General features: G+C 60.2%; 49 protein-coding genes (2 of these 49 only partly in view). 28 read left to right on the top strand and 21 right to left on the bottom strand.

What is annotated here, in order from left to right:
- Window positions 1-473, bottom strand: the 5' portion of a protein-coding gene (lpxA, locus tag HS101_13040) for an acyl-ACP--UDP-N-acetylglucosamine O-acyltransferase (protein ID MBE7507188.1). It extends 340 nt beyond the left edge of the window; only the first 473 of its 813 coding nucleotides appear in the window; it begins with the start codon at window positions 471-473; its stop codon lies beyond the left edge, outside the window.
- A 220-nt stretch (window positions 474-693) separates the two neighbouring features.
- Between lpxA and HS101_13045 the strand changes: the two genes are divergently transcribed.
- From HS101_13045 to HS101_13070, 6 genes are all read left to right on the top strand, one after another.
- The gene (locus tag HS101_13045) at window positions 694-1464 is read left to right on the top strand and encodes an NADH-quinone oxidoreductase subunit J (GenBank protein MBE7507189.1); all 771 of its coding nucleotides are present in this window, start codon (window positions 694-696) and stop codon (window positions 1462-1464) included.
- 51 nt (window positions 1465-1515) lie between these two features.
- The gene (gene nuoK / locus HS101_13050) at window positions 1516-1818 is read left to right on the top strand and encodes an NADH-quinone oxidoreductase subunit NuoK (protein MBE7507190.1); all 303 of its coding nucleotides are present in this window, start codon (window positions 1516-1518) and stop codon (window positions 1816-1818) included.
- Between the two features lie 75 nt (window positions 1819-1893).
- Window positions 1894-3855: an NADH-quinone oxidoreductase subunit L gene (gene nuoL, locus HS101_13055; protein ID MBE7507191.1), complete on the top strand. Its 1962-nt coding sequence runs from the start codon at window positions 1894-1896 to the stop codon at window positions 3853-3855.
- 35 nt (window positions 3856-3890) lie between these two features.
- Window positions 3891-5615: an NADH-quinone oxidoreductase subunit M gene (locus HS101_13060; GenBank protein MBE7507192.1), complete on the top strand. Its 1725-nt coding sequence runs from the start codon at window positions 3891-3893 to the stop codon at window positions 5613-5615.
- Window positions 5612-7222: an NADH-quinone oxidoreductase subunit N gene (locus HS101_13065; GenBank protein MBE7507193.1), complete on the top strand. Its 1611-nt coding sequence runs from the start codon at window positions 5612-5614 to the stop codon at window positions 7220-7222. Before HS101_13060 ends, HS101_13065 begins: the two co-directional genes overlap by 4 nt.
- A gap of 65 nt (window positions 7223-7287) precedes the next feature.
- Window positions 7288-7668: a hypothetical protein gene (locus tag HS101_13070; GenBank protein MBE7507194.1), complete on the top strand. Its 381-nt coding sequence runs from the start codon at window positions 7288-7290 to the stop codon at window positions 7666-7668.
- A 108-nt stretch (window positions 7669-7776) separates the two neighbouring features.
- Here the strand turns inward: HS101_13070 and HS101_13075 are convergent, their stop codons facing one another.
- Window positions 7777-8844, bottom strand: a complete 1068-nt coding sequence (locus tag HS101_13075; GenBank protein ID MBE7507195.1) for a hypothetical protein — start codon at window positions 8842-8844, stop codon at window positions 7777-7779.
- Between the two features lie 480 nt (window positions 8845-9324).
- Between HS101_13075 and HS101_13080 the strand changes: the two genes are divergently transcribed.
- From HS101_13080 to HS101_13100, 5 genes are all read left to right on the top strand, one after another.
- Window positions 9325-9552 (top strand): hypothetical protein, encoded by a 228-nt coding sequence (locus tag HS101_13080; protein ID MBE7507196.1) that lies wholly within the window; start codon window positions 9325-9327, stop codon window positions 9550-9552.
- Between the two features lie 127 nt (window positions 9553-9679).
- Window positions 9680-10534 (top strand): DUF692 domain-containing protein, encoded by an 855-nt coding sequence (locus HS101_13085; protein MBE7507197.1) that lies wholly within the window; start codon window positions 9680-9682, stop codon window positions 10532-10534.
- 4 nt (window positions 10535-10538) lie between these two features.
- Window positions 10539-11486, top strand: coding sequence for a hypothetical protein (locus HS101_13090; GenBank protein MBE7507198.1), 948 nt, complete (start codon window positions 10539-10541; stop codon window positions 11484-11486).
- A 153-nt stretch (window positions 11487-11639) separates the two neighbouring features.
- Window positions 11640-11891, top strand: coding sequence for a hypothetical protein (locus HS101_13095; protein MBE7507199.1), 252 nt, complete (start codon window positions 11640-11642; stop codon window positions 11889-11891).
- Window positions 11892-12228: 337 nt separating this feature from the next.
- Window positions 12229-13503: an MltA domain-containing protein gene (locus HS101_13100; protein MBE7507200.1), complete on the top strand. Its 1275-nt coding sequence runs from the start codon at window positions 12229-12231 to the stop codon at window positions 13501-13503.
- A gap of 83 nt (window positions 13504-13586) precedes the next feature.
- On the opposite strand, the gene HS101_13105 is transcribed toward HS101_13100, so the two are convergent.
- Window positions 13587-14819, bottom strand: a complete 1233-nt coding sequence (locus tag HS101_13105; GenBank protein MBE7507201.1) for a hypothetical protein — start codon at window positions 14817-14819, stop codon at window positions 13587-13589.
- A 163-nt stretch (window positions 14820-14982) separates the two neighbouring features.
- Here HS101_13105 and HS101_13110 point away from each other — a divergent pair, with 163 nt between their 5' ends.
- Window positions 14983-16824 carry a sodium:proton antiporter gene (locus HS101_13110; GenBank protein MBE7507202.1) on the top strand — a complete coding sequence of 614 codons (1842 nt, stop codon included), beginning with the start codon at window positions 14983-14985 and terminating at the stop codon, window positions 16822-16824.
- A gap of 52 nt (window positions 16825-16876) precedes the next feature.
- On the opposite strand, the gene HS101_13115 is transcribed toward HS101_13110, so the two are convergent.
- Both HS101_13115 and HS101_13120 read right to left on the bottom strand, forming a co-directional pair.
- Window positions 16877-19846, bottom strand: a complete 2970-nt coding sequence (locus HS101_13115) for a S8 family serine peptidase (protein ID MBE7507203.1) — start codon at window positions 19844-19846, stop codon at window positions 16877-16879.
- Window positions 19847-20109: 263 nt separating this feature from the next.
- Window positions 20110-20850, bottom strand: a complete 741-nt coding sequence (locus HS101_13120) for a single-stranded DNA-binding protein (protein ID MBE7507204.1) — start codon at window positions 20848-20850, stop codon at window positions 20110-20112.
- 216 nt (window positions 20851-21066) lie between these two features.
- Between HS101_13120 and HS101_13125 the strand changes: the two genes are divergently transcribed.
- The 5 genes from HS101_13125 to HS101_13145 all read left to right on the top strand — a co-directional run bounded on the left by HS101_13125 (window position 21067) and on the right by HS101_13145 (window position 25266).
- Window positions 21067-21567 carry a J domain-containing protein gene (locus HS101_13125; GenBank protein MBE7507205.1) on the top strand — a complete coding sequence of 167 codons (501 nt, stop codon included), beginning with the start codon at window positions 21067-21069 and terminating at the stop codon, window positions 21565-21567.
- 176 nt (window positions 21568-21743) lie between these two features.
- Entirely contained in the window at window positions 21744-23144 is a 1401-nt protein-coding gene (locus HS101_13130) for an alpha/beta fold hydrolase (protein ID MBE7507206.1), read from the top strand.
- Between the two features lie 20 nt (window positions 23145-23164).
- Entirely contained in the window at window positions 23165-23494 is a 330-nt protein-coding gene (locus HS101_13135) for a winged helix-turn-helix transcriptional regulator (protein MBE7507207.1), read from the top strand.
- A gap of 6 nt (window positions 23495-23500) precedes the next feature.
- Window positions 23501-24181, top strand: coding sequence for an SdpI family protein (locus HS101_13140; GenBank protein ID MBE7507208.1), 681 nt, complete (start codon window positions 23501-23503; stop codon window positions 24179-24181).
- Between the two features lie 506 nt (window positions 24182-24687).
- Window positions 24688-25266 carry a hypothetical protein gene (locus HS101_13145; protein ID MBE7507209.1) on the top strand — a complete coding sequence of 193 codons (579 nt, stop codon included), beginning with the start codon at window positions 24688-24690 and terminating at the stop codon, window positions 25264-25266.
- Between the two features lies 1 nt (window position 25267).
- Here HS101_13145 and HS101_13150 read toward each other — a convergent pair whose 3' ends face one another.
- The 10 genes from HS101_13150 to HS101_13195 all read right to left on the bottom strand — a co-directional run bounded on the left by HS101_13150 (window position 25268) and on the right by HS101_13195 (window position 39797).
- Window positions 25268-27130, bottom strand: a complete 1863-nt coding sequence (locus HS101_13150; GenBank protein MBE7507210.1) for a serine/threonine protein kinase — start codon at window positions 27128-27130, stop codon at window positions 25268-25270.
- A gap of 308 nt (window positions 27131-27438) precedes the next feature.
- A complete protein-coding gene (locus tag HS101_13155) occupies window positions 27439-28005 on the bottom strand; it encodes a sigma-70 family RNA polymerase sigma factor (GenBank protein ID MBE7507211.1) in 567 nt (188 codons plus the stop codon).
- Window positions 28006-28833: 828 nt separating this feature from the next.
- Window positions 28834-30315, bottom strand: a complete 1482-nt coding sequence (locus tag HS101_13160) for a DUF1501 domain-containing protein (GenBank protein ID MBE7507212.1) — start codon at window positions 30313-30315, stop codon at window positions 28834-28836.
- Window positions 30316-30359: 44 nt separating this feature from the next.
- Window positions 30360-31865: a DUF1800 domain-containing protein gene (locus tag HS101_13165; GenBank protein MBE7507213.1), complete on the bottom strand. Its 1506-nt coding sequence runs from the start codon at window positions 31863-31865 to the stop codon at window positions 30360-30362.
- Between the two features lie 138 nt (window positions 31866-32003).
- The gene (locus HS101_13170) at window positions 32004-33173 is read right to left on the bottom strand and encodes a hypothetical protein (GenBank protein ID MBE7507214.1); all 1170 of its coding nucleotides are present in this window, start codon (window positions 33171-33173) and stop codon (window positions 32004-32006) included.
- 315 nt (window positions 33174-33488) lie between these two features.
- Entirely contained in the window at window positions 33489-35174 is a 1686-nt protein-coding gene (gene pyrG / locus HS101_13175) for a CTP synthase (glutamine hydrolyzing) (GenBank protein MBE7507215.1), read from the bottom strand.
- A gap of 270 nt (window positions 35175-35444) precedes the next feature.
- A complete protein-coding gene (locus tag HS101_13180) occupies window positions 35445-36194 on the bottom strand; it encodes a type II secretion system protein (protein ID MBE7507216.1) in 750 nt (249 codons plus the stop codon).
- Between the two features lie 102 nt (window positions 36195-36296).
- Complete coding sequence (locus HS101_13185) at window positions 36297-37544, bottom strand: hypothetical protein (GenBank protein MBE7507217.1); 1248 nt, start codon at window positions 37542-37544, stop codon at window positions 36297-36299.
- A 66-nt stretch (window positions 37545-37610) separates the two neighbouring features.
- Complete coding sequence (locus HS101_13190; protein ID MBE7507218.1) at window positions 37611-38981, bottom strand: hypothetical protein; 1371 nt, start codon at window positions 38979-38981, stop codon at window positions 37611-37613.
- 258 nt (window positions 38982-39239) lie between these two features.
- Window positions 39240-39797, bottom strand: a complete 558-nt coding sequence (locus tag HS101_13195; protein MBE7507219.1) for a hypothetical protein — start codon at window positions 39795-39797, stop codon at window positions 39240-39242.
- A 172-nt stretch (window positions 39798-39969) separates the two neighbouring features.
- On the opposite strand from HS101_13195, the gene HS101_13200 reads away from it, so the two are divergent.
- From HS101_13200 to HS101_13215, 4 genes are all read left to right on the top strand, one after another.
- Window positions 39970-40854 (top strand): radical SAM protein, encoded by an 885-nt coding sequence (locus HS101_13200; GenBank protein ID MBE7507220.1) that lies wholly within the window; start codon window positions 39970-39972, stop codon window positions 40852-40854.
- A gap of 573 nt (window positions 40855-41427) precedes the next feature.
- Complete coding sequence (locus tag HS101_13205; GenBank protein MBE7507221.1) at window positions 41428-42033, top strand: thrombospondin type 3 repeat-containing protein; 606 nt, start codon at window positions 41428-41430, stop codon at window positions 42031-42033.
- Window positions 42034-42090: 57 nt separating this feature from the next.
- Window positions 42091-42780: an MgtC/SapB family protein gene (locus HS101_13210; GenBank protein ID MBE7507222.1), complete on the top strand. Its 690-nt coding sequence runs from the start codon at window positions 42091-42093 to the stop codon at window positions 42778-42780.
- Between the two features lie 206 nt (window positions 42781-42986).
- On the top strand, window positions 42987-43418 hold the full coding sequence (locus HS101_13215; protein ID MBE7507223.1) for a hypothetical protein: 432 nt from the start codon (window positions 42987-42989) through the stop codon (window positions 43416-43418).
- Between the two features lie 167 nt (window positions 43419-43585).
- Here the strand turns inward: HS101_13215 and HS101_13220 are convergent, their stop codons facing one another.
- Together HS101_13220 and HS101_13225 are read right to left on the bottom strand one after the other, a co-directional pair.
- On the bottom strand, window positions 43586-44032 hold the full coding sequence (locus tag HS101_13220) for a hypothetical protein (protein MBE7507224.1): 447 nt from the start codon (window positions 44030-44032) through the stop codon (window positions 43586-43588).
- 57 nt (window positions 44033-44089) lie between these two features.
- Window positions 44090-44368 (bottom strand): hypothetical protein, encoded by a 279-nt coding sequence (locus tag HS101_13225; protein MBE7507225.1) that lies wholly within the window; start codon window positions 44366-44368, stop codon window positions 44090-44092.
- A gap of 232 nt (window positions 44369-44600) precedes the next feature.
- Here HS101_13225 and HS101_13230 point away from each other — a divergent pair, with 232 nt between their 5' ends.
- Entirely contained in the window at window positions 44601-45638 is a 1038-nt protein-coding gene (locus tag HS101_13230) for a hypothetical protein (protein ID MBE7507226.1), read from the top strand.
- Window positions 45639-45649: 11 nt separating this feature from the next.
- Here the strand turns inward: HS101_13230 and HS101_13235 are convergent, their stop codons facing one another.
- Window positions 45650-46669, bottom strand: a complete 1020-nt coding sequence (locus HS101_13235) for a hypothetical protein (protein MBE7507227.1) — start codon at window positions 46667-46669, stop codon at window positions 45650-45652.
- 273 nt (window positions 46670-46942) lie between these two features.
- Between HS101_13235 and HS101_13240 the strand changes: the two genes are divergently transcribed.
- A complete protein-coding gene (locus HS101_13240; GenBank protein ID MBE7507228.1) occupies window positions 46943-47554 on the top strand; it encodes a superoxide dismutase in 612 nt (203 codons plus the stop codon).
- 71 nt (window positions 47555-47625) lie between these two features.
- Here HS101_13240 and HS101_13245 read toward each other — a convergent pair whose 3' ends face one another.
- Together HS101_13245 and HS101_13250 are read right to left on the bottom strand one after the other, a co-directional pair.
- Window positions 47626-48924 (bottom strand): YkgJ family cysteine cluster protein, encoded by a 1299-nt coding sequence (locus tag HS101_13245; GenBank protein MBE7507229.1) that lies wholly within the window; start codon window positions 48922-48924, stop codon window positions 47626-47628.
- Window positions 48925-49075: 151 nt separating this feature from the next.
- A complete protein-coding gene (locus tag HS101_13250) occupies window positions 49076-49642 on the bottom strand; it encodes a carboxymuconolactone decarboxylase family protein (GenBank protein ID MBE7507230.1) in 567 nt (188 codons plus the stop codon).
- A 190-nt stretch (window positions 49643-49832) separates the two neighbouring features.
- On the opposite strand from HS101_13250, the gene HS101_13255 reads away from it, so the two are divergent.
- The 4 genes from HS101_13255 (at window position 49833) to HS101_13270 (ending at window position 56449) form a co-directional block, all read left to right on the top strand.
- The gene (locus tag HS101_13255; protein MBE7507231.1) at window positions 49833-51458 is read left to right on the top strand and encodes a sigma 54-interacting transcriptional regulator; all 1626 of its coding nucleotides are present in this window, start codon (window positions 49833-49835) and stop codon (window positions 51456-51458) included.
- Window positions 51459-51596: 138 nt separating this feature from the next.
- Window positions 51597-52979 carry a trehalose-6-phosphate synthase gene (locus HS101_13260; GenBank protein ID MBE7507232.1) on the top strand — a complete coding sequence of 461 codons (1383 nt, stop codon included), beginning with the start codon at window positions 51597-51599 and terminating at the stop codon, window positions 52977-52979.
- Entirely contained in the window at window positions 52976-55498 is a 2523-nt protein-coding gene (gene otsB, locus HS101_13265) for a trehalose-phosphatase (protein ID MBE7507233.1), read from the top strand. The genes HS101_13260 and otsB overlap by 4 nt, the downstream gene beginning before the upstream one ends.
- Before the next feature lie 159 nt (window positions 55499-55657).
- Window positions 55658-56449 (top strand): alpha/beta fold hydrolase, encoded by a 792-nt coding sequence (locus HS101_13270; protein ID MBE7507234.1) that lies wholly within the window; start codon window positions 55658-55660, stop codon window positions 56447-56449.
- 448 nt (window positions 56450-56897) lie between these two features.
- Here the strand turns inward: HS101_13270 and HS101_13275 are convergent, their stop codons facing one another.
- Window positions 56898-57242 carry a zinc ribbon domain-containing protein gene (locus tag HS101_13275; GenBank protein MBE7507235.1) on the bottom strand — a complete coding sequence of 115 codons (345 nt, stop codon included), beginning with the start codon at window positions 57240-57242 and terminating at the stop codon, window positions 56898-56900.
- 147 nt (window positions 57243-57389) lie between these two features.
- Here HS101_13275 and HS101_13280 point away from each other — a divergent pair, with 147 nt between their 5' ends.
- Window positions 57390-57671 carry the start of a hypothetical protein gene (locus HS101_13280; protein ID MBE7507236.1) on the top strand. It continues 507 nt past the right edge of the window, so the window shows 282 of its 789 coding nt (coding positions 1-282); its start codon is at window positions 57390-57392; its stop codon lies beyond the right edge, outside the window.

Genomic DNA, 57671 nt, shown 5'->3' on the forward strand with positions numbered 1-57671 from the left:
CGGGCGAACTGATGGACCAGTGAGTAGCCGCTGATGATGGCGTTGTCGCCGACAATCACGTGCCCGGACAGAGCGGCGCAGTTGTAGAGCTTCACGCCGTTGCCCAGTTCGCAGTTGTGTCCGATGTGGGCGTAACCGAGGATGAAGCAGTTCTCTCCGATGATGGTCCAGCTCTCCGGCTGCGTGCCGCGATGGATCGAGGCGAACTCGCGGATGATGGTGCCCTTGCCGACGCGGCAGTAGGAGCGCTCCCCGCCGAAATGGAAATCCTGCGGCAGATGACCGACCACGGCGCCGGGATGAATCTGCACGTTGTCGCCGATCTCCGTCCAGCCGGAGATGTAGGCGTTGGGATAGACTTTCACATTCTCGCCGAGCTTGACCGGTCCCTCGATGACGGCATGGGGGCCGATGTCGCAGGACGGCGGAACGACGGCTTGTTGATCGATGATCGCGGTCGAGTGAATCGCCATGGGCTTGCAAATCTCCGGGTGAATTCAGGGAGCGAATTGTAAGGCGAGAATCCCGCGGCGAACACGGGCCGCCGCGAATCGGACATCAGGGCTTTTCACTCAGGATATTTCCCCTGTTTTACGTTGTGAAATAGACACATTCATTCGGCATTGCTTCTCGGGGCCGGTTCGCCATAATCTACGGCCCGGTAAGGTGATGTCATTCTGTGAGGTGTTGTGAGTGGGCGTGTCCCTGGTTTATGCCGCGTATGCCGTTTCGGCCCTCGGGGCGCTTGCTGTCTATTGGGCTCTGCCCAAGGATGGACGGCCGTCCCGACGGGGCGTGGTCGGGACCCTGCTCGCCGTGGCGTTCGGCGCCTTCCTGCTGCTGCTCGCGCGGGTCCTCGGCGATAGTGCCCAACGGGTTTATCTCTACGTGCTTTCGGTGCTGGCGCTGGGGGGCGCGATTCGTGTCGTGACGCACCCGCGGCCGGTCTTCTCGGCGATCTTTTTCATACTGGTGGTGCTCAGCACGGCGGCAATGCTGGTGCTGGTCGGGGCGGAGTTTCTGGGCGCGGCCCTGGTGATCGTCTATGCCGGGGCGATTCTGGTCACATACGTCTTTGTCATCATGCTGGCGCAACAGACGTCGCCGCAGACCGGCGGGATGTTTGCGCAGGCCATGCACTACGACCGCGATGCCCGAGAACCGATGGCGGCGGTCCTGGCGGGATTCGTGCTGGTCGGGACGATCGCCGGCGTGATAGTCGGTTACGACTGGAAGCCGTATGGCGAGGTCGCGGAGGCGACGGCAGCGGCGAGCTCCAATACGCTGGAGCTCGGCCGAGTCCTGATGACGGATTTTGCGGTGAGCGTGGAGCTTGCCGGTTTGTTGTTGACGATGGCGATGGTCGGGGCGATCGCCCTGGCGCGGAAGCGAATCCCTCATGCCGACGACGGCGCACCGATGACGGCGCCGGGAGAGATCGGGCGGAGCGTTCCACCGTTTTAGTGAGACAAGTGGCACAGGGATTATCGAGATTAAGGTAGAAGCACTCGGAATATGGCAACCTCAACGGCATTGATGGTGGTCGGCGCGGCCCTGTTCGGGATCGGCGTCGTCGGGTTTCTGACCCGGCGAAACCTGATCATCATGTTTCTCAGTACCGAGGTGATGTTTCAGGGCGTTTTGGTGAATCTGGTGGCGATGGGATTGGCGCGGGGCAACCTGATGGGACAGGCCTTCGGGTTGTTTGTGCTGGTGATTGCCGCGGTTGAGGCCGGTCTGGGACTCGCCATAGTGGTGATGCTGTATCGTCGGCGCGGGACGCTGGATGCTCAGGAGTGGCGCGCGATGCGCGGTTAGCGCGGCGCCGTCTTTAATCGTGCGGCCGAAGAAGTGCGGCTGCGAGTGGAATTCGTGGATCAACAAACTCTCGCCATCTGGATACCTCTGCTGCCGCTGGCCGGGGCGGTGCTCGTCGGGCTGATCGGCCTGCGCGGGCTTCGCTCTCAGTCGCATTGGCTGGTGATTCTGCCGGTGGCCGCGGCGCTGGGGCTGTCCGCCAAGCTCACTCAACAAGTCTTCCTTACGATCGAGGAGGGCTGCGCATCAGGTAAGCAGCAGGTCTTCAGTTCATTCAAGGTATATGACTGGCTGATGGTCAATGCGACGTCGTGGCTGAACGTCACGTTTCGCGTGGACCCGCTGACCTGCATCATGCTGCTCACGGTGCTGACGATCTCGCTTCTTGTGATCATCTATTCCAAGGAGTACATGCGCGATCATCACGGTCACGCCGAGCGGGGCTACGAGCGATTCTTCGCCTGCATGGCGATTTTCGTTTTTTCGATGTCGGTGCTGGTGCTGGCGGGCAACTTCCTGGTGCTGTATCTCGGGTGGGAACTGGTCGGGCTTTCCAGTTATCTGCTCATCGGGTTTTACTATCAGAAACCTTTGGCTGCCGCCGCCGCGAAGAAGGCGTTCATCGTCAATCGGATCGGCGACTTCGGATTCGGGCTCGGAATCTTTCTGATCTATTACACCTTCGATACGCTGGAATATTCGCACGTTTTCACAAAGGTGCAGATGGGGCTGGCCGACGGCTCACTTGAGGTGTCGCGGGTCACGACGATAGCCCTTTTGCTCTTCTGCGGGGCGATCGGAAAAAGCGCTCAGCTTCCGCTGCACGTCTGGCTGCCGGATGCGATGGAGGGCCCGACGCCGGTGTCGGCGCTGATCCATGCGGCGACGATGGTGACGGCGGGGGTGTACATGGTGGCGCGGTGCCACGTCATCTTCTCGGCGGCGCCTTATGCACAGTGGATCGTGGCGACACTTGGGGCGGCGACGGCGTTTTTCGCGGCGACGATCGCGCTGACGCAATTCGACATGAAGCGCATCCTCGCATATTCGACGCTCAGCCAGCTTGGCTACATGTTTCTCGGGCTGGGGGTCGGGGCTTACGAGTCGTCGATCTTCCACCTGTATACGCATGCCTTCTTCAAGGCGCTGCTGTTCCTCGGAGCCGGAAGCGTGATGCACGCGATGGCGGGGACGATTGACATTCGGCGATTCGGCGGATTGCGGAAGGGCATGCCGATCACGCATATCACGTTCTTGATCGGCGGGCTGTCGTTGGCGGGGTTCCCGCTTCTCGCGGGATTCTGGAGCAAGGATGAGATCATTCATGCGGCGCTGGAGAGCGACATGCCGTATTTGGCGTATGTCGGTCTGGCGACCGGATGGCTCACTGCGTTCTATACGTTTCGCATGATTTACATGGCGTTCTACGGACAGGTGCGATTGCCGAAGGGCGTGGAGCACGCGCATGAGTCCGGGTTATGGATTACGGCTCCGCTGATGCTGTTATCGATTGGGGCGGTGTTCGCGGGATATGTCGGCGTGACAATGCATTCAGGCGGGGCGTTTGGCTTCTTCGAGCCGCACGGTCGCTTCCATCAGTTTCTTTCGATTCTTTATGCTCGTTCCGCGGAAGCGGCGGCGCATGGTACTTCGCACGGCGGGCATTGGCTGATGTATGTGTCGGCGGGGCTGTCGTTCTGGGGAATTGCCACGGCGTATTACTTCTATCGGCGTCGGCCGACGATTCCGATGGCCATTGCGCTGGTGTCGGGGCCGGTCTATCGGCTGCTCTATAACAAGTATTACGTGGACGAGTTGTACGACGCGGCCATTGTGCGGCCGTTGCGGCGGCTCGGCGATCTCTGCTACGACCTCGATAGTTATTTCATCAACACCATTTTGTGGTTGATCACGCTTGTGCCGCGTAGCATCGGCTTTGGCCTCCGGCAGTGGCAGCATGGCGCCATGCAGGGATATGCCCTGGGGATGATCGTGGGTGTGGTTGTGGCGCTCTGGTGGATGCTCGTCGCGGCTTAGCCGGGGCGAAGGACGAACAGGACTGTTTTTTGATCATGCTCTATCTCGTGGACACATGGTTCGGCCGGCACATCCTCTCGGTGATGATCTTCCTTCCGGTCATTGCCGCGGCGGTTGTTTATTCGCGGACAAAGTGGGACGGGGCGGCGGTGCGACGCTTCGCGTTTGGCGCATCGCTGCTGACGCTCGGTCTGGCGATGCTGGCCATGCTTTTCTTTGTCGACGCCAGGATGAGCGATCGCTCCGACCTTGGCGGATATTTTCTCACGGAACGGGCTGATTGGGTGGTCGGCGGAGACGAGGCGGAGTCGATTCCGCTGAAGATTCAGTATTTCCTGGGAGTGGACGGCATCAGCATGCCCCTGCTTCTTCTGGTCGCCGTCCTGACGCCTTTGGCCATCTGGGGGAGCTTCACCGGGATTCAGACGCGGCACCGCGAGTATTACGCGCTGCTGCTGCTGCTGCACGGAGCGATGCTGGGTGTCTTTTGTGCGCGCGACCTTCTCCTCTTTTATATCTTCTTCGAGTTCACGCTGATTCCGCTTTACTTTCTGATCGGCATCTGGGGCAGCACGCAGCGGCAGAAGGCCGCCGACATGTTTTTCATTTACACGCTGTCGGGCTCGATGCTCACGTTTGCCGGCGTGCTCTATCTCGGCTGGAAGGCGTCGACGATGGTGGTCGGCGGTGTGCAGGAGTTTTCGTTCGACCTTGAACGCCTCTATGCGCTGGCCGCACAGGGCGCGCTTTCGATGGATGCCCAATGGTGGCTGTTTGTCGCCTTTTTTGCGGGCTTTGCGATTAAAGTGCCGCTGTTTCCGATGCATACGTGGTTGCCATTGGCCCACACCGAAGCGCCGACCGCGGGTTCGGTGATACTCGCGGCGGTCCTGCTGAAGCTGGGCACTTACGGGTTCATGCGACTGAGCCTGCCGATGCTTCCGCAGGCGAGCATTGAGCTCGCGCCGGTCATCGGCGTTCTGGCGGTGGTGGGGATTATTTACGGGGCGCTGGCGGCATGGGTGCAGCGCGACATGAAGAAGCTGGTCGCGTATTCGTCCGTTTCTCACCTGGGCTTTTGCCTTTTGGGCATGTTCAGTCTGCAGATGGCGGGGCTCTCCGGCTCGCTGATGTACATGGTGAACCACGGTCTTTCGACGGGGGCGTTGTTCTTTATCGTCGGCATGGTTTACGAGCGTTATCACACACGCGAATTCGACAAGATCGGCGGACTGGCGAGGAAGATGCCGATCATGGCGTTCTTTCTGCTGTTCTTCACCTTGGCAAGCATTGGGCTGCCGGGGCTTAACGGCTTTGTCAGCGAGTTTCTCGTTCTGCTCGGAACGTTCACCTCCGAAAAGTTCATCATCCCCGGCTTCAAGGGGCCGCTGGGCATCGCTTTTGCCGTTCCGGCGGCGACGGGCATCCTGCTCGGGGCCATCTACATGCTGTACATGGTCGGTCGCTTGCTGTTCGGCCCGGAAAAGGAGCCGGAGCACGGTTTTGATTCCTCGACCGGACTGACGCAGGACTTGACCCCTCGCGAGATCGGCATCCTTGTTCCGTTGGCGGCGGCGTGCCTTTTTCTCGGTGTGTATCCGAAGCCGGCGCTGGAGTTGATGCGACCATCGCTTGACCGTGCGGTGCTCGCGCGGGTTGTTCCGGTGGCCGAGGCAGTTGCGACGGGCGCTGAGACAACCGACGGCGCGGTCGCTTCGCTGGCGGACTCGAACGAGGTCATCGTGGAGGCCGTGCGATGATTCCAGACGGCCTTTCGATGCTGCACAGTCTCCAGCCGGAGATCATTCTGATCGTCGGTGGGATTGTCATATTGCTGACGGGATTGGCGCCGCCGCGGGCGACTTCGTCGGTGGCGTTTGTATTGTCGATGCTGACGGCGGGGCTGGCGCTGTGGTGGTCATGGACCACGCCGGTCGGTGCGGGCCTTGTTGCCGGGCTGCGCGATGATTCGCTGGTCTATTATGCGAGAGCTTTGTCGCTCGGTGTGGGGCTGCTCATCCTGCTATCCTTTCGACACGTGCCCGAGCCGAACGAGCGGGCCGAGTTTTTCAGTCTAATGCTTTTTTCATTGGCGGGGATCTCGCTGGTCGCCGTCGCGAACGACCTGGTGCTGTTGTTTCTGGCGCTGGAGCTGGTGAGTGTTCCGACTTACATCCTGATCGGTCTCTCGCGGCGCGACATCCGGGCGCAGGAGGCCACGGGCAAGTACTTTTTCCTCGGCACATTTGCCGCGGCCATCACGCTTTACGGATTTAGTTTCCTTTACGGGGCGACCGGAACGACGACGATGTTTGCCACCGAGTCCGATGTCCCGTCGATCGCCGCCTTCGTCCAATTGCCTTCGAATGCGACTGATCCGTTCTTTGTACTCGGCCTCCTGTTGGCGATCGCGGGCCTGGCATTCAAGCTGGCGGCGGTTCCGCTTCATTTTTATGTCGCGGATGTCTATCAGGGGGCGGCGCACGTCGTCACCGGCATGCTGGGATTCGTGCCCAAGTTCGCCGGCATCCTGGCCCTCGCGCGGGTGCTGTCGCTCACGGGTTGGCACTATGGCGAGGGGTTGTTCTGGTTGATCTGGGTCATGGCGGCCGCGACGATGCTCGTCGGGAACACGCTTGCCCTCATGCAGCACAACGTGAAGCGGATGCTGGCGTATTCGAGCGTGGCCCATTCGGGCTACATGCTGGTCGGCCTATTGGCCGGGCCGGGCTCGCCGACGAATCCGTCGGCCGGGCCGCTGTCGAGCGGATTGACGGCCGTTCTCTTTTATATGGCGATTTATGCGGTGATGAACCTCGGCGCGTTTGCGGTGCTCTCGATGTTCCGCAAGCCGGGCGAGGGAGAAGAGGACGCAGCCGAGACGCTGGACGATCTGGCCGGCGTGGCGACTCGACATCCGTGGGGATCGCTGGCGCTGGCGGTCTGCGTGCTCAGCTTGATGGGCCTGCCTCCGACCGGCGGATTCTTCGGGAAGCTTTACGTTTTCAGTGCCGCCTTGTCGAGCAATGCCGACACGCCGCGCGAGGGCGCGATGCTGGTACTCGTCATAGTGGGCGTCTTGAACTCGGCGATCGCGGCGGCCTATTACCTGAGGATCATCGCGGCGCTTTATTTGCGGCCGATCTCGGACGCGGGAAGGCGAATCGTCGCCTCTCCGTGCATGGGTCTGCGGACCTGTGTGGTTATTTGCACGATTATTGTATTGCTGCTTTTTGTTCAATCCGGCCCGATACTCTCGCGGTCACAGGCTGCGACGAGAGACTTGCGGACGGTGCCCGGGTGGTCGGGAAGTACAGCGGACGCGAGCGCGGAAGGCCGGCCGGTGCACGACGGCACAGTTCGATGACAAACTCATGCCGTGACGAGGGGCGCGTAGCCCGATGTGCGGCGAAGGCAAATGGAGGATCGGTCATGTTGAAACGAATCATTCCGGTATTGATGGGGGCTGCGCTGCTTGTGGGTTGCGCCGCGCCTCTCGCAGGGACCTGGCAGGCCAGCGGCCCGGCAGGCCCGGAGCACCCGATCGCGGCCGTGGCGTTTTGTCAGGACGGGACCTTTGCGGCGAGCGCCGATTACGGCGGCGGCAAGACGCACGCGATGGCGGGTTGCTACATGATGCAGGGTGAGAAGCTCATGCTGTGTACGAAGGAGTCGAAGCGGGAATATGTGGCGAAGGTCAGCGGCGACTGCCTGGAGATCAGCCACGAAGGCAAGACGCAGAAGCTGTGCCGGATGAAGCCGTGCTGCAAGGCCGGTTGGGGTAACTGCGCGAGCGCGTGCTGCGCGAAGTGAGTCACGGCATCATCCCGCGACGGGCGATGCGACGATAATTTTTTGAACGCCGGGTGAGACGACTCATCCGGCGTTCTTTTTTGGGTGAAGCGATGGATTATGCGGTTGTCAGGGCGAGGGAATGACTCGGTTGAGCATTGCCGGACCGTTCTGGAGGCCGATGGGGAACACGGAACTGGCGAGGCGCGAGGTCTTGAAGATCTGATTTGCGAGCAGGGTGCTTGCCGATCCGGTGGTGTCCATGAGGTCGGTGATGTCGGCGACATGATTGAGGCCGAGCAGGTGTCCGGCCTCGTGAGCCGCGACGTTGCCGATGGCGACGCCGATTCCTTCGACGGAGGGCTGCATGGCGAAGGGCTTGTCGAAGTTTTCGGTGAAGACGATGCCGTCGTCGCATAGATCCTGGTTGCCGGAATCGACATCCTGAGCGACGCCGAACTTGGTCGGACTGAAGCCGCCGAAGAGGATCGTGCTGAACGGATGAGCGGGCGGGTTGGCGTCGTCGGAGGTGACGACTTGAATTCCCGTCGTGGCAAAGGCGGCCTTGACGATTTCGATGATTTTCGCCTTGATCACAGCCGTCTGGCCGTCATAAGCAATGTCGATCTCGGCGGCGTCGAAGGCGTTCACATTGATGGTGCCTTCGCCGGGAATCGTCACGCTGCCGCCCGCGAAGTTCAGCAGAAGCACCTGGGCCGGCGGAGTGGGCATGGCCTGGCCGCGGATCACTTCGACGGTGGCGTCGTAGGCGCCTTCCTGGCTGCCGAGGGGGAATCTTGTGATGGCAAAAAAGAATCTGACTGTTGCCGTCACGACGACGTCGTTGATTGCCGAGTCGATCATGCCGGCCTCGAAGTCGACGTCGTCATTGAGGGCGAAGAGCTCCTGATTGGCGTCGAAGAGGGCGGCGACCGGATCGAGCGAGCTGCCGGCGGAAGGCTTTACGGTGACGATAACTCGATCGCCCGGCGCCATGGGGCCGAGGTCGAGGACGTCTACCTTGTTTCCGGTGATGTTGCCGCTGATCGACGCCTTTCCGTTGGCATCGAGTGTGACGATGGTAGCGGTCTGAAAGGAGCTGCCCGGCTGAAGACCTGGGGGCAGGCCGACGCCTGGAACACAGCCGGCGATCGCGCAGGCGAGGAATAGTGATGATCGGAATGATCTGGGAAGCACGCTCATAACTCCGTACCCCTCCTGCGGAGGCAGAGGCGGTCCCGACCATGTCGGCTGTGGGCCTCAATCGGCGAGGATTGCAGCTTAAATCAAGTATTGGGTTTGAAAGAGCCCCGGTCAAGTGGGGGGAAATGTAACTCCCGTCCAGTGCCCTACATCCAATTCGAAAAAGGCCCTTTGTGCGACCTTGTTTCCGGTCCTTGGAGCCTTGGCGGGGCAGTCCGGGGACATTGGCCGTTTGGGTTGACGATTACGACCGATGCTCAATAATGCTCGCAAGTTCGGGATAAACGGAACATCAAAACCCTTCGGCAAGAATCGCCGGCTCCGGGAGCAACGAATCGGCGCTGTCCGATGATTCATGAATAGTGCGTCCGGAGAAGGTCGCCGGATCGGAATCATTGAATACTGAGAGTATTGCGGCCGGCAGGTTGACGAGCCGGTCTTGTTTCATAAACCCCATTGAAAGGAACGAACGAGATGAAGATGAAGAAGCTTGCGTTCGGCGGGATCAAGGCGACGGCGGTTGCGGCGCTCATCGGCGGCGGCAGCATGATCGCGACGAGCGGCGGCTGCGCCGAGCAGAACAAGTGCTGCAGCGACACCGGCACCTGCTGCAAGGGCGAGAAGAGCTGCTCCGGCGATAAGAAGTGCGGCGGCGACAAGAAGTGCGGTGGCGACAAGAAGTGCGGCGGCGAGTCGAAGTAGTCTTCGGCTCTTTGACACATCTATTCGCCAGATAGAAACTGATACGGGCCGTCGCGTGACTCAAGCGTGGCGGCCCGGCTTTTTTGATTCTGACAGTGCCCCGTAATCTCTTTCAAGAGCCCCGCACATGAGCGTTCAAGAACTTAAAGCGCTTCCGCGACTCGGCGCAGGCATCGGTCTGCGGCGGCAGCATTTCACCGAGATCATCGAGCGACGCCCGCGGGTGAAGTGGTTTGAGGTCATCCCGGAGAACTTCATCGGCCGCGGCGGTTTCGTGGCGGAGTCGCTTCGGCGGATCGCAGAGACGCATCGGCTCGTCGGGCACGGTGTGGGGCTCTCAATCGGCAGCACCGATCCGTTGGACATGGAGCACCTCGGGCGGCTTCGGGAATTCTGCGACCAATGCAAGAGCCCGTGGTACAGCGATCATCTTTGCTTCACGATGGTCGATCATGTGAATCTCAACGACCTTATCCCGCTGCCGTTTACGGAGGAGGCGGTGCGCAACGTCGCTTCGCGGGTTCGGATTGTTCAGGATGTGCTGGAGCGCCCGTTTCTGTTGGAGAACGTGACTTATTACATGGCGCCTTCGCGATCACAGATGAGCGAGTCGGAGTTTATCACGTCAATTCTGGAGGCAGCGGATTGCGGGCTGCTGCTTGACGTCTCGAACGTCGTACTCAATTCCAGGAACCAGGGATACGACCCGGTCGCGTTTCTGGATGCGATACCGATGGAGCGGGTTGTGCAGTTGCATCTGGCGGGGTTTGAGGAGAACGGCGAGGTCCTGCTGGATACGCACGCCAAGCCGGTCAGCGATGAGACGTGGGCGCTGTATCGCGAGGTCATTCGGCGCACCGGTCCGATGTCGGCGCTGGTGGAATGGGACGCCGAGATTCCGTCACTTGCGAGGTTGATTCAGGAGGCGGACATGGCTCAGCAACTGATGGACGACGTGGTCCATTCGACAACGAGAAACTGAAATCATGGCCTTGTCGGACTTCCTTTCTGCGATTCGCGAACTGATTCTGGATGACTGTCTTGCGGATTTATCAGCGGAAGAACGCCGATCATCGCTGGAGGTGAGGTTTACCCGGCTATCCGCAGAGCAGCTTGACGATCTTGCGTCCATTCCGCCGGGGCGACTCTCGACCTATACCGATCTTATCTTCGCGGGCGAGCGATCGACGCTGGAGTGGGTCTTTCCCGTTTCATTTGAGGGGATTCATCGAATTCGCGCTGCCGGTGGAGATGGCCGTCCGCCCAGGTTGGCGGACTTTGAAATGGTCCGCGACCTGCATCGCTTTCGACCGTGGAAGAGCAGTTCACAGCGCCGACTGGCCGCCGATTTCGCGGACTTCATTCGCGCCGAGCGGGCGGACTGGCTGGGAGTTTGGGGAGGGCTCGAGGAACTTGTCGAGTTTGAGCGGTCTGAGCTGGACGTGTTCTACGCAGAGGATGTGGCTCACGAGCGATTCACACCGCAGGTCGCAGTGTCACTCGTTGCGCTGTCGGTCGAGGAACTGATGATGCGCCGCATTGTTTTGCCGGCGTATGTCGTCGTCCGTAGTTTTCATTACGACATTGCGAATATGGTGCATCGGTATCGCAAGGACGGAACGATTTCCGATCCGCTGCCGGCGCCGGCGGCGACTTTGTGCAGGGCGGCATGTGGGCGGGAACCGGAATCGTTGATGACTCGCTGGGTGGATCTCGCGGCGGTTGAGTTTGAAAGCCTTCTGCGACTTCCGCGCGACCGGGGGATTGAGATCAATGACTTCGCCGCAGCGTACCTTGAATTGAGAGCGGGTGATAAAGCGCTCGACGAGCAGTCCGCATTTGCGGAGTTCTTTGAGGCGCTTTTGCGACTACTTGAGTCCGGGGTGCTGCTTCTTTCTCCGCCGGCCGACAAGCGGGGTACAGCGTCTCAATAACGCACGTTTCGGCCGAGTTCGCGGCCGAGGGATTGCGGATCCATCGAAGTCAGCCAAACCCTTCTAAACCCGGCCGCTGCGCCGTCCGATTTGGGGTTACGAGCGCCTGCGCTCGGCGGTACCGATATTGAGCATCGCATTGAGGAGTTCGTCATGAATACGCCGTGCTGTCTAAGCTGTGGCAACGCCGATCTGGTCTCGGGCACGATGCAGTCAACGGGTACGATCAACTTCCGACCCTACGACGTGAAGTTCATGACGTTCCGAACGGCCGATATCGCGGTCAGCGCGAGGATGTGCGGAAAGTGCGGGTGCATCACGCTGAACGGGAATCTGGAGAAGCTCAAGCTCATTCAGGGCACTGATAGCCCGGAAGCTGTTACGGCCTCACGGTCAGCCCCCTAGCGGCCCTCGCAAACGTAGCGGACGATTGCGACTCTGACGAAAAGGGTCGATCGAAACAGGTGCTTTCCGGAGGGGTTCGGAAGCCACCGGAAGACCCCACGGGTCTTCCAAATCTCCTATCTCCTGATCGGTCCAAGGTTTTCAAGCCAGCGGGCCGCATATCATGATTTCCATCTCTGTCCCGTCAGGTCCCGGATTTGACGATCCGAGCCTGAAAGGGAGGCAGCATTGCAATCCCCGCATGAATTGGGTTAGATTCCGGGTTCGTTCCCCGCGATCAGGGGGTATTTTCGCCGGAATGGAACCGGCGCCGGCCTTGTTGAAAGGAGTCGCATTCATGTCTTCGCGTCTGCTCTTCGTCGCAATTAGCTCGTTCGTGACGTTGTCTTTGATCGGCTGCTCGAAGCCGGAACCACTTCCGCTTGTTGATATTCAGAAAGACTACGACAGGCCGCTGCCGCCGGGCGCATTCGCGCTTCGCAAGATCGACCCTTCTCAGTATCCGAAGTTCGGCGAGGGGTGGTACAAGGCGAAGGGGACAGCGATGCGCGACGCCGTCGAGGGGAGTATTCGCTACCTGAACAAGCCGTCGAGCAAGAAGTACTATCCGCTGGGCCCGATTACGCATGAGCAGGTGATGGAGAGCTTGAAGCTCTTCCTGACCGTGCTCGATCAGGCGAACACGCCCGAGGTCCTGGATGAACTGATTCGCGACAACTTCGACGTGTACATGTCGATCGGCTGCGATGACGAGGGCACGGTTCTGTTTACCGGCTATTATTCACCGATCTTTGAGGGGAGCCTCACGCGTACTGATCAATTCAATGTTCCGCTTTATCGACTGCCGTCGGACCTGAAGAAGGACGGGGAGGGCAACCCGATCGGCGGTCCGTGGCATTCGCGCGAGGAGATTGAGACGAGCCACATGCTCGACGGACAGGAAATCGCCTGGCTTTCGGATCGGTTCGAGGCTTATGTGTTTACGGTGCAGGGCTCGGGGTTTATTCGATTGCCCGACGGCACGCTGCATGAGATCGGGTACGCGGGTCACAACGGCCAGCAGTACACGCCGATCGGCAAGCAGCTCATCGCCGATGGGAAGATCGAACGATTCCGGCTTTCGCTCGATACGATGATCAACCACTTCAAGAGCCACCCGGAGGATCTGGATTACTATCTTTTCCAGAACAAGCGGTACGTCTTCTTCCAGGAGTCGAGCGGCGGCCCATACGGTTGCCTGGCCGAGCGGGTGACGCCGTTCCACAGCATCGCCACTGACAAGGAGATTTTCCCGCGCGGAGCCCTGACGTTTCTCGATACACGGGTGCCGCTGGTGCCGGGTGAGTCGATGCGGCCGCTGCGGGGTTTTGCCTGTGACCAGGATCGCGGCGCGGCGATTCGTGCCCCGGGCCGGACGGACATTTACATGGGCGTCGGCGATGAGGCGGGCAAGAACGCGGGCTTTACCTATAGCGAGGGCAAGCTTTATTACCTGATCGCCAAGCCCGGGGCTGGGCAGAGTCAGCCGGTGTACAACCAGACGGCGACTGACAATTACGACCCGAATGGCCAGGTCGAGCCGGCGTCTTACGAGTCGGGGTCCGGTCAATAGGCGTCCGTCTCGCGCATCGCAATTCGCGATGACATTTAAGTGCTTCATGAAAGGCCCCGGGCACTCGCTCGGGGCTTCTTCATTCAGGGGGTGTTTTCGATTTCAGAAGCGCTTTGTTGGATGGCGAGAAAGAGCGATTGCTCGGCTTTTGAATATGTGCGATTGCGGCGGCCCACAACCGTTCGCGCGACGGCCAGGGCCTTTTGCGGGTCATTTGTCTGAAGCCCCTTGTCGGTCAGCCAGGAGAAGCTGGGGACGAAGCTGGGGACGAATCCGCTGAGCGCCACGTTGCACGCGTAGCCGATAACGCAACCGGTGGGGAGCGTGGTGCGGATGGCGGTCTTGGTATGATCGCCGATGAATGCGCCGACAAACATCTCGCCGGTGTCGATGGGCGTCCCGTTGATCGGGACTCGGACCGGGCCGTACGTGTTCTTCAAGTCGCTGCCGACGGTGTCAGCGCCAAGATTGACCCATTCACCGATGTAGGAGTGGCCGATGAAGCCGTCGTGCTGCTTGTTCGAGTATCCGTGGAAGATTGTTCCTTCCACCTCGCCGCCGATCTTGCAGACCATGCCGATGCTGCATCCGCCGCGGATGGCCGCGCCGGGCTGAATGGTGCAGCCGTCGCCGATGTAACAGGGGCCCTGAATGACTGCGCAGGCGTGAACGGTCACGTTTTCGCCGATGTAGATCGGACCGGATTCAGCGTCCAGGACGCTGCCCGGCTTGATGCTGCTGCCGGCGCCGACGTGAATGGCGCTTCCATTTACAAGGTGCGCGCCATCAGCAATGCGACCAGCGAGGTCCATCGGCGTCAGGCCGCACTGCCGGATGATTTCGGCGGCGTTTTCTTTGATGAGCTGCCAGGGGTGTTCGATGAGCACGCCCGATTCGGGGGGGAGCTGCTCGGTGGGGCAGGCCGCCAGTAATTCTTTCAATTTCGCCGGATTGAGAAGAACATCAAGCGTCAGACGCGCGCCGATGACTCGATCGAACCTGCCGGCGACGAGCGCATCGCCCATCCACACGGCGGCGCCCTTGGGAATGTCGAACGCCGCGCGCATGAGGAATCGCCCGTTGACCCAGAGTTGATCGTCGCCGGTGGCCGGCTGATTGACGCGTCTGGGTTGGCGTTCGGCGATGACGGCGGCGAGGGAGGGGCGGACGAAAAGTGCATCGGCGGTCAGCTTTGTGGCCTTTTCGATCTTTGAGAGCAGATTGTCGAAGCCGCAGCGGAGATTAAAGGTGCAGCGAGAATAGACCAGCGGGAGGTGCGATTGGAATCCGGCGTCTTCAAATACCAGTAATTGCATGAATGACTACCCTGCGACGGCGCTGACCGGCACGCGGATGGAGCAACCAGCGTAACGTTTACCGGCGCGCCAGCGGATTGACAAGTCCGCGGCGAGGCGGGGTGCGCGACCAACGCTTGCGGCGTGCTGGACGCCCCCATGAATCCGTCGGAGAATGCGGCTCATGCTGATATATGATGGGTACATTCTCGCGAGTTCCTCGACGTCCATGCTGGTCAGCCTGGCGAGCGTGATCGTTCTGGGCGGAGCGGCTCAGTGGATCGCCTGGCGCGTGCGGTTGCCTTCGATTCTGCTCCTGCTGATCGTCGGATTCGTCGCCGGTCCGGTCAGTCAGTTGGTTAATCCCGACGATCTATTCGGAAAGCTGCTCAGGCCGTTCGTCGCCATCTCGGTTGCGCTCATCCTGTTCGAGGGCGGGCTCTCACTGAATTTCGGTGAACTCAAGGGCAAGGGCAAGATAGTTCGAAATCTCGTCACGGTAGGACTCGTGATAACCGGCGCGATCGCGACCCTTGCCGCGCGGTGGCTGATTGGTCTGGACTGGGCCCTCGCGCTGCTGCTCGGCGGCATCCTTACCGTCACGGGACCCACCGTGATTCTTCCGCTCTTGCGCCACATTCGCCCGAAGGGGTCGGTCAGCACGGTCCTTAAATGGGAAGGCATCGTGATCGACCCGATCGGCGCGTTGCTGGCGGTTCTTATTTTCGAAGTCGTCCTCAGTCAGCACACCGGGCGCGCCTCGACACAGATGCTTGGAATCGCCATTCTCAAGACCGTCGTCGTCGGCGGAGGGCTCGGCGCTTTCGCGGCATGGCTGATGATCATCACGATCAAACACTACTGGGCGCCCGAGTACCTTCAAAACTCCATCGCCATGATGCTCGTTGTGGCATTGTTCACGGCCTCCAATTACGTCCAGCATGAGTCGGGTTTGTTCACGGTTACCTTGATGGGCATCGTCCTCGCGAATCAGAAGGCGGCGGACGTACGTCATATTGTGGAGTTCAAGGAGAACCTGCGCGTCATGTTGATTTCCGCGCTCTTTATTCTCCTGAGCGCGCGGCTCAAATTCGACGACTTCAAAGACATCGGCTTCGGGGCATTGGCTTTTGTAGGCATCCTGATCGTTATTGCTCGACCTCTGTCGGTATTTGTATCCACGCTGGGATCAACGCTCAGTCGAGGCGAGCGATTGTTTCTGGTGTTCATGGCGCCGCGCGGCATCGTGGCGGCATCCGTGGCTTCCATTTTTGCGCTCGACCTGGAGCAAAAAGGATACGCCCAGGCGCGCATGCTCGGTCCGCTTACGTTTACGGTCATCGTTACAACGGTTCTGTTCTACGGATTCACCGCCCCGTACATGGCCAAGCGCCTTAAACTGTCGGAGCAGGATCCCCAGGGTGTGCTCCTGCTCGGCGGACACCGATTCGCGCGAGCCGTCGCAGTGACGCTTCGCGAGCTGGGCTATCGCGTCGTCATCATCGACAACAATCCGCAGAACGTCTCGGCCGCGCGGCTTCAGGGTACGCCGACGTACCCAGGCAGCGTGTTCCGAGAGCACATTCTGGATGAGCTGGACCTCTCCGGCATAGGCCGAATAATGGCCATGACGCCGAATGACCCCATCAATGTACTCGCCGGACAGCGGTTTCTTCGTGTGTTCGGCGCGGCGGGTGTTTTTCAGATCTCCCCCAAAGCCGCCAAGGAGGGTAAGGATGGACTGGGCAGTCAGGTTCACGGCCGCCTGTTGTTCGCCGATGAGGCGACCTACGCGACCCTCGACGAGAGAATCGGCCGCGGCGATGTGCTGAAATCGACCAAACTCAGCGACGCCTTCAACTTTGCGGACTTCAAGAAGATGTACGGCGACGATGCCCTGCCGCTTTTTGTCGTAACGGATGACGAGAAACTACGGATCATCACCGCTGACAAGCCATTCGAGCCCAAGCCTGGTTTGCGGCTGGTGGCGCTTGTCAGACCGGAGCCGACGTCGCCAACCGCGTGACCAGCCGCGTGACCGGCCGCTGAACTTTATTGTCAGGACAACGCGAGTCCCATCAGTTACCCATGAGTGCATTGACGAACGGTTGAAGGTCCATCCCATTGACGGCGGCATCTCCGTTCATGTCGGCCAGTCCAATGTTGCAGCCGGGGCAATTGCCGGGGTCGATCTGGGCATCGACCATAAAGGGAATGTCTGAGACGTTTAGGGCGCCGTCTCCATTGACATCTCCCGCGATCGGCGCGGCGACCAACGTCGTATTCAGGTACAGCCAGCCGCCGCCGGAGATTGGGTTGTAGTCGGAGACCTTGATGACGTAGGGCCAGCCGGCGTTGACCGGATAGTTTGAGATGAGCGACTGATAATAATAAACGCCGCCTGAGTCGTCGTTGCAGACGTAGTATCCGAAGTCAATGGGATTCACGCAGATCGGCCCGTCGCGTCCCTGCCAGTACTCGCCGCAGGGATTCGAGAAGCCGGCGCCATCGACGACCATCAGCACCGTATCGTAGTTACTGCCGAACGTGTCGACGGTGAGGCTTCCGCTGGTCGTCGGAACAAAGCTGTAATAGACCGAGTTGCTGTTTCCGTCCGGATGGCCACAGCCGTACTCCCACAGTTCCGTGCATGTTCCCGGAGAGACCGTCGCGGCTCCGGTATAGACCGCCGGCATGTGATTGGTGCCGGGCGAGCCGGGGATGGGCGTGCGATTCAGGCACGAGTCGTTCGCCGGGGCGCCGTAGTGGAAATAAAGGTCGAAGAAGAGTTCGCCGCCGCCGGAGGCGGTGTTGTAATCGGACACCTTGATCTTGTACTCCTGCCCGCCATTGACCGGAACGCCGAGAATTTCCGACTGAAGGGTGCCGTTGATGTCATCGTTGCAGGCGAGCTGATTGGGGAACCAGATGGGAAGCGTCCCGATGTAAATGCCGCAACCGTCAAACACCGAGACGACCGTGTCATAGTTGGAACCCCACGTATTCACGTCGATTGTTCCGTTGGCCGGCGGGGTGTAGCTGTACCAGACCGAGTTGCTGACGCCGACGTTGCCAGCTTCGCAGGATTCCGCGGGTTCGAAGTAATCGGAAATCGTCGCGTTGTATGTGAAGATCGAACCGGGGTTGTAAGAGGTCCCGGGGATGACGATGGGATCGGTGCATTCATCGTTGACGGGGCCAAAGATAGTGATTGAACGATGAGCGTTGACCAATCCCCAGCCAAAGGTTGTGTCGTAACTGTACGAGCCCAGGTCGGTCGCGCCGGACTTCATCGCGGTTTCGATATTGATGGGGTTCCAAGCCGGGTGGGCGACTTTGACCAGGGCCGCGACGCCCGCAGCGTAGGGCGATGCGAAGGAGGTTCCATTCACCCAGGCGTAGTCGCCGGTCGTGTCGTAGCCGGCTGAGCCGGTGCGATCGGTGGTGCGGATGTTTGTTCCCGGTGCGGAGAAGTCGATTCCTGTGCCGTATTGGCTGGAGGCGTTTCGGGCTCCGGTCTGGGTCAAGTTTCCGACGGCGTTGACGGTGTCGGCGGACGCCGGATAGGCAATGGATGCCGCGCCGCTGTTGCCGGTGGAGGCGAAATGCGTGAGGCCGTTTTCGTAGGCGTTCAGATAGGCGTCGTCGATCGCGGTGGAACTCGCGCCGTATGCGTTGCTGTTGTTGGTGATTTCTATGCTGTTGTTGACGGCCCAGTTCAGGGCATTGACCGTCCATGTATTGTTGGTCGTCCAACCGGGTCCGCAGGTCGGTGTGTTGGCGATCATGCACCTCGCCGACACGACACGACAGAGCGGGGCAATGCCGACAACGCCCAATGAATTATTGAACCGCGCGGAGATGCATCCCGCCACGGCGGTTCCGTGATTGTCGCATGCGTTGGCAGGCCCGCCGCCGGCGATGCCGTCGGCTGCGCCGGTGGTGAAGTCGCGGCCCGCGTTCTGGTTGATGTCGGGATGGTCCTGCTGGACGCCGGTGTCAATCACGAGGACCTGCACGCCGCTGTTGCCGCGGGTGATGTTCCACGCCTCATTACCGTCCATGTCCATGTCGTTGGTGCCCCAGGTCCCGTTGATCCCCTGGCCGGTATTTTCAATTCCCCAGAGGCTGCCGAATTCTGTATCGTTGGGATATATATCGCTCAGCCCGGAGAAAGTCATTTCCGGCTCGGCCCATTTGACGCGCGGGTCCTGGGCCAGCCGATTGGCTGCGGCGAGTACGTCGAAGCCGTTTTTCGGCGTGCCGCTGAGGCGAAAGGCGCCCTGCATCCCGCCGAAATTCTGCTCTTTGATCTGGAAATCTTGCGCCAGTTCGGCGAGTGCACCCGCCGCACGGGCTGCGTGCTGCGCTTTGAATCGAACGAGGATGTCCGGTGCGATGATGATCCATCCGTCAGGAATGAGCGGGCTCTTGAAGACTGGCGAGGCGAACTCGACGCGGCCGGTTTGAACGGCCGATTCAATTTTCGCTTTCGCGTCGGTGCAGTCCGTGAGGGGGCGGGAGAGTTTGACAAAGCTCAGTCGGTCAACGCCGGTGGGCTCAGTCGCGGTGATTGCGAGGCCGATTGTCTGCTCCGTGCGGTTGGAGGCCTGACTGAGATCGACGCCTTCAGCGGTGCGAATGGCGAGACGATCGGCATGGAGTTCAAGAGGGATAGGCTGACCGTGGTAGAAGTAGAAGTTGGGGGCGGCGGGGTCGTCGCCGGCTGGGACGTTAAGATCGAGCTGCGACATTAACAGCGCGCCGTCGGCCTTGGGATTGTTCGCAGCCCGCGCGCTGATCTCCTGTGCGCTAAGGGGGATCGGCCGATAGTCAACCGTGGCGTTGTCTTTGATATAGGTGAGCTCGGAGGCGATGTCATCAATCCGGGCAGGGGCATCTTTGAGACGGGCGGCTTCCGGTGAGGTTGATTCATCCTTGGAAGCGATGGGCGAACTTTCCTTAGGCGTGTCGGCGAGAAGCGACGCGATGGAGGTCAGCAAAAGCAGGTTGGCCAAAATGCAGATGGTTTTGGGGGCGGCAGGCATTTTGATTCCTTTCTTAATGTAAAGGCCTGAGAAATGGCCCAGAAGGTGGGGCTCCGTGCACTCCGGATGCGAGGCCGGGTGGCGCCGCTTTCGGGCCTAAGTTTCCGTGCGACATCCGGGGGAGGGGATTCACGGTATTTTTCGCAAGAGGACTTCGGATTGGGTTTTCTGGGGAGGCCTTTGTCGCTGGGACGGCGAATCCGCCCGGATTGAAGTCCGGGGCTCGTCCTTCGGATGGCTGGAGCGGGTCGAGAGCTGGGTGGTTAGCGTTTGGGATGGGGGATGTGAATTCCGAGTTTGGCAAGTTGTCGATCGACCTGGCCTGGCCAGTCGGCGTTTGCCAGAGGGCTTGCGGGACTGGGGTGGAGAATGTCGCCGATCGAGAGGTTGATACCGTCTAGGGCGATCCTTGCCCGATCGGCGGCGAACTTGCCGATGCCGATGACGTGCGACGGCTGGAAGTACTCGACGGTCTGCCGGAGGGCTTTGTCGCAGGCGTTAAAGAGGGATTTTCGCTCGTTTGCCGGCAGCTTGTCGGGGGTCAGGTTTCTGCCGCTCGACTCGAGGAAACAGAGCGGGCAATAGTTCACGATGAAGAACCGGGCGAAGAATCGCTCAGGGGTGCGGAAGCGGTCACGGGCCCACCCCCAAACGCGCTTGCCGCTTACTTCGCTGCGCGGGCAGTCAAATCCGAGGACGGGCCGTTTCTTGTGTTCGGCAGCGGGCTTTTTGACAGCCCCTCCGACTGCGAGCCAGTCACGTACGAACGACACCTCGCCAAAGGGCACACCCGTTTGCGTCATACCCCACGGGCCGGGATTCATGCCGACGAAAAGGGTCTCTCGCGGCGAAGATCCGTAGCGGGCGGCGTACTGGTCGAAAGGCCCTCGGGCGTAAATCAGGGGGTTATAAACGTGAGACACGGGGGCGCTGAATCTCAGAGGGCGGAGGCTCCTTAAGAGCTTGTCCGTGATCGAGTTCAGGCTGAGTTGGCGGGGTCCCATATGGCTACTTTCGAGGTCTCGGAGTCTCCGGCTATCGTCGGTCATTGCCCGTTGGTGTCAAATCGCGGCAATCTGCGATGGGGGGTTTGGATCGCGAAAGGGCGGAGGATAGAATGGGGACACCCTCAGCCCGCGGGAATCGCAGCGGCAGGGTCCGGTAGCTTGCAGGGCTTTGGCAACTGTCCGGCTCAGGTGTGGGAATCAGAGGCATTTAGCGTGAGTATCCTCCATTGCTACCAAGTGCTTGGCCTTCAGCCGGGCTCGACACTTCGCAGCGTCCACCGCGCTTACAAGCAGATTGTATTGAAGCACCACCCCGATCGCACCGGCTCGGACTCCGCGAGCCTGGCGATTTTCGTGGAGGCGACCGAGGCATATGCGACGCTCAAGCGGGCGTACGCAACGCGCGAGGCTTCCAAAAATGCAGGAGTGTGCCCCAAGTGTGAGAAGTTTGCGCCGCTGTTGCGCGGCATCGGCCGGCGACATTACTGTGCTGAGTGCCTGCTGGTGAAGCGGCGGAAGTTCCTTCCCATGCCGACCTATGCGCAGGCAAAGTGCCTTGGCGTCATCGGAGTACAGGGCGCGGCGGCCTATCTGATCGTGAGCTCCATTTCCATGCGGAGCATGCCGCACGGCATCGCGGCGGTGGGTCTGGCCTTCGTCGGCATGGCAGTCCTGGCATACGAGTACTGGACCGCGGATCTGATCGATTCGTAGAAACCGGCGTGGCGGCCCGTTTTCGCGACGGCGTGGCTGACCCGGTGTTCCCATTCCCCCCTAGAAAAAAATCTACTGAGCCGAGCGTGAGGGTTGCAGAGCCCCGGCGATATATTTCAATGGATGTTGAAATATCGACGGCCGGCGACGCCCGCCGGTTTCAGGAGGATGGTTCAATGAGAACCCGCATAACGCCCGGTGCGACGACGATTTTTTTCGCTACTGCCATAGTCGCTTTTCCTTTAGGGACAGCGAGGGCTACAGGCGAAGTCATTCCTGAGCACGAGCGACAGGCGATTGCCGAGAAATTCGCGCAGCGGCTGGCCGCCGAGGAATTTGATGAGGCGACAGAGGACTTTGACGAGACGATGACCCGGGTAATGGGCCCCAAGACTTTGGCCGAGACGTGGAAGAAGGTCGCGGAGCAATGCGGCGAGTTCGGCGGATTCGGGCCTGCGCGTCATGACATCGTGGGGGACTACGACGTCTATGTCTTCCCCGGCCGCTGGAAGGCGATCGCGCTGGACATGCAAGTGACGGTGACAAGGGACGGCAAAGTCACCGGCCTTTTTTTCAAGCCCGGCGCTTCAACGCAGCCGTACACGGCTCCTTCCTACATCAATAATGACAAGTTCACGGAGCGCGATCTGGAGTTCGGTCATCCTGACTGGCGGCTGAAGGCCAAGCTGAGCGTGCCGAAGGGTAGCCGCCGCGCGCCCGGCGTTGTGCTGGTTCACGGATCGGGCCCGAACGACATGGATGAAACCATTGGTCCGAATCGTCCGTTCAGGGACCTTGCGTGGGGCCTCGCCTCGCGCGGGATTGCGGTGCTTCGGTACAACAAGCGAACGCACACCTACGGCGGCGCGATGAAACCGGGAGATGTCAACGTTCGCGCTGAGGTGGTGGACGACGCGGTGGCGGCCCTCAAGACTCTGCGCGAACAGCCGGAGGTCGACCCGAAGAAGACGTTTGTGATCGGACACAGCCTGGGCGGATGCCTGGCCCCAATCATTGCCGAGGAGGACGGTCAACTGGCCGGCGTGATCGTGCTCGCCGGAACGCTGCGACCGATGGAGGATGTGGTGATCGAGCAATTGGAGTACCTCGCCGGGCTGCCGGGGGCCGGTCAGGAGGAGGCAAAGAATATCCTGAATTCGACGCGCGATGAGTTGGAGACATATCGCAGGGGAGCCGCGAAGGAGAATCCCACGTTGATGGGCGTGCCCATGACGTACTGGCAGGATTTGACGAGCCATCTCGGCGATCGCGGGGCGAGCGCGATCCGTGGCTTTGAAGGGCGCGTTCTGGTCTTAAGCGGCGGGCGAGACTATCAGATCAAGCGTGCAGACTTCGATCTGTGGCGCGAAGTGTTGAAGGGCCGCTCCAAGGCGACTTTTCAGTGGGTGCCGGATGTGAATCACCTATTCTGCAAGGGCAAAGGGATGAGCACGCCGGCCGAGTACATGAGCACCGAGAAGCATGTGTCGAGCGACGTCGTCAAGGGCGTGGCTCGATGGATCAAGAAGGGCGAGTACGCTCGCAAGAAGTCGACTAAGAAGCAGCCGGTCAAGTGACGACGAGTTGATTCTTTCTGATGTTTCAAGTTGACCGATCATTCAAGGCGCTGGCCGATCCGACGCGACGCGACATTCTGACGGCGCTTCGCGATGGTCCGATGTCGGCCGGTCAACTGGCGAAGCAACTCGGCGTTGCGCCCAATGCCATGTCGTTTCATCTGAAGATTCTCAAGGAGGCCGATCTGGTGGATGCCAGTCGAACCGGTCGGCAAATCGACTACATGCTCAACACCAGTGTCTTTGAAGATTTTTTGAGCTTCATCATGAAGCAGATTCGGCCCGGTGATGCTCGCGGCGCGTCTTCGGAGAAGGGCGGCAGTCGCCGAAATCGCAATCGCAAGGAGTAAGTTGGAATGATCTGTCGAAGACATCTCGCGGTGATGGCGGCGTTGATCCTGGTCGATCTCGTTGCGACGGCAGCCGTCTATCGGCAACTGCCCGATCCGAGTCCGACGCACTGGAATCTGCAAGGTCAGCCCGACGCATTCGGGCCGCCGTGGAAACTGGCCTTTGTGGTTCCGGGGGTGGCGGCCGGCCTCATGGTGTTGCTGGCCGTCCTTCCCATTCTGGGGCCGTTTCGGCAGAACTTCGAGCGGTTTCGCGTCACCTATGGGCGCATGTGTACGCTTGTCGTGGCGGTCATACTGGCTTTTCACGCTGTATTCATGGCCGATGCGCTGGGCCGCCACATCGCTGTCGGCAGGAGCCTGGCGATCATCTGCGGCGCGATGTTCATGGTGATGGGGAACTGGCTGGGAAAAATCCGGCGGAATTTTTACGTGGGCATTCGTACGCCGTGGACTCTGGTCAACGAGCGGGTCTGGGAAAAGACGCACCGCGCCGGGGGCAAGCTCATGGTCTGCATCGGTGTCGTGTCGATCGGGCTCGGGCTCTTTGCGGACGAGCGAATCTGCACCGTCGGTTTTTTCAGCGGACTTGGGTTGCTCGTGGCGTGGTCGCTGATTTATTCGTTTGTTGTCTATCGGCGGTTGGGCCATGTTGATGACGTTGAAGGCCATCGGATCGCCGAATGAGCAGATGTTTCATGCAATGACCTCTTTGCAGACCGGCATAACTTTTCTCGCTCGCGTTTTTTCCACATCAGGCGTGCGAGGCGGTAGAGTTTTCATCAGCTTGCTGTAGTCCATCCCACAAGATTCCATTCTCACAGCCTATCGCGCATGTCAGGTTCGGCGCCGAGTCAGTGATTGAAGTGAATCACTGCGTCGCGCGCAGACATTTAACTTCTCCGTCTATTCATGCGTCATTTCTTCAGGTCGCACGCAAAAGATTTTCATAATGCGAGCGCGACCGTGTTGAACGGTGTTAGTCCTAACTGCACAGGCGACGAAGTAGGGTCGATCGTGGCTTGGTCGGCAGCACCACATGCCCAACGATGATGGCGCTCTGATTTAGCCTTCTTCGCACCTGTCAAGTCAAAGCTCCCACTTGCCAAGGCTCACGGTTCTGACGCCGTCGCGGCGGCTGCGGAGAAGGTGCGCGCACAGCGAGCGGCGAGCGCAGCAGAAGGGAGATCGCCGTGAGCACTCAGTTTTCCAGGTTTCTTGTTGGAATTTGTCTGGTTCTTCTCGTCGCGTCGTCGAACGTGATGGCTACGCCGCCGGAGAGTCGAATCGTCGTTTTCTCCATGCATGAGGACCCTCAGGACCCCGAGAGCGATGTTGTCTTTCGTGTGACGCTGAGTCTCGCGCTTGATTCGTACAACGCGACGTCCATCGGATGGGCGGTCGCCGAAGCGCAGTTCGAGACTGTGGGCGCATCACCGATCCTCTGGTCGGTAGAGAATCCCGCGCTCGATACGCAGGATGGCCTGTGGTGGACCGATCACGCCGATGTCGACGCGCCGGTCATCACGGAGTTTCTTCTTCCCCCGCATATGGAAGGCGAGGCAGTCGTCAAGGGCACGCAGGGCGCGAACCTGGACTACGCCTTTGGTGGCAACACGTATGTGCCGCCGGAGGCTCCCGCGACGCCGCCCTACGGGAGCAACACGGCATCCGCTTCGTTTTCGTTCTTTGTTCAGGGTGAATCGGTATCGCTGGCGGAAGGCGAAGACGAGCCGGTTGAGACTGGAGATGGTGTCGGCGGCGCAAGCTGAATCAGCGTTTTGCTGATTGAGGCGTATCGGTCGCAAGGGCGCTGATACGCCTCATGATTATACCTCGGTTCTTTTTGATCGCCGAAGTCACATCGTCAACGTCCTTTGCCATGACATCGATTCGGTGGGTCTTCTTGAAAACTCCGAGTTGGTTCTCTATCTGCTCGAGCCATCGCAAAGCTGCCATGTCGTCTTCCGGCGTATTTTGCTCTATGTGCCAGACAGCGAGACTGTTCTCGGCGCCTGTTAGAGTGATGATGGCGCCGATTGAGTCTGGGAACTTCTCAAACGCTCTGCAGGCTTCCTCGAAAGCTCGCTCGTAAATGAGGCGGCATTCGGCAAAATCCTTCTTTGCCCGATAGCAGGACGCAAGCGATCGCCTGGACGCGGCCAATCGCCTTATCCACCAGTTATTATTGGGATCCACCTCAGCGAGGACCTCGCGGATCGCCAAGGATTCCTGGAGGAGAGCGATGGCCTCATCAAGTCGATCGTCTGAATCGAGCAATTTTCCCCGATCACGGATTATGCATGCCTTCGTATGCAGATTCTGACCCAATACGTTTTGCCAGAGCAGGTCATCTGTTTTCCCTTCAAAGAAGGCGCGAGTGATCAGAAGAGCCTTGTCGACGTGGATATCAGCCTCATCAAGCCGTCCTCTGTCCTGAAAGACATCGGCCAACTGCTGATGTGCCTGCGCAAGAAACCGCACGGTGTCCCCGTCCGGGTCACTGATCCGCCCGGACATGTCAGTTGATTGCTGGAGCAGGTCAATGGCGTCTTCCATACGCCCTTCATCGCGGGCGATGCCCCCAAAATTCATGAAGCCGGCGGCGTGGAGCGCTTTCTGATAGTCATTGGTCAACCGGTTGGCGCGCACCCACATGATGCTTGTGCCGACGATGCCCGCCACCAGGACGACGAAGAGGATGGCCGCAAAGGTCGCCTGAAGCTTGTATCGCTTGAAGGTCCGCCGGAGCAGATACCAGGTGCTGTCAGCCTTGGCCTCGACGGGGAAGCCGTCAAGAAGTCGCCGGAAATCCTCGGCCAGCGCCGTCGCAGACTGGTAACGCCGCTCAGGTTCCTTTGCCAGAGCACGGGCGATGATGTACTCAAGGTCTTCATCGATCGTAATTGGGATTGAGTACTGCTCGTCACCCGCGATGGCCAGCGAAGCTGTCATTTTCGGAGGCTTCTCATTCTCAATGCGCTTGACTACCGCATCGCGCGGGCCGGTCACGACATAGGGCATCACGCCCGTCAGCGATTGATAGAAGATCACACCGAGTGAGTAGATGTCGGATCGAATGTCGACATCGGCGGTTCTCCCGCCGGCCTGCTCGGGACTCATGAATGGCGTCGTGCCGAGAACCTGGTCCGTCACGGAGACGGTCATGGATTCCATGTTGAACGGAGATTCCTCGTCGATGTGCTTGGCCAGACCGAAATCGAGAATGTGCGGTTCGCCGAGCCGGTCGATGAGGATATTGCCCGGCTTCAAGTCGCGGTGGATCACGCCGCGCTGATGGGCGCTGGCCACTGCGTCGCAGATCTTGATGAACAAGCGAACGCGATCGTGAACAGGCGGCCGATTGAGAAGCATATAATCATCGATGGGGTGACCGTCGACGAATTCCATCGCGAGATACTGCCTGCCGTCGACCACCCCGCTGTCTCGCAGTTTGACGATGTTATCGTGATTGAGATGTGAGATGATCGCGGCTTCTCGCTTGAACCGGTGGCGCTGGTGGTCCGATGAGAGAAGACCGTTCAGCAGCACTTTGACCGCGACGGGTTCGTTCGTAGCCTTGTGAATCGCTTTGTAGACGATGCCCTGGCCGCCTCGGTCCAGACGAGAATGCACGTCGTAGTCTTGAAGGTGCTGGGCGAGCCAGGCAAGCTGATCATCGTTGTCATGATTTTCAGAAATTGATTGATCGCCCCTGTATCTTGCGCCCTCGTGTACTCGTCGAGCTTCATCGAGAGCCCGAAGCACCTGGCGCGCTTCACTTGGAGAGTCATCCGGGAGGAATTGAAGCCCGTCACCGTTTGTTGACGACGAGTCGGTCCCGTTTACGTTTGCTGCGTCCTGTGCGCCACCAGCAGGACTTCTCTTGCCGTGCATTTCATCTCTCCTCCTAGGTGAGCGAATCGGGCCCGCGTCCTGCAATGTCAGAGCCTCGATCCGGATGATGCATCCGAGGATGAACCATCATCGCTCAAGTAGTCACTTTGATCGCCCATGAGATGCTTGAGTTCAGTGAGCCCGCGATAACGAAGCGAGCGAACCGAGTTCCTCGTGCGATTCATCTGCAGCGCAACTTCTTCGATTGAGAGACCAGTCAGGAAGTGTAGTTGCACGACCTCGCGGACATCGGGCCTGAGTCGGGAGAGCGCTACGAGCACTTTTCCCACGGCCTCGGTTCTGGCGGCCACCCGACTGGGGGTTTTCCCGGGTGATCGAACTTGGTCGAGGAGGTTGATGCAGGAAGTCTTCCACTGGTCTCCGTTGCGTAGAATCCGCTGGCCGCCTCCTCGCTTCTTCCGTCCGGCATCTCTGATTCTGTTTAAGAGTGCGTTATCGACAATCCGAGTCAACCAGCGATCCAGCGAATCTTCACCATCGCTCCGAAACGTATTGAGCCCTCGAAATGCTTTGATACACACTTCCTGAAGAATGTCCTCGGCGACAATCTGGGCCTTGTAAATCGGTGGTATCTTGCGATCGAGATATGCCAAGATGGACTTCGACCGCTTGACAATCGCTCTAGACAGAGCAGCTTCACTATCGAGGCATTCCATGGGTTGGGCCTTTTCTCTCAAGATTCCCTATTTTACCCGCTATTGCCCCGTATCCTTAAGCGAAAACCACATCGCTTTATCGGGCGCGAGGCTCACCTATCAAGGCGGATTACTTCAGGGTCGATAACGGAAGCCTTGACCCATAATACTACGAATCGGCGCATAAATGCCTGTTATTTCAAGGGTAAGCGTTCGGGGGCAAAAGGAAAACGGGGATCCCGACCGCCCCTGAAAGACGCCTTGTCATCAAAATAGTTTTTTCCTGAGCGCGCGGCCCTCAGACGGTGTTAACACAACTTGTGCGGTGCGTACTCCCGAGTATTTTGATGGGAGGCCATTCGCCGGGGTCATCAAACGTCTCCAAGGTGGAGATGGCCCGGCTTGATGCAGTCACGAGGACGGTCGGTTAGGAATGTGTAAACACTCGGTCCGAGGAGACGAATTCTGGTCGCCAATATCGCATTCAGGGGGCCATCTTTGCCTGAATCTCGAACACAACAGAATTCATGGCGCTGGGTTTCGCATGCCGAATGCCTCCAATGGCGCATCCAGAGTGGATTCCATGAGTACAGTTTGGGAGGCTCCTGTTTAGTGGGCTAAAGGGATGCGCACCGCACATTTTTTGCGTATTCCGGCCCCGACGACTTACGTCGAGCCTAATAAATGATATAGCAATCTGAATGAGCCTCAGGCTATGAGCGATCATTCGCGGGATTCCCGCGAAAGTCTCCTGGCCCGCACACCTGTCACGCACTTTTTTCTTAACTACGGTTGAATGGGTCGGCCTGTAAAGGCCTGAATGTCGCGGCCGTCGAGCAGGCCGTCGCCGTTGAGGTCTGCATTCATCGGATCACATCCCGGGCTACCCGCGCGGAACGACGCCTGATCCGTCACGGCCTCGGCAAATGGGGCGACATCACCAAGGTCAACCGTACCGTCGCAGTTGAGATCGGCCTGGGCGCAGGACTGGGTGACGCCGCGGAACGTTGGCGTGAAATCCGGGAAGACCGAAGCGAGGTTTGGATTGGCCAACCGCTCCTGGATGATCTCGGCGAGGATGTCGCGGTAGTCGATGGTGATGGCGAGGTCGCGCTGCTGGAACAATAGTTCCGGGGCCAGGCCGGGCCACTGGGTCAGGACCTGTCCGCCGGCGATGTTATTGCCCATGACCAACATGGCGTTTCCGTGACCGTGATCCGTGCCTTCGTCGCCGTTCTCCTCGAGCCGACGGCCGAATTCGGACATGACAACGACAGTGACATTCTTCCCGCTGGCGGCCAGGACATCGGCGTGCAACGCGGCGAGGGCAGTTGAAAGATCGGTCAGCTTGGTTGCGAGTACGCCCTCATGCGGGCCCATCTCGATGTGGGTATCCCAACCTCCGATGTCAATGGCGATGGCCTCGACGCCAATCTCCGCCTTGATCAATGCGGCGGAGGCTTTGAGTGAGCGACCAAAAGGCGAGTCCGGGTATATTGCGGACCCGGCGGGCACATAACCCCCGAAATCAATCGTATCCAACAGGTCGATCGTGGCCTGGGTCGTCTGAGCCGCTGCGCGGAGCGGATCTGAGGTGAGGTTATAGAGACTATCGAGGGTGGCTCGACGCGTGCCAAGTGTTGCGGGCGGACCTTCAAGGCCGAAGTCCGTGATGTCGGCAGAGGGCAGAGCAGCGGGCGCGCCGTTCAGACTCCGGGGCAACAAGTGCTGCATGCCGACTGCGCGGAGCATTGAGCCGGGCACGAGGGGCGCAGTCGTCAGAAGGTGGCGCCCCAGCCAACCGGTGAATTGCGAAGGATTCGACGGGTTGCCGAGTTCCATCAGGGCCATGGCATCGAAATGGGACCGCGACGTGTCGGTCGAGCCGCAAGCATGGACGATGAGAAGGTCGCCATTGGCATAGGCCGGCAAGAGCGGCAGCATGGACGGCGGAAAACCGAAGAAACCATTGAGATCGGTCGCGGCGAAGGGCTGCCCGCTGCCGGGGGGCGGAATCGCGAGAATCGGGCGCTTGGCGTAGTACTCGGTTTCGCCATGGGGCACGCACATGGTCATGCCGTCCATCGCCCCGCGAAGGAAGACCGCAATCACCACGTCGCGCGCGGAGCAGAAATCACCTGCCAGGGCAACGCGCGGCAGCCAAGCTGGCACACTTGCCGCGAGAAGGGTTCCGCCCGATACACCGAGGAACTGGCGGCGCGAGAGCTCCAGATACTCGTGACAACCTTTGCAGGCGGGTTCACTCATCGTGCGTACCTCATATCATCCGTTTGCGCGCCAGCCGATTAGTCTCAATACCACTGGTAACTCGGTGCGGAGAGTGCCAAAGCGACGGCCTCAGCCGACGTGGTCGAATTCGGATTCGCCCCGAGATAACCAAGAATCACACTCTTCTCGTTGGACGGCATTAGATTTCCAAATAGGGCCTGGTCGATGCGATCGGCCACCGCCGTCCCCGTGGTCGCCCCTTGCAGGAAAGTCGCGATATTCACGTTGAGATGCGTGATGCCGTTGTTCATGAGCTCGGCGGCCATGTTCCACCGGGGCAGCATCAGGCCGGCCCATGCCTCGAGCCGATCAGGATAACCATCGGGCGGCCCATGATTGAAGGGGAGGTGGCCGGCGCTCAAGAGTCTGGCTTCCAACTCCGTTCCGGAGCTCCACGCCACCGGCGATAATTCAGCACCCGTTGAGCGCATCGCGGAAACGGCAAAATGGTAGGGTCTCTTATGCTTGGGAGTCGCCGATGCAGGATCGAGCGTGGTGAACAAGGTGCGGAGCATCGACTTGATGTCGCCGCCGGTCGCCATGTAAGTGGCCGCAACTGCATCAACGAGCGATTGTGGTGGGTCGTAGCTCCAGAACTTCCTGCAGAGCTTCTTCGAGATGAAATGCGCCGTCGCGGGATGAGTCGCGAGGATGTCCAGGGCCATCACGCCATCGTTCATCCCGCCGCCGGCCGGGAAATTCACACCGAGAAATGTCTTGGCGGTGTCATCGTGCCAGTTGGGATGGAATATGAAATTCCATGTGATCGTTTCGGGATTACCATAATGATCGACTCCCCAGCCGGTCAGAATGCGAGCGAGCTCCTCGATATCGCCTTGCGAGTACCCGGCGTCAACGCCGAGAGAATGCAACTCCATCAGCTCGCGGGCATAGTTTTCGTTGGGATTGCCGCCGATGCTGGTTTCATTATCCAGATAGAACATCATCACCGCGCTTTGGGCGGTGGCGGCGAGCAACTGGGGGAAAGTGGTCATTGCATTTGCGCGGATCGTGTCTCGCAGCCAAACAGGGAAGAGCCAAGGGATATGGCTCTTGCCGCTTTCGACGCTGAAGTGGTCGTTCCAGAACTCGACCATCTTCTCAAATAGCTGCCGCTTGCTGTAGACCGACCGGACGACGGTGGACTCGATGCACTGGTGCATGATGTACACCGGTGATTGGAAACCCTTGAGTGAGGCCGGGTCGTAGTTCAGGAAGTAGTAGGGGGCAATCCGAGCATCAGTTGCACTATCGTCGATTGAAGATGGGTTCAATTGATACTCAAGGTATCCGTGATAGCCGAGTGTGTCGGCGAGCAGTTGCTCTTGCTGCGTCCAGCCAAAGGTGAGTCGATCAATGAGGAATCTGCCGGCATCGGGCCGCGGAGCAGCCTGCGTCCGGGAGGGGCTCATCGCCGCGAGCGAGGACAACCCGCCAAAGAGCAAAGCCCGGCGAGAGACGAATTCCTCCGCCTTTCGCATGTCCTCTCCCAACCCGACACGTTGGGCAAGTTGTCGTAAGAAACTCATTTTGCTATTCGTCTCCCGCGCCCCCGCAACCGCATCGACCAAGTGCCTTGCAGTCTTTCCGCTTCCTCTTCGCAGTTTCGTTGTACAGCCTGCTCGAAGTCCCGAGTCCCCAAGGCCGCGGCCGTCATTATCGTTTCATCACAACCCTAGCAAAATATCCGTGAAGCCCGGAACGTCGGCTTCGTCGACCAGCAGGTCGCCGTTCATGTCCGAGGCGCATAGCTCGTCCCCAACCGGAACGGCGCCGAGGACAAGCTCGGTGAATCGCAGGATGTCCCGTCCGTTTACCTGCCCGTTGCCTGACGTATCGCCCAGCAGGGAAGAAGGGCAGGGGTCACATACGTCGCCCTGACCATCGGAGTCGGTGTCCTCCTGGCCGGGGTTTTGATCGTTCGGACAGTTGTCGCAGCCGTCGACGACGGTGTCGCTGTCCGAATCGGCCGGGCAGCCATTCTGGTCAATTGAGTTTGCACAGGCAGGCGTGTTTGCGCAGAGATCGATGTCGTTGTTCACGCCATCTCCGTCGTCGTCGAGCGTCGAGCAACCGCTGCCGTCAACGGGAGTCGCCGGCGCCGTGACGGGACAAAAGTCATCGGGATCGGGAACGCCGTCGGCGTCGGAATCCGCCAGGGCGACGATTCGCAAGTCGTCGTAGTGAGCCGCGTCGCTTCCGCCGCCGTCGATGTTATAGAAGTCCACATCGGCGATGGTGTCGGAGGTTGCGGAGCTGAAGCCGAGGCCGTTCGCGACGCGAACACCGTCGAGGTAAAGTGACACCTTCCGGACGCCGACCGCGTAATTCATGTTGAGCTTGAAGACATGCCAGGAATTGCGTGATATGACCACGGATGTGTTGAAGAACCCGGTCCCGTTCCAGACCTTCAGCAATCCTGCATTGTCCACGATGACCGCGGAAACCCGCCGCGCAATCGGTAGAGAGTCGTCGTAGATGTCGATGCCCCAGCCGGCGCTGGGCGTGCCGACATTGCTCAGGTTCATCGCCCATTCAATCTGGACAATGGGCGAAGCGGCCGGAACCACCGTGAAGTTGAATGCTCGCCAATACCAATCGGTGAAGGTCGTCACCGATGCATCCAGACGTACGGCACGAGAACCTGTCCGGGCAAGGGCGCTCTGAACGACACCGCGATTGGCCGTCGCGGGATCGTCGGTCGATTGCCAGACATCCTGACCGAGCAGATCACCGTCCACGAACACGGGGCCTTCAAAACCGGTTTGATAGACGAGCTGTGCCCGAGCAATAGAGCAGATCGCGAGCACTGGGAGTAGGACAAGAGGAAACCGCATGAGCGACGCTGCCTTTTTGAGGCCGTACCACGGCCGATTGGAAATTCGTCGGCAAGCGGGCGATCGAGCCATCGGCTCAGGAATAGACGGCAGGAACTTCTTTCACCCGATGTAGATAGGATACGCCACTGGGGGCCGGTTTTCAAGAATTGTGGCGCCTCATAAATGCGTCTGCTCGCGGTTCAGGCATTACCAATCGCTGCATTATTGGGTGTTTCACGAGCGAGGGTGCATAACCGCACAGAAGGCGACGTGGGGGGTCGGTTTACTCTTTGAATCATCCTGCGTCGGCGAGCGTCTTGAGCCCCGGGCTCGTCAAATCTCAACCGCGATGTCGGCGATGGGCGCTGGGTTTCTTCGGGCGATCGCGGCTTTGACGAGGCCGAGGAAGAACGGGTCAGGCCGCAGCGGGCGGCTGGTGAGTTCGGGGTGGGCCTGAGTGGCCACGAAGTAGGGGTGCACCTCGGTCGGCAGTTCGAGGACCTGCATGATCGGGAAGTCGGGGGCCTTGCCGGAGAAGACGAGGCCGGCGGATTCAAGCTGCTCGATGTAGCGAGGATCGACTTCGTAGCGATGGCGGAAGCGGAGCCTGATTTCCGGCGAGCCGTTGTAGAGTTTGCAGGCGAGTGAGTTGGGCTTGAGGACGACGTCGTGGCCGCCCAGTCGCATGCTGGCGCCGAGGCCCTCGATTTGCTTCTGCTCGGGCAGGAAGTCGATGACAGGATGCTTGCACTCGGGATTGAATTCGGTGGAGCCGGCGCCGTCGAGTCCGCAGACATTGCGGGCATACTCAATGACCGCCAACTGAAATCCATAACAAAGGCCGAGATACGGGATGCCGTGGACTCGTGCGTGCTGGACACAGGAGATTTTCCCTTCGACGCCGCGTGAGCCGAAGCCGCCGGGAACGATGAGGCCATCGACGCCGGCGAGGCGATCGGCCACGTCTTCCAGGGGCATGTCGCTGACTTCAATCCAGTCGATGTCGACCTTGACGCCGCAGCGCGTGCCGCTGTGCTCCAGGGCCTTAATGACGGAGGCGTAGCTGTCGCGGACGCTGGTGTATTTCCCGGCAATACCGATGGTCACCTTCTGGGAGGATGATCGCAGGCGCTCGAGATAGTCCTTCCAGACGGACTCGGCCTTGCCCTCCGCCTCAACGTGAATCCGGTCGCCGATCCCAAGAATATCAACGACGGCCCGATCGAGGCCGGCCTCGCGAATCATCTCCGGAATAACATAGATCGACTCGCGATCGTGCATGGAGAAAACGCGATTGAACGGCACGCTGGAGTAAAGGGCGATTTTCTCGCGGACCTTGTTGGTGACGGGCTGAATGGCGCGGCAGGCGATGATGTGCGGCTGGATACCGCTCTCCAGGAGCTGCTTGATCCCAAGCTGCGCGGCCTTTGACTTCTGCTCGCCGAGGGCCGGCGGCTGAAGGACGTATGTCAAAGCGACGAAGCACGTACTTCCGGTGCCCTCTTCAAAGGCAAGCTGTCGCAGCGACTCGATGTAGTAGGCGTTCTCCACGTCGCCGACGGTGCCGCCGATCTCGATGAAGACGACATCGGCGTCGCTGGAGACCGCGAGTTGCCGGAGCTTGCTCTTCACCTCGCCGGTGACGTGAGGGATCATCTGGACGTCGCGGCCGAGGTAGCTGCCGCGGCGCTCCTTCTCCAGGACGGCGCTGAAGATCTGGCCGCTGGTGGCGAAGTTCTCGCGGCCCATGTTCTGATCGAGCATGCGCTCGTAGGTGCCGAGGTCCATGTCGCATTCCATTCCGTCGTCGAGGACGAAGACCTCGCCGTGGCGGAACGGATTGAGCGTGCCGGAGTCGAGATTGAGGTAGCCCTCAAGCTTGATGGGAGCGACGGTAAGGCCCTTGTCTTTGAGGACCTTGGCGAGGCTGCTGGCGAAGATGCCCTTGCCGAGGCCGGACATGACGGTGCCGAAAACGCCGACGTATTTGGTCTTGCCGGGCTTATATCCGGCGGGCATGGGTGTGTAGAACTCGGTTTCCTCGGAGGTCGCGGAGATGGCGGCGAGTGAGTGGGGGTCGCTCATAATCGGCTCCGTGTCTGGCGGTGATGGGGAGACGACGGCCCACGCGATTCATGGCGGGGAGCGACGGGCCGGTCTTGAAGGGTCATCTGTTGATTATAAGGGGGCTGTCAAGTGGGAGGAGGGAAAGGCGAGAAGGAGGCCGATGGGGCTTCGCGCGCTGCGTGGAAATGCGCGCGAGGAATGGCGTCTGAGGGGCCAACTTGCCTAGAACTGGACGCCTGCGGCGCCGAAGGCCAGTTCCGTCTGAACGGTCTTCTGGTCGCGAAACTCGACGCCGAATTCGCGGTTGAGCAGGTTGATGCCCCCGTTGTGCGGGCCGATGGCCTTGCCGGCCTCATACTTGATCATGTCGCGAACGTAACTGCTGCGGAGTCGACTGCGAAGTTGCAGGTCGGTAATTGGATTGCCTGTGAAGTGAACGCGAAGCTCGTTCATCGGTCGGCCGTCCATGAAGCCGAAGTTCTCGCGGAGATAGTCGCCTGGCGCAGCGAAACTGCCGTTGGGTTGATTGGCGCCGGCATCGCGATAGGTAAATCTGTAGCTCTTGGACGCCTTGGGCCAGCCGTAAATCGCCGCCGGACAGACGAAGATCTTTTCATCCTGGCCGAGGTAAAGCGGCATGAGGACATTGGGCAGCGAGGCCGGCCATCGCTCGCGGTCGTAGGGGTTCGTTTCTTCGTCGGTCATGGTGCTGATGTTGCCGAAGGAGGTATTGGTGAGCGAAGAGACGATGTACGGCACGCGGTTGTCGTTTGACACGCTGTAGGCCCAGATGGCACGGGCGATTTCATGCATGCGTGTCTGGCAGGACATCTTTGTGCCATGACGCCGTACCGCCGAGAGGGCGGGCAACACGATACCGACCAGCAGCGAGATGATGGAGATGACGACGAGCAACTCAATGAGCGTAAATGCTGGTCGTTTGGCCAATCGCCGAACTCTAGGAGCGTACATGGCTGACATCCTTCCGTTCAAACCGGGCGGCGGGCGACGATTCACCCGCCGCCGTGATGACTCTGTGCATCCGACGGTCCGTGTCGCATGCTCCTGACCCAATCAGCCGCGACTTACCGAGCGTCGTATCTTTCGCATCGAGAGCGCCGCGCCGATGAGCAGCAACGTGGCCACGGTCGGCTCGGGGATCGGCTCCGATTGGGCAATCAGCACCGCGTCGTAGCCGGTGGTGTCGCCGAAGATCGGGTCGAAGCTGTTATTCATGCCGAAGCCTGCCGATTCCAGATAGACGATGCGCTGCGAAAGCGGATCGACGAGCGGCAGCACGACGTTGTCCAAATAGGAACCGAGATCACCGCCGAAATCGGTCAGCGGAAGGCCGCCGTTGTTGGGGGCGCTGAACTGGTCGCTTGCCGGGCCGTTGGTGATAGTGGCAATGGGCGGCGCGCCGCCGGACTGGACATACATTCCGCCGACGTTTGCGGAGTTCACGGTCGGCCAGAGGGTCGAACCGAGACCAAGGCCGGTGAGTGTCGGGAAGTTCCCGTTGATGTCGCGTTCGATGACCCAGCCGCGGAAGCTGCCGAGGTACTGAAACGTCCCGAGGGTTGAGGCGGTCGAACTGGTCGGGTCGATCGAGTCGTGCCAGATCTCGTAGCCGAGATTGCTGACCTGATAGACATTCGGGGCAAAGAGGCTCATCGAGCCTTGTCGCGTGTCGACGCCGGGATTGATCGCGGCGCCGGGCGTGGTGTTTGGCTGCGTTCCGGCGAGGGTGTTGACCGTCGTGGTGATGTTCGGGCCGAAGCCGGGGAAGCCGGAGTTCGTGGCAGTCGCATCGAAGCTGGTGAGGCCGATGGAGCCGCCGACCGTATCGAGGCTGAGGCCGATGGAGCTCTTCGTGCCGGGGATTTCGACCGGTGTCTGTCCGGCCTGCGGTGTCAGGCGGCGCGAGCCATTGCCCAGATCACCGTCGAGATCGAGCAGCGGTCCGCCGAGGTAGTCGACGTTGAGCAGCGGCTGCTGTCCAGCCGGGCCGAGCGGAATGCTGCCGCGCCGGAAGAGGAAACTCAGCGAGCCGTATTGATTGGGCGTGAGGAGCGGCGAGCCGGTTCCGAGGTAGGGAGCAGCGGCGCTGCCTGAGGTGCCGGCGAGGCGATCACCGTCAACAAATGAGCCGGGCGCGCCGGCGGGGGGGCCGGAGGCGAAGACCGTTCGGGCTGCGCCGGGCGACATGCCCGCGTTGACGCCGGTCAGAAGCTGAAAGTCCTCCGCCTGTGCAGGCGTCGACATCAGTGCCACCGAAACGGCGGCGACGATCACAATAACCAAACTTGTCCGATTCATCATTTCATCCTCCCCTTTCAAGAGATTCATCAATTCATTATGCCGCAAAGCCGTCGAGGCCCGCGGCGATTAGAGCAGTGCATCCACGAAGGCCTGGACATCCAGACCGTTCACAAAAGTATCCTGATTCACATCCGCCCGAGCCGCGTCACATGCGTTGAGAGAAAGCGGGTCGAGCAGTGCGGCGACGAGAGCGTCGGCATCGGCGAACTCGACGACACCGTTGCCGTCGATGTCTCCGTCAATCAGGACCGCGGCCTCGGTTGATTGAGCGACAACGACGACGTCATAGCCGATCGTGTCGGTGAAGACGGGATCGCCGCTGTTGTTGATGCCGAAGCCCGCCGATTCGAGATAGACGAATGACTGCGCGGCGGGGTCAAGATGAGGCACGACGACGGTATCGAAGTACGCGCCGAGGTCGCCACCGGCATCCGCGAGGGCGATGCCGCCGTTATTCGGCATGGTGAAGTCGTCGCCGGTCGCGAAGTTGTCGGTGGAGAATCCCTTCTCGATCATCGCCGTTGGGCCGAAGACGTTGATCGCCGTGTTCCAGACCGCGCCGATCTGCGATTGATCAACCTGGGGCCACAGCGTGGCGCCGAGCCCCTGTCCCGCCAGCGTCGGAAACTGTCCGGTAGCGCAATCACGCTCGACGACCCAGCCGCGGAACTTGCCAAGATGCTGGATGGTTCCGAGGAGCTGTGGTGTGCCGGTATCGGGCGAGATGGAGTCGTACCAAAGTTCGTATCCGAGGTCCTGCACACGGTGAACGCCGGTCAGTGTTCCACTGATTCCCAGGTAGGCGGTCAATGTTCCGACGCGCGTGTCCATGGCCGGGTTGATCGGGCCGGACTGCGCGCCGGTGGGGGATGTTCCGGCGATGGTAACGAGTGTCACGGCGATGCGCCCGTCGAACCCCGGTGCGCCCTCGGCCGTCCCTGTGGCGTCGAAATTGTTAAGGGTGATCGAGCCGTCGACGGTGTCAATGGAAAGATCGATGAAACTGGATGATCCGGGAATCGCGACCGCGCTTTGACCCGAAACCGGAATGTAGCTTCGTGTGCCGTTGACGGTATCGCCGTCCAGATCGAGCAGTGGGCCGCCGAGATAGTCGATCCCCATGAGCGGCAGGAAGAATGGGAACGCCGGCACCGATCCGCGCCGGAACAGGAAGCTGAATGCACCGACGTTGTTCGGCGGAATGACCGGTTGACCGCTGCCGACATAGACGATGTCGCCGCCGATGTCGCCGGTGCCTGCCAACCGGTCGCCGTCATCAAATGCGCCCGCGAAACTCGGGCCGGGAACGGCGTTCACCGACCGCCTCGCACCGGGGTATTTGCCAACGTCGGCGCCGGTGAGTAACTGAAAATGTGATGCGGCGGCCGGCGCCTTCATCGCCAATATCGCGGCAAACGCCGCGGTAGAAAGTCGCATCAAGAAATTCCTCTCTCTTTGTGTGACTTCGTCGAGATTCCTCGCTCTCGAAGTCACAGCCCCGAACTCGCACGATCGCGGGGGAAGCGCACCACAGCATGGCAGGCTGTCGCCACGAAATGTTTCCGAGTGCGGCATCGTCGGAATCTCCTTCAGGGGAGATCACAGAGCGCGACCCGACCGTGCAATTGAAAACGCGAACAAGTATGATTGGTGAAAGGCGCATCGCGCCGATCACACAGTGTGGAGGGGGGCAGATCAGAGAGAGAACTGAGGCGGGGCGCGAGGCGGCGTCCAGAGCGGACCGAAGACCGCCGATCGAAAGCCGTGCTCCAAATCGACCCTGCGCGCATACCGATCGCGCGACGCATGGGCATGTGGGTTGGTCGCCAAAGCGGTGGCGATTTTCGAGGAGATCGTCCGAAGCGCTCGCAGCATCACGGCGATCGAAGCAACTGAAGCCGTGGCCAGGAACAGCCAATACTGAATATCCGCATCGCGGACGAAGTCGGGCATGGCCCGCTCAATGACGCCCACGTGGAGCAGGGCGATGACAACGAGAAAGGTGATGACCTTTCGCCGATCGGAAAGAATCCGCAGCGAGTAAGCGCAAACGACTTCGAGTACGAAGAAGGCATTGGCAAGGGTCAGGAGCAGTACGGACGACCAGCGAATGGGGCCCGATTGAGTCCAGATCGCCGAGAAGACGCCAATGGTAATGGGGGCGTGGAGCAGCAGGACGACGGCCCAGAGCAGTCGCCAATACGACTTTCGCCGGTCTTGCGAGGCCGTGGGTTGTCGAGTGCCTGTGTTCAAGAATCCTCTCTCTTCGGATTACATAAGCCGAATGTCCGGCCACGTTTTTCCCCTGTCTTGGGAACTGTAAGGGGTACTTTGGCAATTTCAATGCCGCGCGGGGTAAACGGCTCCATAATGCTATGATAGCTGGTCAGGAATTGCCGTTGCCGGGCGAAAGCGAGAATTCTCCATGCCGGATGCGAAAAAAACCAGTTTGCCTGTTGCCTATCAGTCGCATGGCCGAGCCTGGCATGATCTGATTTACTGCTATCCGGTTGTCTCGCGGCGCAGCGGCGGCCTTTCCATCGGCATCAACCTAAACCCTGACAAGGCCTGCAATTTCGATTGCATCTACTGCCAGGTGGACCGCACAACGCCGGGAACGGCGAAAAAGGTCGATCTGGCCGTCGTGGCGACCGAACTCGACCGGCTTCTCGATGCGGCCCTCGATGGGAGTCTTTGGGTCGAGTCGCCCTTCGACAGTGTGACCGAGGCGAACCGCCGAGTCTGTGACATTGCTTTCAGCGGCGATGGCGAGCCCACGACGTATCCAGAATTCGCCGAGGCAGTTCAACTGGCCGCGGTTGCGCGGAAGCGGAGGAACCTCAGCGACACCAAGCTCGTGCTCATCACTGACGCATGCTATCTCAACAAGCCCAACGTCCGGCGGGGCCTTTCTATTCTCGATGAGAACAATGGTGAGATTTGGGCAAAACTCGACGCCGGGACGCAGGCCTACTACGAACTGGTGAATCGCCCGAACTTTCCGTTGTCCCATGTGATGAAGAACATCACCGAGGTCGCGCAGGAAAGAGCCGTCGTGATCCAATCCTTATGGATGCGCGTTCACGACGAGCCGCCGCCTTCAGTGGAACTGCTGGCATACTGCGAGCGCTTAAACGAAGTTCTTGCGGCCGGCGGCAAGCTTAAGTTGATCCAGCTTTACACCATCGCACGAAAAACCACGGAGGCCTATGCCAAGCCCCTGGAAGACGCCGAGCTGGACGCAATCGCCCGAGTCGTTCGAGAGCGGGTGAAGTGCCCGATCGAGACTTACTACGGCGTGGCGGGCTAGGATCGCTTCAGGTCATCGGGCGTTGGTCCGGCACCTTGTTCACCAGCACTTCGCGACGTTTGTTTCGCTACCCGGCGGGCATTAGAATCACACTGGACCGGCACTTTCGAGGTCGGGCCTTGTCTGTTTTCCAGGGCGTTTATGAACTTGAATCTACGGGCTGTCTGCGTCGCGTGGATGTCTTGCGCACTTTTCGCGATGCCGGCTTCGGCAGTCGTCGTTCGAACTTTTACCTGCGCCCAGTTCGGTACCGGCTGCAACAATGTCATCCCGGCCGGAGCCCCGGGAACGACGTTCGGATCGATGACGCCGTCGACAGTCGTCGTGCCGAATCTCGGCAGCAACGCCAAGATTGTCGATCTTGATATGACAATCAATATCCAACATACCTGGCGCGGCGATATCCGCGTGCTGCTGGCCAACCCCGGCGGAAATTTTCGCGAGTTGTTTTCCGAGGTCGGAACGTTTAACAACAGCGGCGATGACATTAGCGTGACGCTCAATGATGAGGCGGCCACGAATATCATCAGCGGACCGTGCGCAAACATGGCCCATGCGTGCACCGGAACTTACATGCCGGAAACGACGCCGATGAGCTTCTTCGATGGCGCGAATCCCAGCGGTACATGGACCCTGGGCGTCATTGACGGCGGTAGCAGCGCGGTCGGTGCCCTGTTGTCCTGGAGCCTGATCATCACACTGGCGGACACGGACGGCGACGGCATTGAAGATGGTCCTGACAACTGCATCAACGTCGCCAATCCCGGGCAGCAGGACATCGATGGCGACGGCGTCGGTGATGCCTGCGACAACTGCGTGAGTCTCAAGAACTCGACTCAGCCGGATTCGGACGGCGACGGCGTGGGAGACGCCTGTGACAACTGTCCGAGCAAGATGAACGTCGACCAGGCCGACCCCGACAGCGACGGTCGCGGAACGGCCTGCGACAATTGCCCGAATACCGCTAACTTCGATCAGGCTGACGGCGACGGCGACGGGTTCGGCGACAAATGCGACAGCGATCCCCTCGTGCCTAATCCCGATCAGCAGCCGGATGCCGGCTCACCTCCGGCTGTTCAGGGTACTCCCACGTGCGGAACTTGCGGTGCGGGCTCCTCCGTTCTTCTGCCTCTCATCGCGGTTTTTCCGCTGATTCTCCGTCGAGGTCGTCAGGGTTGACATGGCCTCGTCGGACGTTGACGATCTACTTGGTTAACCAGGTGGAGCACTTCGCGTATGCCGGAATCCATTCAGCCTTGGATCGGTGATTTGCATGAAGTTCTCTCGACTCCGGTCGTGGGGCTTATCGTGACCATCACCGCGGTGATCTGCGGCGGCATCATTGGTCTTGAGCGCGGCCATGCACAGAAGCCCGCGGGACTCAGGACGATGGCGCTCATCTGCCTGGGTTCGGCGATCTTTACCCAGGCCTCGATATTGATGGCACAAGGAACAACTGATCGTGCGCGTATTGCCGCCCAGATCGTCTCCGGCATCGGCTTCCTCGGGGCGGGCGCGATATTTCGAGAGGGGCGGCTCATCGTCGGGTTTACCACGGGCGCCGGCATCTGGGCGACTGCGGCGGTCGGCATGGTGATCGGCGGCGGCTACGTGGTCGCAGGTGTGTTCTTCATGCTCCTGATCGTATCAACGCTCGCGGCCTCAAAGCACGTCGATCATCTGGTGAACGGCCCCTGCCGAAACGCGACATTGCTCGTCGAATTTGATCCTCGACAAGGAAAAACACGGCTGGCAATTCAACAAATCATCGATGACTACCTTTATCCCGAGATTCTTGGATTTGAGAGCCCGTCGGAGTCTACCTGCATCGCAAAGATCAGGTATTGCGAGTTCCACCGTGACCACCGCGCTTTCTTAGGGGAACTTGCCCGCATCGCCGAGGTGACCAGGGTCTCACAAGGCTGAGAACCGGTTGCGGGGCCTCCTGTCATACTGAAATGCACGTCCGCGAATAACCGCTTCGCCAGTTTGATTTTTTTCGCCGCGGTTGCTTTAGAAAAAAATCGCTGGATCGCGCGGTTTGCCAGTTGCGTCCGCGCCGGATTTGCCGATCAGAGTTCGGTTCGGGGAAAGATAACGACGGATCGAACCAATTTTTCAGGAGCTGCGCTATGAATGGCCCAATACACTCCGGAGGCGGGCGGCGGCAGCACTCGAACAAGGAATGGACGCGACTGAAGTTCGCCGGTCGGGCAGTGCTGGCGCTTTCTGCCGGCGCAGCCTTTGGGGCGCTTGCCTGGGAGCCGGTTTCAGACGCGACATCCACCAGCGAGAATGAGCGGATCGCCGCGGAGTTGCGGCGAGAAAGCAACGCCGGCCAGGATGAGCGCCGGCCTTCTTTCGATGTGGTTAACGAGCCCATCGCCCCAGGCGGCGATGCCTTGCTAAACCCCGAAAGGAGAAATCACCCATCATGGGTCGCCCGAGGAGCCGAGACCGATGATGCGGCCGACCACTCTGGTCGAGTGGCGCAAACCCGTCAGGATCATGTGCACGTCACGAATGCAACCTCCGGCGTTCGCTCCAGGGCGCCGCCTCCTTAAACGCATCGTTCGCCGCACCACCGCAACCCACCACGCCGGATATCGCGGCGCACAACCAATCAGTTTTTTATTCGTTCAAACGACCTAAACTTTTGAACAAATAAAGAGGCCCGCCCGAGTCACCTCGAGCGGGCCTTTTGCTTGATATTCCCTACGATCGGCGGGCTTTAGTTTGCGCCGCCCTGCTGTGCGAAGCTGAAGATCTCCTCGAGGTCCTGCTGCGTCGGATTGTCGGGATCGAATTCCTGATCGCCGCCCGCGAAGGCAGCCGCCAGCTCCTCCAGGCCCTGAATGGCCGACGGGTCGCCCTGAGCCTCATTGAGCAGGGCTTCAAGTTCCTCGAAGGTCTGAACGTTGTTGGCATCCAGGAAGTTCACGAGGGCCTGCGACTGGGCCTCGGTCAGGGGTATTGCACCCGTACCCGGCGCCTGAGAGTTTATCACTTCCACGGCAATCTGGCTCAGGGCTCGAATCTCGCTTGCGGTGAGATCGCCGATTGCGCTGTTGGCCAGCTTAGCGAGGGCGCCCGGAAGGATGAGAACATCACAACCTGCCGAACCGGCAAAGATTCCGCCGGCAAACAACAAACAAAACAGCTTACTTCTTCCCTTCATTTCATACTCCTTGTTTCTGCCGAGTATCCCACAGCCGCACGAAGCCCCCCAGGGACATCAGGGTACTGTGAAGTTGAATAGAAAATTGACCAGTCGGTCGCCGCTGTCATCCATAGGAGCGCCGATCGCCGCACGGATCGCGTCCTGCTGCTCCATATCCGTCAGCGCCGAGTTACTTAGAATCGCATCCAACTCGGCAAGCGTGAGTCCCGCGGCCTGCGCCGGAAGCGTCGCCTGCTGGATTGCGTTGAACCCGCAGCCCGATGTCAGAGCAATGACGAGAATCGCAAGTACAAGGCGACTCTCCAGTTTTAGAATACGATTAACGAATGGCATGAAAACCTCATCGAATGCCGGCAGTCTCGCGAGGTCCGGCTCATCTTAGCATCGGCCCCGGACCTGAACAACCTTAAGACCTAACCCGGCGACTTCGGCACAATTTGCAGGTCCGCAATCAGCCGGCGTTGATGGAGGCCCCTCAGACCGTATAATCTCGCACCGTAAGCGTATACGCCCATAACCCGGCACGTGACGGCACCGGACAATCGGCCCCTCAAGGTAGGCCCTCGTGATATTCCAAACCCATTCACTCCTCCCCGCAGCCATCCTGGGAATCATTCTGACGGGATCGCCTGTCGGCGAATCAAGGCCGACCACGCAGGAAGACTCAAGCCTCAATCAGGCGATCGAAACGACTTCGTGTGAGCGTTTCCAAAACTCCATCGACAAGGCGACGAGCGCCGCGGAACGCCTTTCGGCCAGGTTCGGCGCGATTGAGTGTATCCTTACTCAGGAATGTGCCGCGCCACTCACGGCACTCCTGACCGAGCGGGCATTTGATCGTCGTGCGCTGGGTGCTTCGGCTGCTCGCGCGATTGAGAACATCGACAAGGCATCGGACGATCTGTCCGGCGCTGCGCTCGACGAGGACACCACCGCCGAAGCGATTGACCACCTCGATCGCCTCCGCGCGTTCGCCGAAATGTTTGCCGCGCTGGCCCTCGACCCGAAGGAGGATGAAACGCCGCGGCGCCTGATCGACGCATGCATCGGCCTGGCCCTCTATGCCGACGACCCAAGCGAAGAGCTTGTCGAGTCCGCCAAGTTGTGGCAGGCGGTTGCCTATCGTCGTGCCGGAAAAACGGATCGCGCGCTGCAGGTGCTGCGACCGGTTCTGACGACGCCGACCGCCCGGTCGATCGGCTTTTATGCCCGTGTTCAACGATGTCTCTGTCTGGCGGATCGCGGCGACCATGCAGCGGCGCTGGCCCTCGCCTTTCGGGTAGCGCATCGGGCGGATGCCTGGTTTGAGGATCGGGACCGCGCGGCGCGCAAGCAGGCCGCCGACTCGGTTCGCTGGGTCCGCATCGAAGTGCTTAAGGGCTGGGCAAAGAAGCTGAAGGAAGATGATAAGCCGGATCGCGCCGCGGAGGCCGAGGAAGAAGCCGGGACGCTGCTTGGCGGCGATGTATATCCGATTCCTGTCGACCGCTGGCTGCCGTTGGAGACTCCGATTGCCGGACTGCCGACCTGGGAGCCACCGGCCGCCCAGCCGCCGGCCGAACCCGATGTCCCCGTTCGCGAATCAACAGAAAAGGACGATTAACACACCGGCGCCTAATCGGTCGAAGCGGGCTTATTTCCCTTTTCTTTGAGTCGCTTTACTCGGAAGTCATCGATGACCGCCCCTTTATGCGCCGCGACCCACACGCCGGCGAGCATGGCGCCGCCGGCCTTCAGCCGATCCTGGATAAACGCCTTGCCCTTCGCCTCCTTGAGGTCGCCGCTCTTTTCCAATTCGTAAAGCGGCTCGAGTTGCTCAAACGTCTCCATCAGGTAGGCATTGATGTCCGTCCAGTATTGCTCGGTCGAAACTTCGCTGGGCGGAGCGGCAAGCGAAGCCATGTTTTGGGATGTGAGCTTGTGCAGGGCGATGACACCGCCGTCGATAAAGGCGTGAAAACCCGAGTCGACCGTATAGCCTTTGGGATTGTCGCCCTTCCAGCCGTTATGGTGTCGCGTGACGTGCAGCGGTTGAGCTCCGTCGCCAATGAAGTGACTGAGGATGCCCATCTGATAAACAATGTTCTGCCGGGCATTCTCGATCATCTCGTCAGTGACCAGCGATCGGTGAAGTTCATAGGTCTTCAGCGTTGTCCAGCTCGCCGCCAGTTTCCATTGCATCTCAGCGATCTCATAAGGCAAAAGCCCCGGCACCAGCCTGGTGTATAACTTGTCGCGCTTGCGGTTGTAGCCTGGAAATTTTTCGGGATGTTGGGCACGCTGCGTCGCAAGAATGTCGAGAAACTCTCGCCGAAGCGGAGGCAGCGTCTTCAGCGACAGGCCGAAATCAGCAAGCTCCTCCACGTCGATGTAGTGATCGGGATTGTTAATGTGATCGAGGTGCACGTTGTGCTGGCCGCGCCACCGATCCGGTTCCGCTGAGAGATATTCCAGTCTGTACCTCACGGACGGCGTCTTTAACCAATTCGGCATGTCGTCGGGGAGCTTCTCCCACGCCATCCGCGTGACAATAACGTGGCCCTCCTCATCCCATCCGTGGACCGAAGCCATCGGCGCCAACGCCGCATACGCCAGCAACATCGCCGGCAAAGCCGGCCATCGCCTTTTCGCCATTGGATCATTCTCCCGGAAGTGCGAATCACGGCCCGGCACATGGCCGTGCACGTATCGCAGGCACGCACGTTACCCGCTTCGCGAGACCACCGCCACGCCAGTAGGCGAAACCAAGGGGTCGATGGCCGGGGCTGCCCCGATGAGGCGGGAAGCCTTCCTTACCTCGTCAATACGCCCCGGATTAACAGGTTCTCTTGACCTATGCACGAGGCAGCGCTAAATTCTTCCTGGTTCAGACCAATATCTTCCCATCAGCCTCTGAGGAGAAAGACCATGGCTTTTGAGTTACCTGCTCTGCCGTATGCGTTCGACGCACTTACCCCTCACATTGATGCCAAGACGATGGAGATCCATCACGGCAAACACCACAACGCTTACGTCACCAACGTGAACAAGGCGCTGGAGGGCCAGGCTGCCCTGGCCGCGAAGCCGATCGAGCAACTCCTCCGCGAAATCAGCCAGGTACCCGACACGATTCGCCAGGCTGTCATTAACAACGGCGGCGGTCACGCCAACCACTCGCTGTTCTGGCAGATCATGGGCAAAGGGTGCGGCGGTTCACCCGGCGGCGCGATCAGCGAGGCGATCAACGGCGCCTTCGGTGGCTTCGATGCCTTCAAGGAGAAGTTCGCGACCGCGGCAGCGACCCGATTCGGCAGCGGCTGGGCATGGCTCGCCTGGAAGGATGGCAAGCTCGAAGTCTTCAGCACGGCCAACCAGGATTCGCCGTACATGACCGGCCACACGCCGATCATCGGCCTCGACGTGTGGGAGCACGCCTACTATTTGAATTATCAGAATCGTCGGCCCGACTACATCGCCGCATGGTGGAGCGTCGTTAACTGGAAGAAGGCGGACGAGTTGTTCATGGCCGCGAAGAAGTAAGTTTCGCGCGGTCTCGCGATTTCATTTTGGCCCCCGTCACGCGCGCCCTCGGCACCTCGCCGGGGGCGTGCTCATTTTACGGAAGCCGGCTCCTGCATCGGCGCCATGAGTCGAAGGCTCTGCAGCGCCAGACCGGCATCGCAAAGCTGCGTTCGCAACCAGCCCTTGAGCGTCTGCTCGTACATTCGAGTCTGATTCGCCAGATGAAACTCCACGCCGGTCAGCGCCTTGCGGACATGCGCCTCGGATAATCTGTGATCGCCGCGTGACTGAGCCTCCGCTCGGGCGATGAAGAGGATTGCATTGAGATCGAGGATGTGCTGATGGACGCCCGCGATGATCGGCAGCCGCGTGCCGACGATCATCCGCTGCCAGAATCGCGATCGAAAGTATCGCAGCAGCAGGCTGGTCGCGGCCTCATCCATCGCTCCGCCGGCGGACCGGCCAGCGACGGCGTCGATCGAGATATTGCGCCCCAGAATTCGCGAAGCGTAGCCGCCGGAAAGCCTTGCCAGCGACATCAGTTTCGGCAGCAGGGTCAGTCTCCTGAACAGCCCGACGCGACCGCTGGAGGTTGCAGGCAGCGTGTCGGGAAAGAGCGTTGCCGCGAACAGCATTCGCACCGGCATCGGCGCGGTCGCTGCGTCTTCAAACGAGATGATTCCCTTGGTTGCCGGCGCGATGGAGCCGCATTTCCTGTCGTCCAGGAATGTCAGCATGCCCGGGCCGCCGCCTTCCGGATGGTTTCTCTCGAAGTCGCGGACGCCGATGAGCAGTCCGGTCAACTCCGCGAATCGGCTCCACACATCCGCGGGTCTCGCGTCGTCGAAGATCATCATCGCCTGTTCGATGATCGCCTCGAATTCGTCGTGTGAGACGGTGGTCGTCGCATCCAGCGGCACCAGGACGCCCGTACCCCTAAAGGGCCGATCGGAGAGTCGCGTGGCTCGTTGAATGTCGTCCGACTGCTCCGTCAGCAGGGCCCCTCGCCGAGATTGAACCGATGGACAACCGAAGTTCACCGACACGCGATGCTCGGTCCACGTGCGCGAGGGGAGATAAGGGAATTGGAGGCACATGTCCGGCTTGGCCGCCGCGCCCAACTCCTTGTGAATGATGCACAGCCCGTCGGTGTCAAGGAATAGGCATCGGTTGCCCTCGCCCTTGGCCAGGTCGAAGTAGCCGGGTCTGCCATCCGCGGCACGCTGGTAGAACTTTCTGCCATGCAGGGCGGGGTAGGCCGAGAAGTCGTGACGATTTAGTGCTGCCGCCTTTTTCTCCTCGATGACGGTGCGCCACGGCTGGTTGCAGCAGGCGGTGCAACTCCCACACGAAAATCGGACGGATGGATCGACGACGGGCAATTGCATGGGCGGACCTCCGCCCCTGCGTCGGTCAGCCATCTGGTTCGCTTTTGCTTATCGATGACGGATCGTGACGATCACGAAACAGACCGATAATAGGAGGCCGAAGGACGGCTGGTGGCCGCTTCCACCACCGTCCTTCAGCCACTTGGAGTTTCTAAACGGAATAGGCACGCTCAGGGCTCGCCTCCAGCGCGCTGGCCTTAGGAAAGTCGATGTCAGTCTGTGCCACATGATTGAAGTAGTTGGTGAAGATGTTCAGCGCGACGTTTGCGACGATCTCCGTGATTGCCCCATCGTCGTAGCCTGCTAAGCGCAGGGACGCTACGTCATCATCGCTGACAAGGCCGCGCTCCTTGACGATTTTGCGAGCGAACGAGAGGGCTGCTTCCGTCTTGGAATCCGGGGACGTGCCGCGTCGGCTAGCGGCGATCTCTTCGGCACTCAGACCGGCCAGTCGGCCCAGTGCTGAGTGGGCCGCCACGCAGTACTCGCAGTTGTTCGACTCCCCGACGACGAGCGAGATCTGCTCGCGAAGCTTTGCCGGGAGCACTCCCTTCGACACAGCCGTGTTGAATCCCAGATAGGACTCGAGCACTGCGGGCGAATGGGCCATCGTTCGCATGACGTTGGGAACCTTGCCAAGCTTCTTCTCCACGCCATCAAGGAGGGTTTGAGCTTTTTCGCCGGCTTCCGACGTTGTCAGTGCTTTGATTCGTGGCATCTTGCTTTTCCTTTCTGCACATGGCGAATTGCCGTGCTTTGCACATTGGATTGCAACGAATGTGCCATTCTAGAAGTGATTTATATCTGTTTGCACTTATTATAATTACAACTATTTCGTGACATCGCTCTTGGCGACGCAATTTCGTAAATGACGAGACTTCGTAGCGACATTTCGTCACCGTCGTCCTATGCTCTGCGTAATGGCTGAACTCGACTCGGGCATGTCCGTGTCCCAGGGACTTCGTGACCTTCTCATCGAGGTCAACGAACAACGAACGCTCAGTGCGGTTGTTGGAACCGTGGTTCGACGCCTCGCCGAGCAATCCCAGATTGCCCTCGCGAGAATCTGGCTGATGGCTCCCGGCGACATCTGTCAAAGCTGCCCCATGCGCAAGGAATGCCCCGACCACTCGCGATGTCTTCACCTCGTCGCAAGCGCCGGTCGATCCCAGCGAGACTCCGGCGAACGCTGGAGTCGCCTCGATGGAGAATTCCGACGCATGCCATTGGGTGTTCGCAAGGTCGGCCGGGTCGCCGCTTCCGGCGACTGCCTTGCCGTCACCGACGCGAGCAAGGATTCGACCTGGATCGTCAGTCCCCAGTGGGCCAAAGACGAGGGGATTCTCGGATTCGAAGGTCAACCGCTCATCTTCAAAGGCGAAGTCCTCGGCGTACTTGCCATCTTCACTCGGTCCGTCCTTACCGCGCATTGCCTTGACTGGCTGCGCATGATTGCCGATCTCGTCGCTGCATCACTCGCCAATACCCGCGCCTTTGAAGAGATTGAGCGGCTCCGCGCACAGCTCGAACTCGAAAATGAGTACCTTCGGGAAGAGGTTTCAGATGCCCGGGCCTTCGGGGGGATTCTCGGGCAAAGCTCCGCCATGCGGGCAATTGTCCGACAGATTGAGCTTGTCGCCCCCACCGACGCCAATGTGCTGATCCTCGGCGAATCGGGTACCGGCAAGGAACTCGTAGCTCAGGAGATTCATCAGCGTAGTGTTCGAAAGGGACGCCCGCTGGTGCGCGTCAATTGCGCGTCGATCCCTCGCGAACTCTACGAGAGTGAATTCTTCGGTCACGTGAAAGGGGCATTCACGGGGGCCGTTCGCGACCGCGCCGGACGATTCGAGATGGCCCATGGCGGCACGCTCTTCCTCGATGAAGTCGGCGAGATTCCCCTCGATCTGCAAAGCAAGTTGCTGCGCGTACTACAGGAGGGCACGTACGAGCGGCTCGGCGACGAGCGCACCTTAAAGGCGGATGTCCGTGTTATCGCCGCCACGAATCGGAATCTGAAAGCGGAGATCGAGGCTGGCGCCTTCCGGCAGGACTTGTATTATCGACTCAACGTTTTCCCAGTCGAAGTTCCGCCGCTTTGCGACCGTCCGGAAGATATTCCATTGCTAGCCCGCGAATTCCTGAATCGAACGAAGCGACGGTTTGGCCGGCCGGATGTCGAACTGACGCAGGCCAACGTTCTGTCGCTTCAGGCCTACGCCTGGCCGGGAAACGTGCGTGAACTCATCAATGTGATCGAACGAGCCGTTATCACTTCGCGAAACCGGGTGCTGCGATTTGATTTCCCGAATGTACGGCAGAAGGGCCGCCACGCCACATCTCTCGCGGATCGCGGGGCGGTTGTGCCGCAGTCGGAGATCAAGCGCATCGAACAGGAGAATATTCGAGCCGCGCTGGCGCAGACCAATGGCCGCGTGCACGGGCCCGGCGGAGCCGCGGACCTGCTCGGCATGAGGCCTACCACCCTCGCTTCGCGCATCAAGCGAATGGGCCTCGATCGCGAATCGCAATGAGCTGTTCGGGTGACAAGCGTCACGCGGGCTTCATCGCAGCAACACAAGAGGGTGGCGATATAGCGCGATTGCGATTAAGGTCTGTGGCATCCAACGTACGCATAACAAGGTCAGCCGCAAACATCTTATCCTCAAGCGATGCCGCACAAAAAAAAACTTCTCATCGTCGCCAATCGACTGCCCATGCACCGCGCCGCAAAAGGCGCCACCAGCAAATGGGAGATCAGCCCCGGTGGTCTTGTCACCGCCATGTCCCCCATTCTCGCTCGCCACGGCGGGTCGTGGATCGGGTGGCCCGGCGTCGCCGGCAGCGCCATCAGGCCTTTCGAGTCCGGCGGCATTCATATCGTTCCCGTCAGTCTGACCAGAAAGGAAATCGAGACCTACTACGAAGGGTTTGCCAACGAAACCCTGTGGCCTCTCTATCACGACGCGATTCGGGCCCCCAAGTTCATCAGCGCCTGGTGGAAGCCCTATGTCGATGTCAACTGGAGATTTGCCCGGGCAGCCGCCAGGCAGGCCAAGCGCGGCCAACTCGTCTGGATACACGACTACCACCTCCAACTCGTTCCCCGCATGCTGAGGGAATTGCGACCCGACGTCCGCATCGGCTTCTTCCTGCACATTCCCTTTCCACCGGACGAGCTCTTCGCGTGGCTGCCGACGCGCTGTGAAGTTCTTCAGGGCATCCTCGGATCTGATCTTGTCGGGTTTCAGACCCCCGCGGATGTCCACGCCTTTTCCCGCGCGGCGCGCCGGTTCACTTCGGCCACGGGATCGGACTCCAAATTGCGCTATGGCGATCGGTCGGTTCAGGTCGGAGCATTCCCGATCTCCATCGATTTCAAGTCTTTCGAATCGGAAGCGAAGAGGCCCGCCACGATCCGCAGGGCCCTCGATCTTCGCCGCAAGGTCGGTTCGACGCGCAAGCTGCTGCTCAGCGTCGACCGTCTCGACTATACGAAGGGCATGGATGGCAGACTTCTGGCCTTCGAGGAACTCCTGCGCCGCAAGGTCGTCACGGTTGACGACTGCCTTTTCATGCAGGTCGCCGTGCCCAGCCGCGAGTCGGTGGACGAGTATGTCAAAATGCGGTCGCATATCGAGGCCATTGTCGGCCGTATCAATGGGGAGTTCAGCGTTCCCGGGCGCGTGGCGGTTCACTATTACCGTCGCCGCCTTCAGCGATCCGAGCTTGTCGCTTATTACCTCGCGGCCGATGTCATGCTTGTGACACCGCTTCGCGATGGGATGAATCTGGTGGCGAAGGAATACGTATCGACGCGAACCGCGAATTCCGGTGTCCTTGTGCTCAGTGAATTTGCGGGGGCGGCCAACGAACTCACCAAAGCCCTTCTGGTGAATCCGCGCGATATCGACGGCATGGTCCGCGTGCTCGATACGGCCCTGCACCTGCCGAGCCCGGAGGTGAAGCATCGGATGTCGTCGCTGCGGTCGCAGGTCCGCCGGCACGACGTCCACGCATGGGCCGAGAAGTTTTTTAAGGCATTGGAGAGATGAATCCGCTTCAACCATCGGTACTTGAGATCGCCACGGCGCCGATCCTCCTGGTCGCCTGTGACTTCGACGGCACCCTCGCGCAGATCGTCGAGGACCCCGCCGCCGCCCGGCCGGATGCGGAGGCGGTTGAGGCGCTCGAGAAACTCGCTGCGTTGCCACAGACCCACGTCGCGGTGATCTCCGGCAGGGCGCTTGCCGACCTTCAGAAACTCATGGGCGATGTCGACGGCATTGAGCTGATCGGCAGCCACGGATCGGAATCGAGCCTCGCCTTCGCATCCGGCCTGCCCGAGGCGGCGGTGTCGCTTCTTGACGAGTTGCAGAAGCAGGTCGAGCAGATCGCATCGAGATTCCCCGGCATGCTCATCGAACGCAAGCCCGCCAGCGTCGCCGCACACTATCGCTCGGTGGATGCGGCCCATCGCGATGAGGTTCAGTCGGCGCTGCTCGCCGGCCCCGCCAGACTCGAGGGCGTTTTTATTCGTCCCGGAAAATGCGTGATCGAACTGGCGGTTGTCGAAATGAGCAAGGGGCGTGCGCTGCAGTCGATTCGATATCGGCTCGCGGCGACCGCCTCTGTTTTCATCGGCGATGACCAGACCGACGAGGAGGCCTTTGCCGTCATGGCGCCGCCGGACGTCTCCATCAAGGTGGGCGAGGGGGCGACGCTGGCCTCTCTGACCGTTGAAGATGTCGGCGCCGTCCGCGAACTTCTCACGAATCTCGCGGTCACCCGCGAGCGATTCCTTGCGCAGTCTCTGGTCGCCCCGATTGAGCAGCACTCCATCCTTTCCGACCAGCGCACCGCCGCGCTGGTGAACCCGCAGGGTCGCGTTGTCTGGTTGTGTCTGCCGCGCATCGACGGCTCGCCGCTCTTCGCCGAGCTTCTGGGCGGCCCCTATGCAGGCTATTTCGCCATCGCCCCGGTGAGCGCCGACGGGCCTATCGGGCAGTCGTACGTCGATCACTCGTTTGTACTTGAGACGCGCTGGAAGGATATGACGGTCACCGATTATCTCGACTGCACCGCCGGCCGAGCCTTTCAGCGGGCAGGGAGGACGGACCTTATCCGGGTCATTCGCGGCAAAGGCCGCGCGATTATTACCTTTGCGCCCAAGATCGACTTTGGACGAATGCCGACGCGCCTGATTCTCGTGGACGGCGGCCTTGAGGTCGATGGGTTTCTCGATCCTATCGTCTTGTATTCGCCGGGCGTCGAGTGGCGCGTCGTGGAGGATGGTCCGCACCAGTACGCGGCGGCGGAAATCGACCTCGGCGATGAGCCCGTTATACTCGAACTTCGTTACGGGACCGGCAATCTCGAGCCGCGTCGAAATCCGGAACAGCATCGGCGACAGGAAACGAAACAGTTCTGGTCGACCTGGACACAGACGCTGGTGCTTCCGTCGGTTCGGCCGGAACTCGTGAGGCGCAGCGCTCTTGCGCTTCGCTCGCTGTTCCACGGACCGACCGGCGCGATTGCCGCCGCCGCCACGACGAGCCTGCCGGAGCACATTGGCGGCATTCGAAACTGGGACTATCGCTATTGCTGGCCTCGGGATGCCGCGCTCTCCGCCTCGGCGCTTGTCAGGCTGGGGACAACCGGACAAGCCATGAAGTTTCTCGACTGGCTGTTCGGCGTACTGGAGAGGTGTCCTTCGCCGGAATCGCTGGCCCCGGTCTATACCGTTGCAGGCGGTCACCTCATGCCGGAAGCGGAGATCGGCAGCCTGACCGGCTATCGGGGAAGTCGGCCGGTGCGCATCGGCAATCTCGCGTCTCATCAGGTGCAACTCGACGTATTCGGTCCCATTACAGAACTCGTGGCGCTGTTGGCCGAGCACGGCGCGGCGCTTTCCTCTGAACACTGGCGTCTCGTGGAGAACATGGTGTCCGCCGTCGAGAACCGTTGGCTGGAGCCCGACCACGGCATCTGGGAAATCCGCCTCGCCCGTCGCCATCATGTCCATTCGAAGACGATGTGCTGGATGACGGTCGATCGCGCACTGGCCGTCGCCAGGTACTTCGGGCGCAAGCGGTCGCACTGGGCCGATCTGCGAGATTCGATTGCGCGGGATGTCCTGCAGCACGGCTGGAAAGAGCACCTGGGGGCGTTCAGCGGCACCTATGAGAATGAGCATCTGGATGCCGCCGTACTGGCCATTGGGTTGTCGGGGCTCATTGCGCCGACCGACGAGCGGTTCGTTCGCACGGTGGATGCCATTGAGAAAGAGTTGCGGGTGGGGCCGACGGTCTATCGCTATCGCGCCGACGATGGCATTGCCGGGATCGAAGGGGGCTTCAACCTCTGCACGGCCTGGCTGATTGAAGCTTACGCCGCCATCGGTCGACGCGATGCGGCGGAAGAACTGTTTGAACAGTACTGCGCCCTGGCGGGGCCTACGGGCCTGATGTCCGAAGAGTATGACCCGGTCGAGAAAGTCGCGCTGGGCAACTTCCCGCAGGCCTATTCTCACCTCGGCCTGATCAACGCGGCCGTGAGGCTTTCTCAACAGTAGGGCAATTGCGGCGATCCACGGGGTCCGGCGGACCAGGGGCCCATTCGGCCGAAGGCGGCCCATCCCGTCTGCTCCCGGGGAAATCAGCTTGTTTTCATCGCCATCGGGTTTTGTCCGCTTCAGGCGAGCGGGAACCGACGGCTTCCCGATATATATGACATGAAGACTCATCCACGAACGGTTCTGATTGTCACGGCGATCTTTTCGCTTCTCCTCTTGTCCGCGGCGTGCAGCCTGAATGATCTCAAAACGCCCGAGCGTCAGGAGAAGGGGCTGGTCATCGTTCTGCCCGGCATCGAGGGGCCGAGCTACTGGAACTACAACCTTGCCCGTGGTCTGGCCGATGGCGGAGTGGAGAATGCCATTGAGATTTACGATTGGGGGACGCGCATTCCCGGCGGGATGCTGATCAATCTGGCGGACTACGAGCGCAATCGGGCGATGGCGGCCAGCCTGCGCGATTACATCGTTACTTATTTGAAAGACCATCCGGGGCGCGATGTTCACGTCATCGGGCATTCGGGCGGCGGCGGCATCGCCGTGCTTGCGGCGGAGATGCTCCCGGCGGACAAGCCGATTTCCTCGGTGATCCTTCTCGCCGCGGCGTTGAGCCCCGACTACGACCTTCGGCCGGCGCTGAAGAACACGCGCCGAGGCATCTTCAATTACTACTCGCAGCTTGATGCCGGGTTCCTCGGGGTGGGCACCAGCGTGGCCGGGACCATCGATCGCAAGCACACGCCGGCCGCCGGGGCGATGGGATTCAATCGGCCGGGCAGCGAATCGGCGGACGGCGACCTTTACCGCAAGCTCCAGCAGATCAAGTGGGACCCGAAGATGCGCGGGTACGGCCACATGGGGGATCACATGGGCTGGACGAATCCGTCGTTTGTCAGGCATTATCTCGCCCCATTGGTCGTGGAATTGGGCCGGCCGGATGATTTTGAATGAGGCGGCGAGCTGGGCGGGGCCTTTCTGCGAAGGTGACATAAGGTGACACAGCCGATTTTTTTGGATGGCAACTCTTGTGGCGGGCATGTGTTGGGGCAAGTCGCGATTTGGGTGGTTTTTGACGGCCAGCAGGCGTCGCCGATGAGAGGCCCGCGGGGTTAATCGTCGCGGATCGAAGCCGGCGATCGTCGGGCGCGGCAGTGGGCTTGATGGCAAACATCGCATAGAGAATCTTTGCTCCATGTGCGCGCGGATTTGAAGGCCGAAGGTGGGTCTTGAACCGCCCGGACGCAAGTCCGGGGCTCTTTGGCGGCGCTACGGAGGAGGCGCGAGGGGGCTGTTCAGGGGCAGCGGCTCAATGGGGCCGATTCCGGCGCGAGGGGGCGCTTGGTTGGGGGTTCGGTGGCTGCGGGAGTCGGGGTTTTGGCTGTGTTCCGGATGGCGAGGTCTAGCCGTTTCTTCGCATCGGGTCGCCCATGGATGCTCCGATGATGCAGAAGAGGTGGAGTATGACTCCGGGGAAGATGAAGAAGAGATAGCCGATAGGGACAAAGATCAGCCAGGCAATTCCATTGAGTATCTGACCTTTGTAGATCTGTCCGAGGCCGGGGATGAGGAAGCTGAGGACGGCGGCGATGCCGGGGTTCCAGAGTTGCTGCGGCGGGGCGTGGACGATGAAGGGCGGCGGTGCGGATGGGCCGGCGGTGGATCGGATGGGGTCTCCGCAGTTGGGGCAGGCGCTGGCGCGGACGGAGACTTGGCGGCCGCAGGCGGGGCAATAGATCATTTTCATCACAGTCGCCTCCCAAGCAGAATTGTCGTTATGGGATTGTATATTTTTGGGGGGCTTGGCATCAAGGCGGGGCCTGTAGGATAGGCGGATTGCGGCGGCGCGGGCTTTCGCGGTGGATCAGTTTTCGACGCGCAGATCAGGGTCACGATGAAAAAAGTGAATGCCCACGTGGTTTGCGTGGACAAGAAGAAGAAGTTTTCATCGGCGACGCTGCCGAGTGACGCGCTATTGCGGCTGGAGACGGCGTTTGGCGCGGGCTCGTGGTGGCGCGATAAGTGGACGGCCAAGGCGTTTCGGGAAGCGGCACGGGATGTGCTGCGCGAGCATGGCGGATTGGTGCTGATCGGGCCGTCGGTGAAGTTTGAAGTTCCGCCGCCGTTCTCGGAGATGTTTGAACCGATCGAGATCAGCACGGGGCTGGGCGACGAT

This window comes from Planctomycetia bacterium (assembly GCA_015075745.1).
GTDB lineage: Bacteria > Planctomycetota > Phycisphaerae > UBA1845 > UTPLA1 > UTPLA1.

What these genes read in the sequence shown, in the direction of transcription:
- HS101_13190 (MBE7507218.1), bottom strand. Translation starts at nt 38,981, where the DNA reads ATGCGACTTTCTACCGCGGCGTTTGCCGCGATATTGGCGATGAAGGCG.
- HS101_13260 (MBE7507232.1), top strand. Translation starts at nt 51,597, where the DNA reads ATGCCGCACAAAAAAAAACTTCTCATCGTCGCCAATCGACTGCCCATG.
- nuoK (MBE7507190.1), top strand. Translation starts at nt 1,516, where the DNA reads ATGGCAACCTCAACGGCATTGATGGTGGTCGGCGCGGCCCTGTTCGGG.
- HS101_13095 (MBE7507199.1), top strand. Translation starts at nt 11,640, where the DNA reads ATGAATACGCCGTGCTGTCTAAGCTGTGGCAACGCCGATCTGGTCTCG.
- HS101_13090 (MBE7507198.1), top strand. Translation starts at nt 10,539, where the DNA reads ATGGCCTTGTCGGACTTCCTTTCTGCGATTCGCGAACTGATTCTGGAT.
- HS101_13110 (MBE7507202.1), top strand. Translation starts at nt 14,983, where the DNA reads ATGCTGATATATGATGGGTACATTCTCGCGAGTTCCTCGACGTCCATG.
- otsB (MBE7507233.1), top strand. Translation starts at nt 52,976, where the DNA reads ATGAATCCGCTTCAACCATCGGTACTTGAGATCGCCACGGCGCCGATC.
- HS101_13210 (MBE7507222.1), top strand. Translation starts at nt 42,091, where the DNA reads ATGCCGGAATCCATTCAGCCTTGGATCGGTGATTTGCATGAAGTTCTC.
- HS101_13060 (MBE7507192.1), top strand. Translation starts at nt 3,891, where the DNA reads ATGCTCTATCTCGTGGACACATGGTTCGGCCGGCACATCCTCTCGGTG.
- HS101_13115 (MBE7507203.1), bottom strand. Translation starts at nt 19,846, where the DNA reads ATGCCTGCCGCCCCCAAAACCATCTGCATTTTGGCCAACCTGCTTTTG.
- HS101_13165 (MBE7507213.1), bottom strand. Translation starts at nt 31,865, where the DNA reads ATGAGTTTCTTACGACAACTTGCCCAACGTGTCGGGTTGGGAGAGGAC.
- HS101_13200 (MBE7507220.1), top strand. Translation starts at nt 39,970, where the DNA reads ATGCCGGATGCGAAAAAAACCAGTTTGCCTGTTGCCTATCAGTCGCAT.
- HS101_13205 (MBE7507221.1), top strand. Translation starts at nt 41,428, where the DNA reads ATGCCGGAAACGACGCCGATGAGCTTCTTCGATGGCGCGAATCCCAGC.
- HS101_13235 (MBE7507227.1), bottom strand. Translation starts at nt 46,669, where the DNA reads ATGGCGAAAAGGCGATGGCCGGCTTTGCCGGCGATGTTGCTGGCGTAT.
- HS101_13220 (MBE7507224.1), bottom strand. Translation starts at nt 44,032, where the DNA reads ATGAAGGGAAGAAGTAAGCTGTTTTGTTTGTTGTTTGCCGGCGGAATC.
- HS101_13275 (MBE7507235.1), bottom strand. Translation starts at nt 57,242, where the DNA reads ATGAAAATGATCTATTGCCCCGCCTGCGGCCGCCAAGTCTCCGTCCGC.
- HS101_13080 (MBE7507196.1), top strand. Translation starts at nt 9,325, where the DNA reads ATGAAGATGAAGAAGCTTGCGTTCGGCGGGATCAAGGCGACGGCGGTT.
- HS101_13135 (MBE7507207.1), top strand. Translation starts at nt 23,165, where the DNA reads ATGTTTCAAGTTGACCGATCATTCAAGGCGCTGGCCGATCCGACGCGA.
- HS101_13215 (MBE7507223.1), top strand. Translation starts at nt 42,987, where the DNA reads ATGAATGGCCCAATACACTCCGGAGGCGGGCGGCGGCAGCACTCGAAC.
- HS101_13270 (MBE7507234.1), top strand. Translation starts at nt 55,658, where the DNA reads ATGAAGACTCATCCACGAACGGTTCTGATTGTCACGGCGATCTTTTCG.
- HS101_13245 (MBE7507229.1), bottom strand. Translation starts at nt 48,924, where the DNA reads ATGCAATTGCCCGTCGTCGATCCATCCGTCCGATTTTCGTGTGGGAGT.
- HS101_13120 (MBE7507204.1), bottom strand. Translation starts at nt 20,850, where the DNA reads ATGGGACCCCGCCAACTCAGCCTGAACTCGATCACGGACAAGCTCTTA.
- HS101_13180 (MBE7507216.1), bottom strand. Translation starts at nt 36,194, where the DNA reads ATGTACGCTCCTAGAGTTCGGCGATTGGCCAAACGACCAGCATTTACG.
- HS101_13140 (MBE7507208.1), top strand. Translation starts at nt 23,501, where the DNA reads ATGATCTGTCGAAGACATCTCGCGGTGATGGCGGCGTTGATCCTGGTC.
- HS101_13170 (MBE7507214.1), bottom strand. Translation starts at nt 33,173, where the DNA reads ATGCGGTTTCCTCTTGTCCTACTCCCAGTGCTCGCGATCTGCTCTATT.
- HS101_13250 (MBE7507230.1), bottom strand. Translation starts at nt 49,642, where the DNA reads ATGCCACGAATCAAAGCACTGACAACGTCGGAAGCCGGCGAAAAAGCT.
- pyrG (MBE7507215.1), bottom strand. Translation starts at nt 35,174, where the DNA reads ATGCCCGCCGGATATAAGCCCGGCAAGACCAAATACGTCGGCGTTTTC.
- HS101_13065 (MBE7507193.1), top strand. Translation starts at nt 5,612, where the DNA reads ATGATTCCAGACGGCCTTTCGATGCTGCACAGTCTCCAGCCGGAGATC.
- HS101_13100 (MBE7507200.1), top strand. Translation starts at nt 12,229, where the DNA reads ATGTCTTCGCGTCTGCTCTTCGTCGCAATTAGCTCGTTCGTGACGTTG.
- HS101_13255 (MBE7507231.1), top strand. Translation starts at nt 49,833, where the DNA reads ATGCTCTGCGTAATGGCTGAACTCGACTCGGGCATGTCCGTGTCCCAG.
- HS101_13225 (MBE7507225.1), bottom strand. Translation starts at nt 44,368, where the DNA reads ATGCCATTCGTTAATCGTATTCTAAAACTGGAGAGTCGCCTTGTACTT.
- HS101_13070 (MBE7507194.1), top strand. Translation starts at nt 7,288, where the DNA reads ATGTTGAAACGAATCATTCCGGTATTGATGGGGGCTGCGCTGCTTGTG.
- HS101_13085 (MBE7507197.1), top strand. Translation starts at nt 9,680, where the DNA reads ATGAGCGTTCAAGAACTTAAAGCGCTTCCGCGACTCGGCGCAGGCATC.
- HS101_13130 (MBE7507206.1), top strand. Translation starts at nt 21,744, where the DNA reads ATGAGAACCCGCATAACGCCCGGTGCGACGACGATTTTTTTCGCTACT.
- HS101_13185 (MBE7507217.1), bottom strand. Translation starts at nt 37,544, where the DNA reads ATGATGAATCGGACAAGTTTGGTTATTGTGATCGTCGCCGCCGTTTCG.
- HS101_13105 (MBE7507201.1), bottom strand. Translation starts at nt 14,819, where the DNA reads ATGCAATTACTGGTATTTGAAGACGCCGGATTCCAATCGCACCTCCCG.
- HS101_13160 (MBE7507212.1), bottom strand. Translation starts at nt 30,315, where the DNA reads ATGAGTGAACCCGCCTGCAAAGGTTGTCACGAGTATCTGGAGCTCTCG.
- HS101_13240 (MBE7507228.1), top strand. Translation starts at nt 46,943, where the DNA reads ATGGCTTTTGAGTTACCTGCTCTGCCGTATGCGTTCGACGCACTTACC.